This is a genomic window from Caulobacter sp. GW821-FHT09B08 (assembly GCF_059418225.1).
Genome location: NZ_JBWKPL010000003.1, coordinates 160459 through 213688 on the forward strand (window position 1 = coordinate 160459; position 53230 = coordinate 213688).

The following is a 53230-nucleotide window of genomic DNA, read 5'->3' on the forward strand; positions in this document are numbered from 1 at the left end:
TCGAGGCGGTGCAAGCGGGCGTCTCCGGTGGCGATGGGGGTCAGGCGCTCAGGCGCGAAGCATCGGCGACGGGGGCCGGAGCGCCGAGCGGGCGCAGACGGTGTCCGCGCGCCAGCAGGGCCTCGGCGACCAGGGTCACGGCGCGCTCGACGATAGGGTTGGGCGGGCCGCCGGTCAGCAGGTGGAAATGACCGGCGAAACCCGCCCCGTCGCCGCCTTGAGCGGCGGCGAACAGCCCCAGCATCGTCGCCTCGTCCCGCGCCACGCTCAGCCCCCCGGGCGGCGCCAGGACGATCGCGCGACACCCCTTCATGGCCCACTGCTGGACGAACACGCGCATGGCCGCGAAGGCCTCGCCCGCGCGCTCGCCGCATCCGTGGTCGAACTCGCGCCGGACGATCAGGCAGTCGCGCCCGCGGGCGAAGCTGCGGAACGCCCAGACGATCAGGTGCTCGCCATAGAGCAGGTCGCCAAGGTCGATGGGTTGGGATGGATCGGGCCGCACGCCGCAAGTCTCCCGGACAAGACAGGGGGCCGATCCTGCTTGCCCAGTGTGACCTCGGTGAGCGGCCCGATACAGTTCTTGCGAACAGATCGCAACTAAGGCCGACTCCAGTTGCGAGTCAATCGCAAATTCTATCCAATGGTCGCCCACAGGATTTTGGCGGCCTCGGCGAACGCCTTGGCGGCCGCGCTGTCGGGCGCACGCAGCACCACCGGGGTCCCGCCGTCGCCCGCCTCGCGCACGGCGATCTCGATGGGCACCTGGGCCAGCACCGGCACGCCCAGGGCTTGGGCCTCGGCCACGCCGCCGCCGGCGCCGAAGATCGGGATCGGGGCGCCGGTCGAGGGATCGGCGAAGAAGGCCATGTTCTCGATCAGGCCCAGGATCGGCGTGGCGGTCTTGCCGAACATGGCCGCGGCGCGACGGGCGTCGATCAGGGCGATCTCCTGCGGGGTGCTGACCAGCACCACCCCGTCGATGCGCAGCTTCTGGACCAGGGTCAGCTGGATGTCGCCGGTGCCGGGCGGCAGGTCGACCACCATCACGTCCAGCGGCGCGTCCTGCGTGGCCCAGCGCACGTCGTGGATCATCTGGCGCACCGCCGACGAGGCCATCGGGCCACGCCAGATCATCGCCCGGCCCTCGTCGACCAGGAAGCCCATCGACATCAGGCGGACGCCGTGCGCCTCCAGCGGAACCAGCTTGCCGTCCTCGTAGACCGGCTCGCCGTCGACGCCCATCATCCGGGGCGCGGAGGGACCGTAGACATCGGCGTCCAGCAGGCCCACGCGCAGCCCCTGGGCGGCCAGGGCGCAGGCCAGGTTCGTGGCGACGGTGGACTTGCCCACCCCGCCCTTGCCCGAGGCCACGGCGACCACGTGCATCACATGGGCCGGCTTCTCGGCCTGGGGCGGCGGGACCAACTTGGCCTGGCCGTCCTCGGAAACCTTGGCGCCCTTGCGCACCCGGGTCGCGCCTTCGGCGGCCTGGGCGGTCAGGACGACCTGGGCGACCTCGATCCCCGGCAGACCGGCCAGCGCCTTCTCGGCGGCTTCGCGCACCGGGGCGTAGGTCGCCGCGTCGGTGGCCGGGACCTCCAGCATGAAGCCCGCGCGCCCGGCGCGGACCACCAGGCCCTGCACCAGGCCGGCCGCGACCAGGCCCTCGCCGGTGATCGGATCGATCACCCGGTCCAGCGCCGCGCGCGCGTCGTCCAGGGTGGCGGGGAAAGCTGCGGTCACGGGTTTGTCTTGCCTTGTTCTGCGGGGGCTCTCATATCCGCGTGCGGGGGTCGTTTTACAACCCCGCCCATTCTGTGACGGGAAGACCAAGCCGCCCATGCCCTGGAACGACAACGCCGGCCCCGGCCCCTGGGGATCCCCGCCGCCCAACGACGGCAAGAAGGACGGAGACCGGCCCAGGGGCGAAGACCCGCGTCCCGGCCCGCCGAAAGGTCCCGGCGCCCCGCCGCCGCCCGTCGACCTGAACGCCCTGGTCGATCGCGTGACCGAGCGCCTGCGCCAGGCCTTCAACGGCCCGGGCCGCCCGCGCGCCATCGCCGTCACCGGCGCGGTCCTGGTCGGGCTGTGGGCCCTGTCGGGCTGCTACGTGGTCCAGCCCAAGGACCAGGCGGTGGTCACCACCTTCGGCGCCTACAGCCGCACGGCCGGCCCCGGCTTGCGCTACCACCTGCCCTACCCCATCGAGCGCGCCGAGATGGTGCCGTTCACCTCGACCCAGTCGATGGACATCGGCGGCAGCGCCGCCCAGCCGGTGGCCGACGAACGCCTGATGCTGACCGGCGACGAGAACATCGTCGACCTTTCCTTCACCGTGCAGTGGCGGGTGTCGGACGCGGCCAAGTACACCTTTAACGTCTACGAGCCCGACTCGGTGATCAAGGACGTTGCCGAGAGCGCCATGCGCGAGGTGGTGGGAAAGACCGCCCTGACCCCGATCCTGACCAACGGACGCGGCCAGGTGCAGGCCCAGACGCGCGCCCTGATGCAGCAGATCCTCGACCGCTACGACATCGGCGTGTCGGTCCAGAGCGTCAACATCCAGACCGCCACCACGCCCGGCCCGGTGCTGGAAGCCTATCGCGACGTGCAGCGCGCCGCCCAGAACGCCCAGTCCGCGGCCAACAACGCCCGTGGCGAGGCGGCCCAGATCACCCAGGCGGCCCTCGGCTATCGCGAACAGGTGGTCCGCGAGGCCGCCGGCGACGCCGCGCGCTTCAACCAGGTCTACGAGCAGTACAAGCTGGCCCCCGCCGTCACCCGCGAGCGCCTCTATATCGAGACCATGCAGCGGGTGCTGGAGCGCTCGAACAAGGTGATCGTCGACAGCAAGGGCGCCAACGCCCCGATCATCCTGCCCTCCGAAACCTTCCGGCCGAAGACCCCGGCCGCCAGCGCCACCGTCGTCGAAGGAGCCGCCCGATGAGCACCCTCAGCGGAAAAGCCATCGCCGCCGGCGTCGCGGCCGTCAGCCTGCTGATCCTGGCCAACGTCACCCTGTTCAAGATCGACCAGCGCCAGCAGGCCCTGGTCGTGCGCTTCGGCGATCCGGTACGCACGGTGCTGACGCCCGGCCTGCACTTCAAGAGCCCGTTCGAGACGGTGCTGCGGTTCGACAAGCGCAACATCGAGCTGAACGCCAACGAGGAAGAGGTCACCGCTGCCGACCAGGAGCGCCTGGTGGTCGACGCCTTCGTCCGCTACCGCATCACCGATCCGCGCCAGTTCTACCGCACCCTGGGCACCGAGGGCGTCGCCAAGCAGCGCCTGGAGACTATCGTCAACGCCGCCCTGCGCGAGGAGATCGGCCGCTCCAACTCCGAGGACGTGATCGCCGGCAAGCGGGCCCAGGTGATGGCCGCCATCCGCGCCAAGGTCGCGGGCCAGGTGGCCGCCTCGGACCTGGGCGTCCAGATCATCGACGTGCGGATCAAGCGCGCCGACCTGCCCCCGGCCAACGCCCAGGCGGTGTTCGAGCGCATGCAGACCGCCCGCAAGCAGGAAGCCGCCCAACTGCGGGCCATGGGCGAGCAGAAGCGCCGCGAGATCGTCGCCACCGCCTACGAGGAGGCCGAGAAGATCCGAGGCGACGCCGACGCCCAGCGCGCCCAGCTGTTCGCCCAGAGCTTCGGCCGCGATCCTGCCTTCGCCGCCTTCTATCGCTCGATGGCCGCCTACGAGGCCGCCCTGGGCAAGGGCGACACCACCCTGGTGCTCTCGCCCGACAGCGCCTTCTTCAAGTATTTCGAGAAAGGCCCGGCGGGGTAGGAACCTATCCTTCTCCCCTTGCGGGAGAAGGTGTCGGCGCAGCCGACGGATGAGGGGTCGAAAGACAGAACCGCCGCGACTAGCCGAAAGGCCGGTCGCGGCGGTTTTCGTTTGAAAGACCCCTCATCCGACCTCCTTCGGAGGCCACCTTCTCCCGCAAGGGGAGAAGGAAAAGCGCTTACTTCCGCTCCACCGCTTGCCTGCTCATCGGAGCCAGCTTGGCCAGCAGCTTGTTCTGGGCGGCGAAGGGCACGCCTTCCTTGTTCATCGCCCATTGCAGGTTCTCGACCAGGGCGTTGAAGTCCTTGTAGGTGATGCCCTGGTCCTTGTGGGCGGCGGTCATGTCCTTGCCGGTGTAGTCGCAGCCGCCCTCGGAAGCCGGCCCGGCCAGGATGTAGCAGAACTGCTCGGTCAGGGTTCGCTTCAGCCGCACGGTGTCGGCCGTGGCGAAGATGTCCTTGATGCGCGGGTCGGCGATGTTGCGGTCCACCAGGTCGCCGGCGATCCGGGCCAGGCCATCCTTGCCGTGGAAGGCCGCCAGGACGCGCTGGTCCTTCAGGGGCGCGGCGTCGGCGTTGTCGTTGGACTGAACGTAGGGATCGACCGGCTTCTCGCCGGGCGGGACGGTCTGGGCTGCGACCGCGCCCGCGAAGGTCAGAGAGAGGGCCGTGGCGGCCAGGACGAGGCGCATGGTCGTGATCCTCTAGAAGCCGGCCTGCAGCGAGACGTAGAGGCCCCGCTGGTTCTTGAAGGTGGCGATGTCGCCCAGGTCCGCATAGGCCGCCGTCACCGACAGCGTCTTATTGAACGCATAGGCCACGAAGACGTCGGCCCAGTCGTTCTCCTTGGCGAAGCCGAGGTTGTCGGGCTTGGAGCGGTATTCGGCGCCGACCAGCAGGCGCTTGGACAGCAGATAGCCGGCCGAGCCTTCGAACTGCGCGCCGTAGCCGTCCTTGGCCCCGCCGAAGCCCAAGAGGCCCGTCTGGTTGGCCTTGGTCAGGCGCACCGTGCCGTTCAGCACCAGGCTCTTGTCCAGCAGCAACTTCGTGGCGGCGGCGTAGTAGTCGACGCCGGTGTCGTCCTGGGCGCCGACGGCGCGGACGATGGCCGGCTGGTTGTTCTGCTTGAACTGGGCGCCGACGGCGACTTGCGGCAGCCAGGTGTCCTGGTCATAGACCGCGTCGCCCAGGACGCGGACCTTCACGCCAACAATGTCCTGCTTGAACGTGAAACCCCGCCCCAGGCCCAGCTTGGCGCCCGTCGCGCCGGTGTCGAATTCCTGGCGGGCCAACGACAGCTCCAGCCGGTCGAACAGGCCCATCGTCACGCCGGCCGAGCGCAGCTCGTAATCTGGGACGTTCACATAGGTGGCGTGGACGCTGCCACCGATCCCGCGCGTGGTCTCGTTGCCGCCGATCAGGGCCCAAGTCGACAGACCGCCGCCGGCCCCGCCTTCCAGCGCGCTGACGCCGCCGGTCAGCAGCAGCTTGCCGCCCGGCTCGATCTCGCCGGCGCTCGCCGCGCCGCACAGGCCAAGCGTCACCATAAAGGCGGCCAATCCCAGAAGTCTCGATCGCATGACGTCCCCAAGCGCTTTCGCGCGGGACCATGCCGAGAAAGACTTTAACGAACCTTCAGCATGTCAAAATGTCGCAGTTCTCTTCGACGGCCGCCGATCTTCGCGCATTAACTGGGATTTCATCGCGACAAGGCTAAAGCAGAGCCATGAAGATCGCATCAATACTCTTCAGGGTTGCGCTGACGGCCGCAGCGGCGATCGCTGTGTCGGCCCAGGCCGCCGATCTCACCGTCTCGGTGCGCGGCGCCGACGGCAAGCCCGTGCCGGACGCCGTGGTCACCGTCTATCCGAACGGCCAGCCCACCAAGGGCCCGATCAAGTTCGACTGGCCCTACCGCGTGGCCCAGCAGAACATCCAGTTCACGCCGTTCGTATTGATCGTGCCGGCGGGGGCCGAAGTGTCGTTCCCCAACCTCGATAAGGTGCGCCACCACGTCTATTCGTTCTCGGCCGGCAACAAGTTCGAGCTGAAGCTGTACGGCCACGAGGAGAACCGCGTGGTGAAGCTGCCCGCGGTCGGCGTGGCCGCGATCGGCTGCAACATCCACGACCAGATGGTCGGCTTCATCAAGGTGGTCGACACCGCCTACGCCGCCAAGAGCGACGCCAACGGAAACGCGGTGATCCGGGGCCTGCCCGATGGCCCCGTGGTCGCCAAGGTCTGGCATCCCTATCTGCGCGCGCCCAAGAACGAGAAGACCCTGACCACCACCGCCGTGCACGGCGCGGCGCGCGAGACCGCGACGGTCGAACTGCGCGCCGGCGGGCGCTGACCCCGATGTTCAACCGCCTCCAGACCAAGCTGACCGTCCTCTATGCGGGACTGTTCGCCCTGGCGCTCAGCCTGGTGGCGGTGACCGTCTATCTGACCATCGCCAACAACGCCCAGCAGCAGGTCCGCAAGGAACTGGCGGCGACCGGCACGGTGTTCGACAGCGTCTGGGCCCTGCGCACCCAGCGACTGCGCGACGGGGCCGACCTCCTCTCGCGCGACTTCGGCTTCCGCGCCGCCGTGGCCACCCATGACGCGCCCACCGTGCAGTCGGCGGTGACCAACCTGCGCCAGCGCATGGGCCTGGACCTGGCTTTCCTGGTCGGGGTCGACGGCGACGTGGTCGGGGTCGACCCGTCCAAGGTCGACATCGAGAAGCTGTGGAGCGCCCTGGACGCCGAGGACGGCGCCCAGGGCGTGTTCATCGTCGACGGCCAGCCGTACCAGCTGATCTCGGCGCCGGTGATGTCGCCCACCCTGACCGGCTGGATCGTGTTCGGCGCGCGGCTGGACGACCACGAGATGACCGCCCTGGAGAAGCTGGCGGCCATCCGTCTGGAGGCCCAGGTGTTCGACCGTCGCGGCGAGACCTGGGTGACCACCGACAAGACCGCCGACACCAAGGCCCTGGGAGCCTTCGTCGCCCAGGCCATGGGCCAAAAGATCACCGCCCCCGGGCGCCTGCGCACCGCCCACGGCGACAACCTGGTGCTGGTCAGGCCGCTGAAGGCGCTGGACGGCCAGACCCCCGCCGCTCTGGTGCTGCGCTATCCCATGGCCCTGGCCATGGCGCCCTATCAGCCCTTGATGGCCGCGGTGATCATCGCCGGCCTGATCGGCGCGGCCCTGGTCGCCGCCGCCAGCTGGGCCCTGTCGCGCGACATCGCCAAGCCGATCATCGCCCTGGACGAGGCCGCCCGCCGGCTGCAGCGCGGCGAGGCCGCCCACGTGGACGTGCGCTCCAGCGACGAGATCGGCCGCCTGTCCGACAGCTTCAACCTGATGGCCGCCGAGATCCGCGAGCGCGAGCACCGGATCACCGAACTGGCCCTGCACGACGCCGAGACAGGCCTGCCCAACCGCCTGGCCGCCGAGCGCGAGATCGAAGCCCGCATGGCCCGCCTCCAGCCCGGCCAGCAGGTGGTGGTCGGCGCCCTGGGCCTGGACCGCTTCGCCTTCCTGCGCGGCGCGATCGGCTACGCCCTGTTCACCCAGCTGGTCACCGAGATCGGCATGCGGGTCCGCGCCATCGATCCCGGCGTGACGGTCGCCCGCCTGACGACCTCGACCCTCTGCGTGATCTCCAACATGACCGACCTGGAGACCGCCGTTCCCCGGGTCGAGACCCTGGCGCCGATGCTGGAGGCCCCCGTCCGGCTGGACGGCGAACTGGTGGACGTCCACCTGACCCACGGCGTGGCCGGGGCGGACGCCGGGATCAGCGCCTTCCGCCTGGTCGAGCACGCCATGATCGCCCTCGATCAGGCCCGCGCGTCCGGCCGCAAGGTAGCCCCCTTCGACGCCGAGGCCTATGGCGACCCGGCCGGCAATCTCTCGCTGATGAGCGAGATGCTGGAGGGCGTGGCCAGCGGCGCGCTGTTCCTGCACCACCAGCCCAAGCTGGACCTGCGCGAAGGCCGGGTGACCGGCGTCGAGGCTCTGGTGCGCTGGAACCACCCGACACGCGGCCTGCTGCGCCCCGACCTTTTCGTGGGCATGGCCGAGGAGACCGGCCACATCCGCGCCCTGACCGACTGCGTGCTGGACATGGCCATCGCCGACCAGAAGACCCTGCGCCAGGCCGGCCACGACCTGACCATGTCGATCAACATCTCCGGCCGCCTGATCGACGATCCCGAGTTCGCCGACCGCGCCATCGAGAAAGTGACCGCCGCCGGGGCGCGCTTCTGCTTCGAGATCACCGAGACCGCCGTGATCGGCAATCCGGACGTCGCCCTGGGCGTGCTGGAGAAGCTGAGCGCCGCCGGCATCGCCGTTTCCATCGACGACTACGGCTCGGGCCTGTCGTCCCTGGCCTATCTGAAGCAGATCAGCGCCGACGAGCTGAAGATCGACAAGGCCTTCGTTCTGTCGCTGGAGAGCGACGCCAAGGACGCCCTGCTGGTGAAGTCGACCATCGACCTGGCCCACAGCCTGGGCCTGAAGGTCGTCGCCGAGGGCGTGGAGAGCCGCGAGGCCCTGGCTATGCTCCAGATGATGGGCTGCGACCTGGCCCAGGGCTTCCACATCGCCAGGCCCATGCCGCTGGCGGCGTTGGAAGGCTTTTTGGCGACGCCGGCCGAGGGCCGCAAGACCGCCTAGGCCGCCGCCTTCAGCAGGTCCATCACCACGTGCAGGCTGTCGGCCACGTGGACGCACTTGTCGTGCATCTCCTCGTTGGGATCGAGGATGTCGGGCACCATGATCGTCATCATCCCGGCCGCGTGGGCCGCGCGGACGCCGGGGTGGGAGTCCTCCAGCGCCAGGCACAGGGTCGGATGGACGTTCAGCCGGCGGGCGGCCTCCAGATAGGGATCCGGATGCGGCTTGTGGCGCACGACGTCGGCGTTGGCGACCACCGCGTGGAAGCGTTTGACCAGGTCGAAGCGGCCCAGATAGCGCTCCACGGCCTCGCGGCTGTTGGAGGTGGCGATGGCGCGCGGCACGCCCAGGGCGTCCAGATAGTCGAGGATCTCCATAACGCCCGTCTTCAGCCGCACCTCGGCCTCGAGGATCAGCTCCACGTCAGTCCAGGTGCGCTTGAAATAGGCCTCGACCGGGAAGTCGTCGCCATACAGGCCGCGCAGCATCCCCGCGCACTCGGGATTGGTCTTGCCCACCATCGACTGGTAGATCGCGGGCGTGAAGTCGATGCCGAAGGCCTGGCCGGCCTCGGCCATCGCCGCCTGGTAGACGGTCTCGGTGTCCAGCAACAGGCCGTCCATGTCGAACACCACGGCCTGGACGCCGCGCGGGAAGCTCACGAGACGAACTCCGCGCTCTTGTAGCCCTGGAAGTAGAGCAAGGCGGTAAGGTCGGCGTGATCGACCTTGGCGTGGGCCTGGGCCGCCACGATCGGCTTGGCGCGGTAGGCCACGCCCAGGCCGGCGACCTCGATCATCGCGAGGTCATTGGCGCCGTCGCCCACGGCCAGGGCGTCGGCCGGGGTCAGGCCCAGGGCCGAGGTCTCTTCCCGCAGAGCGGCCAGCTTGGCCTCCTTGCCCAGGATCGGATCGCCCACCTGGCCGGTCAGCTTGCCGTCGGCCTCGATCAGGGTGTTGGCGCGGTTCAGGTGGAAGCCGGCCGCCTCGGCGACCCGCGAGGTGAAGAAGGTGAAGCCGCCCGAGACCAGGGCGCAGCGGGCGCCATGCTCGGCCATGGTCCGCACCAGGGTGCGCGCGCCGGGGTTCAGCTTCACGCGGTCGTCGTAGCAGGCCTGCAGAGCGTTCACCGACAGGCCTGTCAGCATGCCCACGCGTTCGCGCAGGGCGCCTTCGAAGGCCAGCTCGCCGCGCATGGCGCGTTCGGTGATTTCCGAGACCTTGTCCTTGACCCCGGCGAAGTCTGCCAGTTCGTCCAGGCACTCCACGTTGATGATCGTGGAGTCCATGTCGGCGATCAGCAGGCGCTTCCTGCGGTTCTCGACCGGCTGGACGGCGAAGTCGACCGGCCGCTCGCCCACCGCCACCTTGACCGCCTGGTGGCTCTCGACTGGAGGACCATCGACGAACAGATCCAGAGCCCCCTCGCCCAGCACGGTTTCGGAGGAGACCTCCAGCGTGGCGCGCACGGCGGCGGCCGCCTCCGCCAGGGCGGCAGGGTCGGGCGAGACGAGGGTGATCGCGAGCATGACGCGGCGGCTATTGGAGGAAGCTCTCCACGTCAACCTCGAAGCTGTGCTCTTGGCCTATTCGGTCATCAGCGACAGGCAGTCGGTGAAGACCGCCATGCCGCGTTCCTGGGCGGCCTCGTCGCCCTTTTTGGTCGACGGCGTGTTGGCCACCAGGGTGGAGAGGCCGGCGACGCCGCGCCGGTATACGTCGGCGGGCTTCTCGCCCCGGGCCATGGCCTGGGTCAGGGTCTCGTTGACGATCGCCTCGCCGGTGACGCCCAGCATCTTCAGCATCGGGGAGATGGCCTTCCCGCTGCCGTCGCCGTCGTCGAACTTGCCCATCACGCCCGGATTGGCGCGCACGATCTCGTCGAGGCCGACGAACACCACCGCGCAGCCGAACTTCTGGTCGGCCTTGACCGCCGCCGTGATCGGCGCGGGCGGGGGCGGCTTGACCGGGGCCGGCGTCGTGGTGGCCACGGCGGCGGCGAAGATCACGTGAAGCATGATATGGCATCCCCGGTAAGGCAGACACGCCGTCCGCGAGGCCAGGGGCTCGAGTCAGGATTGTCCGGAAACAGCATCGTTCTTATCGGAGGGCCGACGGCCAGCGGCAAGTCGGCTTTCGCCCTGGACCTGGCGCGCGAGACCGGCGGCGAGATCGTCAACGCCGACTCCATGCAGATCTATGCGGGCCTTCGCGTGCTGACCGCCGGTCCCTCGCCCGAGGAACTGGCCGCCGCGCCCCACCACCTGTTCGGCGTGGTCGACGCGGCCGAGGGCTGGTCGGTGGGCAAATGGCTGAACGCCGCCGTCACGGTGCTGGACGACATCGCCGCCCGGGGCCGGACGGCCGTGGTGGTGGGCGGCACCGGCCTCTATTTCCGCGCCCTGACCCACGGCCTCGCCGACGTGCCGCCGGTGCCCGAGACCCAGCGCGAGATCTCCAGCCTGCTCTACGCCGCGCGGGGTGAGCCGGAGTTCCGCGATATCCTGGCAGAGTTGGACCCCGAAGCCGAGAAGCGCATCGAGATCGGCGACCGCCAGCGCCTGGTCCGCGCCCACGCCGTGGCCGTGGCCACCGGCAAGTCGCTGACCGCCTGGCAGACCGACACCAAGCCGGCCCTGGCCAAGGGCAGCTGGCGCGGCGTGATCCTGGACCCGCCGCGCGCCGAACTCTACGACCGCTGCGACGCGCGTCTGGGCCAGATGGTCGAGCACGGCGCCCTGGACGAGGTGCGGGCGATGGAGGCCCGAGGACTGGACCCGTCCCTCCCCGCCCTCAAGGCCGTCGGCTACCGCGAACTGGCCGCCCACCTGCGCGGCGAGACCTCGCTGGACGAGGCCCTGGACGCCGCGCGCCAGGAGACTCGACGTTACGCCAAGCGGCAGATGACCTGGTTCCGCAACCAGACGCCGGATTGGGAAAGGACCACCGCATGACCGAAACCGCCCGCCTCGCCGCCGCCATCGGCGTTCGCCTGATCGAGCGGGGCGAGACCGTCGCCGTCGCAGAATCCTCGGCCGGCGGCCTGATCTCGGCGGCCCTGCTGAGCGTGCCAGGCGCCTCGAAGTTCTATGTCGGCGGCTCTGTCGTCTACACCGCCCGGGCTCGCCTGACCCTGATGGACATCCCGCAGAAAGCCATGGACGGGCTGCGCTCGGCCAGCGAGCCCTACGCCGCCCTGCTGGCCCGGGTGGTCGGCAAGAACCTCAAGGCCACCTGGGGTCTTTCGGAAACCGGCGCGGCCGGTCCGGACGGCAACCGCTACGGCGACGCGGCCGGCCACACCTGCGTGGCGGTCGCCGGACCGCTGGAGTTGACCCGCACCCTGGAGACCGGCCACGGCGATCGCGCGGCCAATATGGAAACCTTCCGGGACGCGGCCCTGCAGTTGTTGCTGGACGCCCTCTCCGCCGCCTAGACCGTGCCGAACAGGGCGTAGGCGAACTCGTCCATCGCCTTCTGGGTGATGCTGGTGTTGTCGAGCAGCACCACGGTGGTCTGGTCGTCGAAACGGTGGCCCAGCACCGAGCGATAGCCGGCCGCCCGGCCGGTCTCCCAGGCGAGGACGCGCGGCATGCCGTCAGCGAACAGGGTCTTCACCCGTCCGCCCAGGGCATAGTCCTGGTCGGGCCAGCCGACGGTCAGCAGTTCCTTCTTCCGAGCCGGCGTCAGGACCCCCCCGTCGAAGATCGCGTGGGCCGCCTTCAGGAGGTCGCCCGCCGTGCTGGCGTAGCCGCCGCTGGCCGCGAAGAACGCGAAGCGCTCGTTGGGCTGGCGCACCAGCGGCTCTAGCGTGCGGTACGAGATCGCGACGTCCGCCGGATCGACGGGCGTGGTGCGGCTCAGGCCCAGCGGCCCGGTGACCAGTTCGACCATGGCCTCCGCATAGGCCTTGCCGGTGACGGCCTCGATGATCGCGGTGATGATCACCCAGTTGGTCAGGGCGTAGTCGAACTTGGTCCCCGGCTCGAAGGCCAGGTCGCCCGAGCACCACAGCTTCACCGCCTCCGCGGTCGTGAAGCGCTTCTTGAACAGATCCGGATCGGGGTTGGCCTTGGTCCAGGTCGAAAAGCCGTTGGGCACGCCGCTGGTGTTGGTCATCAGGTGGCGCAGCGTGACCTTGCCGCCGGTGTCGGCGCGATAGTCGGGCAGCCAGCGGACGATCGGCGCGTCCAGGTCCAGCTTGCCCGCCTCGGCCAGGCGCAGCAGGGCGGTCGAGGTCAACCACTTGGAGATCGAGGCGATCAGATAGGGCGTGTCCAGCGTCGCCGGCCGGCGGGCCTCGATATCGGCGAACCCGACGGTCCGGGAATAGATCGGCTTGCCCGCCTTGCCGACCAGCACCACGCCCTGGAACGGCTGGAGCTTCAGGAAATCATCGACGACCCGATCGGCCGCCGCGCCCGACGCGACCTCGGCCCGCGCCTTTTGAGCCAATCCGAACGCGACCGCGCCGGCTAGAAATTCTCGCCGTCCGAACACTGCAGCGCTCCTCGATTGCGGATGCGCGACCGTGAGGGGGAAAACCTGCTCCCGTCGAGTGAAACTCCGGTAAGGTCGCGCCGCCGCCAAAGGCAGAACCTTGCGTCAATCAGCGCCTTGACGCCCCTCGATGAGCATGGCATTCCCCGATCATCCATTTGGAGCAACACTCGTGCGCGACACCATGATCGTACTTATGGAGCGGCCGTTCACGGCGTGACCTCGAAGTCACGCTGATAGATCGGTCGCGCGCACAAAAGGTCCTTCGGGGCCTTTTTTCTTTTCCGCCCTACGCCAAACCAAGCTTACCCAAACCCGGATCAGTCCCATGACCGCCCATCAGACCATCGAGAGCCAAGCTCCCGCCGACACCGCGAACCGCGCCATGACCGGCGCCGAGATCGTGGTTCGCGGCCTCGTGGACCAGGGCGTCGAGGTGCTGTTCGGCTATCCGGGCGGCGCGGTCCTGCCGATCTACGACGCGCTGTTCCACGAACCGCGCCTGCAGCACATCCTGGTCCGCCACGAGCAGGGCGCGACCCACGCCGCCGAGGGCTATGCCCGGTCGTCGGGCAAGCCGGGCGTCGTCCTGGTCACCTCGGGCCCGGGCGCGACCAACGCCATCACCGGCATCATGGACGCCCTGATGGACTCGATCCCGATGGTCGTCATCACCGGCCAGGTCCCCACCCACCTGATCGGCACCGACGCCTTCCAGGAAGCCGACACCGTCGGCATGACCCGCTCGTGCACCAAGCACAACTACCTGGTCAAAGACGTCCGCGACCTGCCGCAGATCATCCACGAGGCCTTCAAGATCGCCACCACCGGCCGTCCCGGCCCGGTGCTGATCGACATCCCCAAGGACGTCCAGTTCGCCAAGGGCGAATATTACGGCCCGGCCGAGGTCGCCTCGACCCACGCCTACAATCCCAAGACCAAGGGCGACCAGAACCGCATCGCCGAGGCGGCCCGGATGATCGCGGGCGCCCGCCGGCCGATCTTCTACACCGGCGGCGGGGTCATCAACGCCGGCCCGCGCGCCAGCGAGGCCTTGCGCGAGTTCGCGGCCCTGACTGGCGCGCCCGTCACCTCGACCCTGATGGGCCTGGGCGCCTTCCCGGCGGCCGATCCGTCGTGGCTGGGCATGCTGGGCATGCACGGCACCTTCGAGGCCAACAACGCCATGCACGACTGCGACGTGATGGTCTGCATCGGCGCGCGCTTCGACGACCGGGTCACCGGGCGCCTCGACGCCTTCTCGCCGGACTCCAAGAAGATCCACATCGACATCGACGCCTCGTCGATCAACAAGAACGTCCGCGTCGACCTGCCCATCGTCGGCGACGCCGGCAGCGTGCTGGACGACCTGATCGCCGCCTGGAAGGCCGGCGGCCACCAGCCCAACAAGGCCGCCCTGACCGATTGGTGGGCCCAGATCGACCAGTGGCGCGCCCGCCGCTGCCTGGCCTATCGCGGCTCCGACACGGTCATCAAGCCGCAGTACGCCATCGAGCGCCTGTACGAGCTGAGCAAGGGCCGCGACACCTACATCACCACCGAAGTCGGCCAGCACCAGATGTGGGCCGCGCAGTTCTTCCGCTTCGAGGAGCCCAACCGCTGGATGACCTCCGGCGGCCTGGGCACCATGGGCTACGGCCTGCCCGCCGCCCTGGGCGTGCAACTGGCCCATCCGGGCGCCCTGGTCGTCGACATCGCCGGCGAGGCCTCGATCCAGATGTGCATCCAGGAACTGTCGACGGCGATCCAGTTCGACCTGCCAGTCAAGATTTTCATCCTGAACAACGAATGGATGGGCATGGTCCGCCAGTGGCAGCAACTGCTGCACGGCGAGCGCTACAGCCACTCCTATTCCGACAGCCTGCCCGACTTCGTGAAGCTGGCCGAGGCCTATGGCGCGGTCGGCATCCGCTGCTCGGACCCGGCCGAGCTGGACGGGAAGATCCTGGAGATGATCAACAGCGACAAGGTCGTGGTCTTCGACTGCCGCGTCGAGAAGCACGAGAACTGCCTGCCGATGATCCCCTCGGGCAAGGCCCACAACGAGATGATCATGGGCGACGTCGAGGACATCGGAAACGTCATCGGCGAGGCGGGCGGCGGGCTGGTGTAAAAGGCCGGTTTCTTCGCTTTACGTCGGCGACTTCCCATTCAATCTTGCCGCAACGCGAGAACAAGATGGGAACATATCCGATGCAGGCGCGCTTGACGAGAAAGCATTGTACGCACAAAATTGTACGTACAAATGTCGTTTGAATGGGATATCGAGAAGGCGAAACTCAACCTCGCCAAGCACGGTGTCTCTTTCGAGTTCGCGACACGGGTATGGCATGATCCCCACTACGCGCTCTTTCTGGACCGCGTGGTAGACGGTGAGCAGCGGTGGCATGCCGTGGGCCTCGTCGATGGAACCATGATCGTGCTTGTAGTGCACACCTATCCCGCTGGAGACGATGAGGACCATGTCAGAATCATCAGCGCCCGAAAGGCGACGCCTTCAGAAACACGCCGGTATGGGCGGTAAGCCCTTCAGCCCCGAGGAGCTGGAACAGTTGGCTCGCCTGAGGGCCATGCGCGACGAGGATATCGACCTCAGCGACATTCCAGAGATCACCGATGAGCAATGGGCGACAGCCGTCCGCCCAGGCTTGAGCCGCCCCATCAAGATGCCCGTCACCATTCGGCTCGACGCCGACATCGTAGGCTGGTTCAAGGAACACGCGGGCGGCAAGCCCTATCAGACCGAGATCAACCGCGTGCTTCGCCAGCATGTGGCCAAAGCAGAAAAGAAGCGCGCCTGATGACCACCAACGTCCAACCCGCCCCCGCCTCGGCCTACGACATGGCTCCGAACGAGCAGGTCGAGCAGACCGCAACCTTCGCCCTGCTGGTCGACAACGAGCCGGGCGTGCTGCACCGCGTGGTGGGGCTGTTCGCCGCCCGCGGCTACAACATCGAGAGCCTCACGGTCGCCGAGACCGACCACAAGGCCCACACCAGCCGCATCACCGTGGTGACGCGCGGCACGCGCCAGGTCTTGGACCAGATCGAGGCCCAGCTGAACAAGGTGGTCAATGTCCGCCGCGTGCACGACGTGACCCGCGACCCCAACGGCGTCGAGCGCGAGCTGGCCCTGGTCAAGGTGCGCGGCTCGGGCGTCGACCGCGTCGAGGCCCTGCGCATCGCCGAGATCTTCCGCGCCAAGCCTGTGGACACCACGCTCGAGAGCTTCGTGTTCGAGATCTCGGGCGCGCCGTCCAAGATCGACAAGTTCCTGGACCTGATGCGGCCGCTGGGCCTGGTGGAACTGTCGCGCACCGGCGTGCTTTCCATCGAGCGGGGCGTCGAAGGAATGTAGCCATGCCGGGCGCGAGCCTCATCGCCGGTCTTGTCGCGGGGATCGCCCTCGCCGGCCAGCAGCCCGCGCCCCCAGTCGCTGTAACGCCCGCGCCGGATCCCGCAGCCTGGTGGACCCCGGCGATCCCCAAGCCGCCGCCCGAGCAGGACCCGTTTCAGGGTCGGCGCCTGCGCAAGGGCGAGCAACTGGTCCCGATCGACAACGGCGTCGATCCCCTGCTCTACCGCCTGTGGGGTCTGCAGCCCCTGCAGAGCCAATTGATCAAGCCCGGCGAGCTGGTGCTGGAGGCCTGGGCCCGGCCGGCCACCGGCGTGCGCCAGGCCGTGGTCCGGGTGACGGTGCGCCGCGACGGCCGCGCCTTCGTCCAGGCTCGCGCGGGCCTCGGCTGCTGCACGCCCGAGATCGGCCGCCGGGTCGATATCGACGCCGAGCTTGCCCCTGAGCAGATCGCGCCGCTCAAGGCCTTGGTCGGAAATCCGCTGTGGGGCCAGCCCCGCGCGGTGACCATCGACTACGGCGGCGGAGCGGTCGAGCCCGTGTGCCTGGACGGCGTCTCCTGGGACGTAACCCTGCTGATCCCCGGCCAGGCCCGGCACCTGCGGCGAGCCTGCGACGACGCCGAGGTGGGCTCCATCGCCCCGGCCCTGGCCTCGGCCCTGTCGGCGGCCACGGGCCGCGACGCCCGCTTCGACGCCATGTTCGCCCACGGTGGCGACTTCTCGCGCCAGCAGCGGGCGTACGAGGCGCTGATCGCCTCGGGCGGCCGGCTCAAGCCCGCCGCCAACAGCCGCCCCCAGCCGGCGGCCGCGCCGATCTCGCCGGACGACGACGCGCCGGAGCCCGCTCCAACCTCGCCGCAATAGGTTTGGGAGAGGCCTTTCAAGGGCACGCCCTGAAATTGCAATTTCTGGATAACGCCGTTATCAACCTTGGCCATAAAACCTCGGGAGGAATCGCCATGGCCAAGACCGTCGCCCTGAAAACCCTGCTGGCCGCCGCCGGCCTCGCCGCCGCGCTCGGCGCCTCGCCCGCCTTGGCCCAGGCCGTGCCGAACACCCCTCAGATCAAGTTCGACCCGATCGGCGACCATCCGGCACCCCCTGCGGGCCTGAACGCCTCGTGCACCAAGGCGCCCGACGGCGGCTACCAGGCCAGCAAGACCTGCCCGGTCATCTATTACGGGACCACCAAGACCTGGATCTACAGCTACAACGACAACCGCGTCTCGTTCGCCCTGGTCACCTACGGCGCCGACGGCTCGGTCCTGCGCAACGTCGAATATCCCGGCGGCCGGTATGTCTTCGACGCCTTGAGCGACGACCAGGGCCAGAAGATCACCATCATCGGCCAGGCCCAGGCCTCGGTCGTGGTCAACTGGTCGGACCTGCCGCACTAGCACCGACCGGCGCGCTTCATCCCACCTTCAACGCGTTGAAGCGGTAGAGCAGCGCGCCCAACACCGCCCCGATCGCCGGGGCCACGAAGAACAGCCACAACTGCGCCAAGGCCTGGCCGCCCACCAGGACGGCCGGGCCGAAGCTGCGCGCGGGATTCACGGAGACCCCGGTCACCTGGATGCCGACGATGTGGATCACGGCCAGGCAGATGCCGATGCCCAGCCCCGCGAAGCCGGGCGCGGCGTCGGCGCCCGTCGCGCCCAGGATCACGATCACAAACAGGGCGGTCATCACCACCTCGAAGGCAAAGGCCGCCTCCAGGCCGTAGCCGCCGCCATAGCCCGGCCCCCAGCCGTTCTGGCCCAGGCCGTGGGCGGTGGAGCCCGCGATCAGCAGCAACACCCCGGCGCCCGTCGTCGCTCCGACGAACTGGGCCACCCAGTACAGCGCCATATCCTTGGCGCTCATCCGCCCGGCCACGAAGACCGCCAGGCTGACGGCCGGATTGACGTGGCAGCCGGAGATCGGCCCGATCCCATAGGCCATGGCCACGATCGCGAAGCCGAAGGCCAGGGCTATGCCTAGCTGCCCCACGTGGTCCCCGCCCAGCACCGCCGCGCCGCAGCCGAACAGCACCAGGGCGAACGTGCCGATGAACTCGGCCACCAGTTTCGACATTTGAACGCCTCCCTCTATCGGGCCGCCTCTTCTCGAAGACGGGCCGGGGAACTTGGCGCTCTTTGCTTGGGCCGGGGAATAGGGCGAAACCGCCAGGCGCGGCGAGGCGTCGCCCTAGACGCGTTCAGGTGTCCAGCAACAGGTCCGGGCGTGATCGCAGGCGGGCGGCGTCGCGCAGGGGCGGCGCGCCGAACATCCGGGCGTATTCGCGGCTGAACTGCGAGGCGCTGTCATAGCCCACCGCGTGACCGGCCGAACCCGCGTCCAGGCGCTGGGCCAGGATCAGCTTGCGCGCCTCCTGCAGGCGGATCTGCTTCTGGTACTGCAGGGGACTGAGGGCGGTGACCGCCTTGAAGTGGCGATGAAGGGCCGAAGGGCTCATCCGCGCCTCGGAGGCCAGCTCCTCGATGCTGAACGGCTGGTCGAAGTGGCGCTGGATCCAGCCGATGGCCCGCTTGACCTGGCGCATGCGGCCGTCGGCCCGGGCGATCTGGGCCAGGCGCGGCCCCTGGTCGCCCAGCAGCATGCGGTAGAGGATCTCGCGCTCGATCAGCGGCGCCAGGACGGCGGCTTCACGCGGATCGTCGATCAGGCGGACCATCCGCACCACCGCGTCCAGTAGCGGCGCATTGACCTGGCAGACCGCCATGGCTGCGACCAGGGGGCCGGCGTCCTGCGCCAGGGCCGGCTCGCCGCCCAGCTGCAGCAGCAGGTCGCCGATCACCGCCGGGTCCAGGGTCATCTTGAAGCACAGGTAGGGCTGCTCGGGCGAGGCGTCGACCACCTGGCCGATCACCGGCAGGTCGACCGAGGCCACCAGGTAGTTCATGGCGTCGTAGACCAGCACCGCGCCGCCGCTCATCACCTGCTTGCGCCCTCGGGCCACCACGCAGACCGCCGCGCCGAACACGCCATGGCTGGGCTCGGTGGGATGGCTGATCCGCAGGATGGAAGCCTTGTCGCCGATCTCTCGCGCGCCGTCCTCGGGCACGTATCGTTCAATCAGCGCGGCGAGTTCGCCTTGCTCGATCATCGACATTTCCTTTTGTTGAAGGCCGTTTCCCTACGCCCGCCGAGCGGCGGCGTCACGCCTTGCAAAGGTGATGTGCAGGATCGTGCAATCAAGGGAGAGCATCGGTCTATCGAGAACGGCGGTTCATGGGTCATGGTGTGGATGTCCCGCCTCGCCGCCATAGCCGCCCTCTTCCCGAACCGATCCGGTCCGGGAACCGGACGTCACGACGGCCATCCGCCCCCGAGGATATCATGACACGCTACCTCCCCCGCCGGCCCCAGGCCGCGCCCAAAACCGCGCCTGCATGGTTCGTGGCCGCGCTGCTGGCCGCCGCCGCCCTCCTCACCGCCGTCACGCCCGTGTTCGGGTCCGCCTCGGGAGCCTTCCATTGATCGGCCGCCGCGTTTCCGGCGTCTGGGCCAGCGCCAACGGGACGGTGAGCCTGGAGCTGCTGCCCGACGGACGCTTCGAGGAGCACCACGAGGGCGAGCTGGTTTTCGAGGGCCATTACGAGCTGGTCGGCGACGACCTGCGCCTGTTCGAGGACGGCGGCGGGCAGCTTTCGGGCCGGCTGACCGAAGGCCGTCTCAGCCTGACCCCGCCGCCCCGCGCCGAGGGGCGTCGACGTCCGTACGCAAGACGCTCTTCCCTCGAAGACCCCCACCCCCTATATTGAGTCCGTCCGGGTTCGCCCGGACTATGGGGATAAACGCGCACGTAATAAGCGGACTGGACCCGGGTGCGATTCCCGGCGGCTCCACCAAAACCTCCCGAGTTATCACGGGAATGCATGGGGCCGATCAGCATCGACAGACGTGTAAAGGTGTATGCTTTCTCTCGGCGTGGCTCACCGTTCCGGGCCGCTAAACTAAATGCGAACGATAACTTCGCTGAAGAGTTCGCCATCGCCGCGTAATGCGGTGCGGGTGAATTCGCCTCTTAAGTCCTAGGGGTTCAGATCCTTAGGCGGGGCCCGGAGGGAGCCTGCCAACAGAATCCCTCCACTTCTCCCGATATCGCCGACGCGCTTTCCTCCTCACCCGCAAAGCGGGGGAGGTGGCGCGATGCGGATACGCATCGTGACGGAGGGGGCGTCCAGCCGCCGCACAACGCCCCCTCCGTCTCGCCGCTGCGCGCCGAGCCACCTCCCCCGTTTCACGGGTGAGGAAGAAAATTGACGCCCGCGCCACCTTCTCGTGGCCACCGCGACACGCTACTCTCCGTGTTCCGTTCCAGTTCCCGCTTTCGATGGACCGCATGGCCCAGACCAATCCGCCTGAAGATCTGATGCAGTATGAGGCCATGGCCCAGGACGCCCTGCGTGGCGTCGTGAAGGCCGCGCTGAAGAAGGCCGCCGCGCCCGGCGGCCTGCCCGAACCGCACCACCTCTACATCACCTTCAAGACCCAGGCGGCCGGCGTGTCGGGTCCTCAGGACTTGCTGAGCAAGTATCCCGACGAGATGACCATCATCCTCCAGCACCAGTATTGGGACCTGGCGCCGGGCGAGACCTTCTTCTCGGTGACCCTGAAGTTCGGCGGCCAGCCCAAGCGGCTGTCGGTCCCCTATGCGGCGGTCACCCGGTTCTACGACCCGTCGGTGCAGTTCGCCCTGCAGTTCGAAGCCCCGGAGATCGTTCCGCAGGAGCCCGAGCCCGAGCCGGAACCCGAGGTCGCCCCGGTCGCCGAGGGCGGCGAGGAAGCGCCGAAGATCATCTCGCTCGACCAGTTCCGCAAGAAATAGCCGCGTGAGCGACATCGCCTCGGACAAGCCCGAAACGCTGACCGACGAGGCGATCCTCGCGCGCTTCCACGCGGCCAGGAACCCGCCGGGCAGCTCGCGCACCCTCGGCTTCCACATGCTGTCGGTGAACCAGGCCGAGCGCCGGGTCGAGATCGCCTTCGCCCCCACGCTGGAGGCCACCGGCAATCCGATGGGCCAGGTCCAGGGCGGCTATGTCTGCGCCATGCTGGACGAGTGCATGTCGGTGGCGGGCCTGGTCACCTCGGGCATGACCTGCGTGGTGCCCACCCTGGAGATGAAGACCAGCTTCCTGCGTCCCGCCATGCCCGGCCCGCTGAAGGGCGTGGGCTGGGTGGTGCGCTGGGGCAAGACGGTCTGCTTCCTGGAGGGCGAGCTCTACGACCCCGAGGGACGGCTGCTGGCCAAGGCCAGCGCCACGGCGATCCCCACCCCGTTCGTGAAGTTCAAGAAGTAGGGCGGCATGCGGCGGTTCGCGGGCCTGATCCTGGGTTTGCTTCTGCCGTTTCTCGCCGTTCCGGCCTGCGCCCAGGCCCCCGCCGCCAAAAACCCCTTCAAGGGCTGGGCCAGCGTCGTGGTGGCCGGCGACTGGCACGCCCATTCGGGCGGCCCCACCGAGGCCTTCGACAACGCCCGCCGCGACGTAGCCGCGAGCCTGGTCGGCCTGGGCTTCTCGCCGACGGCCATCCGGCAGTATTCGGTGCGGCCGGCGCGCTACCCCGCCGTTCGTCCGGAAAAGACCGAGATGGACGCCATCCATACGGGCCTGCGCGACCTGGCGGCCGCCAACCCCGCCGGCTGCCTGTTCTACATCACCAGCCACGGTGCGCCCGAGGGCGTGATCCTGGACGAGGACATCCTGCCGCCGCCTCTGATGGCGGCAGTGATCGACGACGCCTGTCCCGGCCGTCCTTCGATCGTGGTGATCTCGGCCTGCTTCTCGGGCGTCTTCGTCCAGCCGCTGCAGCGCAACGACCGGATGATCCTGACCGCGGCGCGATCGGATCGCACCTCGTTCGGCTGCGGCGAGGACGACAAGTATCCCTATTTCGACGACTGCTTCCTGTTGTCGGCCAAGACCGCGCCCGACTTCGCGGCGCTGGGCCGGGCGGTGCAGGCGTGCGTGGCCCGCAGGGAGCGCGAGACCGGGGCGACGCCGGCTTCGGAGCCCCAGCTGTGGATCGGCCCGGGCCTGCGCCCCCTGCTGCCGCTCTACGCCTTCGTTCGCCCGCCGGTGAAGGCTACTCCGCCCCGTCGCTGAACGATCGGGCGTCCACCGGAAAGACGGTCCGGAGCGGTCGCGGGGCCTTTGATCCGAGGGCGGGGCGCCCTAGAAGTCAGCACATCGTTTTTCCATAACCGCCGAGGTCTTGTTCGTGACGCTGCGTCTTTCGTTCAGGGCCGTCCTTTCGGCGGCGATCATCGGTTGCGGCCTGTTCGGCGCGACGATGGCCGAGACCCAGGACGCCGCGTCCGCCCCGCCGCCGGCCACGACTCCGGCCGCCGCCCTTCCCGACGCGCCGATCCCCTACGCCGCCACGCGCCGGCGCATCCCACGGCCGCGTCCCGCGCCCGCCGCGCCGCCCCAGACGCCCCCGGCCGAGGCCGTCGCCGGAGCGCCCGCTCCCGCCGCCCCGGCCGCCGCACCGGTCCTCGCCCCGACCGCGCCCCTGCCCGTCGCCGAGCTGGAGGCCTATGTCGACGGCGTCGTCCGTGACCGGATGGTTCGCGACCACATCGCCGGGGTCACCGTCTCGGTCGTCCAGAACGGCCAGGTGGTGCTCAAGAAGGGCTATGGCGTGGCCAGCCTGAAGGACGGCCGGCGCGTCGATCCCGACACGACCCTGTTCCGCGTCGGCTCGATCTCCAAGACCTTCACCTGGATCGCCCTGATGAACGAGGTCGACGCCGGGCGCATGCGTCTGGACACGCCGATCAACATCTACCTGCCCGAGAAGCTGCAGCTGAAGGACCAGGGCAAGAAGACCCAGGTGCAGCTGCGCGACCTGATGACCCACACCGCCGGGTTCGAGGACCGGGCGCTGGGCCAGCTGTTCGAGCGCGACGTGCGCCGCGAGCGGCCGCTGGAGCTGTATCTGCGCCAGGAGCGCCCCAACCGCGTGCGCGAGCCCGGCCTGCTGCCGGCCTATTCCAACTATGGCGCGGGCCTGGCCGGCGCCGCCCTGGCCAACGTCACCGGCCAGCCGTTCGAGAAGGAGGTCACCGACCAGGTGATCTTCCCCGCCGGCCTGACCCACACCACCTTCCGCGAGGCCCGCGAGTGGCGCGACGGCCTGCCCGCCCCGATGGCCCCGGCCCTGGCCGCCGGCCTGTCGGACGGCTTCCGCTGGACCCCGCTGGGCTTCCAGACCGAAGATCCGGAGTTCATTGGCCACATCGCCCCCGCCGGCTCGGCCTCCAGCACCGCCGGGGACATGGCCCGCTACATGACCCTGCTGTTGAACGGCGGGACCATCGACGGCAAGACCGTGTTCTCGGCCCGCGCGGCCAACCTCTTCCGCACGCCGATGTACCGCCCCGCCGAGGGCGCGCCGGGCTCGAACGCCGGCTTCATGGACATGGCCCTGCCCGGCGGCCATCGCGGCTTCGGCCACGGCGGCGCGACCCTATGGTTCCACTCCAACATGACCCTGGTGCCGGACCTGGGCCTGGGCGTGTTCGTGTCGACCAACACCGACACCGGCGCCGACCTGGCCGCCACCCTGCCGGCCACGATCCTCGAGCGCTTCTACGTCCGCCCGCCGGAAGTCCCCGCCCCCAGCCGGATCACCCACGACCAGGCCCGGGCCTACGAAGGCCAGTTCCTGACCACCCGCCGCGCCTATGGCGGTCTGGAAGGCTTCATCGACCGGCTGATCGGCGAGGCCAAGGTGCGCGCCGCCCCCGACGGTCGCCTGACCCTCACCCTGGACGGCCGCTCCAGCCTGTGGACCGCCACCGACCAGCCCGACACCTTCGCGCCGGTCAGCGGCCCGGGCCTGCTGGTCTTCGAACGCGAGGACGGCAAGGTCGTGCGCTTCTTCTCGCCCATCGGCGTCGCCGCCTACGAGCGCATCGGCTTCCCGCACCAGCCGGGTCTGTTGAAGACCTTCGCCGCCCTGGCCGCCCTGGCCGCCATCGCCACCCTGATCGGCGTGGCCACCCGCGACCGCCGCGAGTCGCGCCAGACCCCCACCCAGGCCCGCGCCAGCCTGCTGCAGACCATCCAGGCCCTGCTGTGGCTGGTGGCCCTGATCGGGGTCGGCGTCTTCGCCAGCGGCGCCGGCGACGTGGCCGCGGTCGTCTACGGCTGGCCCAGCGGCTGGCTGCTGACCGCCTCGGCCTGCGCCTTCGTCTCCACCCTGCTGACCCTGGCCACCCTGGCCATGCTGCCGGTGGTGTGGCGCGGCGGGCGGCGGGTCGACAGCTGGACCTCGCTGCGCAAGCTGGCCTTCACCTGCACCACCCTGATCTTCCTGAGCTTCGCTCTGATCCTGGCGGCCTGGGGCTTCCTGGAATTCTGGAACGCCTAGAGCCACGGCTGGGGACAGGCGCATGCGCCTGTCCCCGACCCGCGCACCGGCACATCCCCTGCATTCATCACCCAGAGAGACGCCCTGGGGGAGCCGATCGTGTCAAAACTGGACGCCGCCATTTTCGCCGCCGCCGGCCTGCTGGCCTGGCTGGCCGCCACCCTGTTCTATGCGGCCTATGGCGGCGGCCTGCTGGAAAAGGCCTTCTGGTTCTATGCGGTCAACGCCTTCGCGGCGGCGGCGGCCACGACCTTCGTCTTCGTGCTGGCGTCGCGTTTCCGGCGCATCCCGCGCGGCCGGCGGCTTTATCCCGCCATCGCCTTCGGCGTGCCGATCCTGGCGGGCGCCGACCTGGTGCTGGCCCATTTCGAGAAGCTGATCTCCGACGATCCGGTCAGCATCGGCCGCTACGGCGCCTTCGTGCTGGTGGCCCTGCTGTCGATCGGCGCGTCAGTCTTCGAGCGTGCTCCGCAGAAAGCGCGACTCTAGCTTCCGCACCACGATGACGATCCGCTCGCGCTCGGCCGGCCGGCGCTCGACCAGCAGCCGGGCCACCTGGGCGTCGTCGTGGAAGGCGTAGCCCTTGATGGCGTCCAGCAGGGCTTTCGCCAGGTTATCCAGGTCCATCCACGGCGGTTCGCCGACGAACTCCATGCCGATCTCGACCGAGAACTCGCCCCAGGCCGGGCGCGAACCGCGCCAGGACTTGCGGAAGAACTCGTAGATCAGCGGCTTGTAGTACTTGGCCTGGGTGGTCAGGCCGTCGACCACCAGGGTCAGTTCGCCGCCGTCCTCGCGGGCCCGGACCTTGCCGTGATGCGTCCAGCCGTCATCCATTACGAGATCGGCTCGACCTTCACGGCCGTGCCGTAGGCCAGCACCTCGGTAATGCCTTCCATGATCTCGTTGGCGTCGTAGCGCATGGCGATGACGGCGTTGGCGCCCATCTCGCCGGCGTGGGCCACCAGCAGCTCGTAGGCCTCCTTGCGGGCGGCCTCGGCCAGGTCGACATAGATCGACAGCTTGCCGCCGAAGATCGACTGGATCGAACCGCCGATATTGCCGATCACGCTGCGCGAGCGGACGGTGACGCCGCGCACCAGCCCCAGATGGGCGACGATGCGATAGCCGGGCAGATCGTTGGTCGTGGCGACGAGCATGGGTGTCTCCTTGTCTTGGGTCGGTATAGCCAACGGCGCCCCGCCGCGTCCCTCACAAACCCACCATCGCCGCCAGCTTCAGCACCGTGTTCCAGTTGCGGCTGGTGTTGCTGGGCAACCGCTTGGTCTTCTTCCAGTCGCGATCGAGCATCGAGTGTCCGACATCCTCGGGATAGTCGACATAGAGTTCGCGGCCACGCGCCTGGAAGGTCTCGGGTCCGGTGATCGCCGCCCGCAGCGTCGCCTCGTCGCCGTCCGGCAGCGGGGCCTTCATGAAGTGGACGAGCAGGTGATTGGGGTGGGCCTTGGCCTGATCCGGATACGGATTGCCGTCAATAATCGCCTTCAGCTCGGCCGGGGTCCGAACGAAGAACTCGGTGCGCAAACCCATGCGCTTTTCCAGCCCGTCCTCCAGGCGCTTTTCGATGTCGGCGTCAGAACCGCCCTTCCCCCACAGCACCAGGTTGCCGCTGGCCAGCAGGGTCTTGGCCTCGTCGAAACCCAGTTCCTCGGCCAGGCCCAGCAGGTCGTCCTTCAGCACCTTTCGGCCGCCGACATTGACGCCGCGCAGCAGGGCGATGTGAGGGCTCATGGCGGAACTCCGTTCTTCGAACGTTCCCGTCGTAGCGTCGCCGGTGCGGCTTCGCAAGCACCGAGCGTTGCCCTCCGCCCGCCTTGGGTCTAGACCGCGCTCGACCGTTTTTCCGGAGACCCGCCGCATGACCGCCACGCGCAACGAGACCGACACCTTCGGCCCGATCGCCGTCGAGAACGACAAGTACTGGGGCGCTCAAGCCCAGCGCTCGCTCGGCAACTTCAAGATCGGCTGGGAGAAGCAGCCGCTTCCCGTCGTCCGCGCCCTGGGCATCGTCAAGCGCGCCGCCGCCGAGGCCAACCTGGCCCTTGGCAAGCTGGATCCGAAGATCGCCGAAACCATCGTCGCCGCGGCCAACGAGGTGATCGAAGGCAAGCTGAACGAACACTTCCCGCTGGTGGTCTGGCAGACCGGCTCCGGCACCCAGTCGAACATGAACGCCAACGAGGTGATCTCGAACCGCGCCATCGAGATGCTGGGCGGCGAGATGGGCAGCAAGAAGCCCGTCCACCCCAACGACCACGTCAATATGAGCCAGTCGTCGAACGACACCTATCCGACGGCGATGCACGTGGCCTGCGCCGAGCAGATCGTCCATGACCTGCTGCCGGCCCTGAAGCACCTGCACACGGCCCTCAAGGCCAAGTCCGACGCCTGGGCCAAGATCATCAAGATCGGCCGCACCCATACGCAAGACGCCACCCCGCTGACGCTGGGCCAGGAGTTCGGCGGCTACGCCCAGCAGGTCGAGAACGGCATCGCCCGGATCGAGAGCACCCTGCCGGCCCTGATGCAGCTGGCCCAGGGCGGCACCGCCGTCGGCACCGGCCTGAACGCCCCCATCGGCTTCGCCGAGAAGGTGGCCGAGCAGATCGCCGGCATCACCGGCCTGCCCTTCACCACCGCCCCGAACAAGTTCGAGGCCCTGGCCGCCCACGACGCCATGGTCTTCAGCCACGGCGCGATCAACACCGTGGCCGCCAGCCTGTTCAAGATCGCCAACGACATCCGCTTCCTGGGCTCGGGCCCGCGCGCGGGCCTCGGCGAGCTCTCCCTGCCGGAGAACGAGCCCGGCTCGTCGATCATGCCGGGCAAGGTCAACCCGACCCAGTGCGAAGCCCTCACCCAGGTCTGCGTGCAGGTGTTCGGCAATCACGCCGCCGTCACCTTCGCCGGCAGCCAGGGCCACTTCGAGCTGAACGTCTTCAACCCGGTGATGGCCTACAACTTCCTGCAGTCGGTGCGCCTGGTGTCGGACGCCGCCATCAGCTTCACCGACAACTGCGTCGTCGGCATCGAGCCGCGCGTCGACAACATCCAGAAGGGCGTCGAGAACAGCCTGATGCTGGTCACGGCCCTGAACGGCAAGCTGGGCTACGACGCCTGCGCCAAGATCGCCAAGACCGCGCACAAGAACGGCACCACCCTGCGCGAGGAAGCCGTCGGCGGCGGCTACCTGACCAACGAAGAGTTCGACCAGTACGTCCGCCCCGAGAACATGATCTCGCCGGGCTGATTTCGTTGATCCAGCTGATCCGGATCATCCACGAACTTCCGGAAGGCTTCGACGCTCTCCTCGCCGACGCGGCGAGCGAGGGCGTCGGCCACATGGCGCTGCTGGCTCAGGGGTGGGCCAGCGGCGACCAGCGCTTCGACCGCGATGGCGAAACCCTACTGGGCGCGCTGCTCGCGGGAGAACCGGCGGGGATCGGCGGCCTGTCGGTCGAGACCGCCGCCACCGAACCCGCCCGCCGCGTGCGCCGCTTCTACGTTCGCCCCGCCTTCCGCCGGCAAGGCGTGGCCCGCACCCTGGCCTCGGCCCTGGTGCAGGAAGCCCTCGACCAGGTCGACCTCCTGACCTGCAACGCCACCGCCTCCCCCGCCGCCGCGCCCTTCTGGGAAGCCCAGGGCTTTTCGCCGGACGCGTCAGGACCTTGGACGCACGTGCTGCGGCGGAGTCTCCGATGAGCGCACCTCTCGATTTCGCGCGGGATGGCGCAGCCCATTTCGCCAACGTCCTATCGGCGGGCGAGCTCTCGATGCTCCAAGACCTTGCCGATCAGGCCGTGGGCGCACGTCCCGGAGCCCGTCTGCGCGGCGCCGAGGTGCTCGATCCCATCCTGGCGACCACGGGGTCCGTCGGTGCCCTGGCCGCCCGCCTGACCTCGCCCGCCGCTCGCCCTGTCCGGGCCGTGATGTTCGACAAGACGCCGGACTCCAACTGGGCCGTCGCCTGGCACCAGGACCGTGTACTGCCCGTGGCCGAGCGGATCGAGGTCGACGGCTTCGGCCCTTGGTCCACCAAGGATGGCCAGTTGCACGTGGCCCCGCCGTTCGCGATCCTGGCCCGCATGGTCACCCTGCGCGTCCATCTCGACCCCGTGGACGCCGCCAACGCTCCGTTGCGCGCGGCGCTGGGCTCGCACCGCCTGGGCCGCGTGGCGGCCAGCGACGTGGCCGCCCGCGCCGCCGAGCATCCGGTGATCGATTGCCTGGCGAAGGCCGGCGACGTCTGGGCCTACGCCACTCCGATCCTGCATGCCTCCGACCGCGCCGAACCGCCGCGCCGACGGCGGGTGCTGCAAGTCGATTACGCCGATTTCGACCTGCCCGGCGGCCTCTCCTGGGCGGGCGTGACCACGAGATGACCGCCCTCGACCGCCCGTATTGGATCGAGGCGCTGTTCGAGCGGCGCGAGGGGTGGGACCCCGGCGCCTATCCCTTCAACCTGCCCGTGGTGCGCAATCTCGACCGCCTGGCCTTCCATCCGCGCGTGACCTTCCTGGTCGGCGAGAACGGCTCGGGCAAGTCGACCCTGATCGAAGCCCTGGCCGTGGCCTGGGGCTTCAACGCCGAGGGCGGCTCGACGGGCGTGAACTTCACCACCCGCTCCTCCCACTCGCCGCTGTCCCAGCACATCCGCCGGGTCCGAAGCCATCTGCGGCCCATCGACGGCTACTTCCTGCGGGCCGAGAGCTTCTTCAACGTCGCCAGCTATATCGAGGAAGTCGGCGTCTCCGGCTATGGCGACGTCCCTCTCCACGAACAATCCCACGGCGAGGCCTTCTTCGCCCTGTTCGACAACCGCTTCCGGGGCGACGGGCTGTACATCCTCGACGAGCCCGAAGCGGCCTTGTCACCGCAGCGCCAGCTGTCGTTCCTGGCGCGGCTGCACGAGCTGGTCCTGGCCCGCTCGCAGTTCATCATCGCCACCCACTCGCCGATCCTGCTGGGCTATCCCGACGCCTGGATCTACCAGGCTTCCGAACGCGGCCTGGAGCGTGTGGAGTACGAAGACACCGAGCACTTCCAGGTGACCCGCAACTTCCTCAACCGCCGCCAGACCTTCCTGGACGTGCTGCTGTCGGACGACGAGGAGCCATGATAGCCTTCGCCCCATGGGCAAGGTCGAACTCGACATCGGCATAGACTCGGAGCTGCTGGCTCAGGCCAAGCGGCTGGGGATTTCCGTCGCCGGCATGAGCGAGACCCAACTGCGGCTGCACCTCCAGAAGGTCGATCCCGCCGGCGCCGAGGAACGCGCCCGGCGATGGGCCGAGGAGAACGCCGAGGCGCTGAAGGCACTCCATAAGTTCGTCGAAGAGCACGGCGCATTTGGAGATGATCTGCGCACGTGGTGATCCGTCAGTACGACGTATTCGACAACCCGAGCGCGCCGACGCGCGCAACAATCCCTTATGTCGTCGTCCTGCAATCCCACTTGTTCGAGGCTCTGCCGACGCTGGTCATCGCGCCTCTGATGCGTCTCGATCAATCCGTACAAGGCGGCAAAATCTTGGTCGAAGTGAGTTTCGCCGACGAAAACCTAGTCGTGAACACGGCGTTCCTGGCCAATGTCGAACGTTCACGACTAGGTCGCTCTCGCGGCTCTCTCTTGACCTACGAAGACGACATCCGTCGCGCCGTCGATCGGCTGTTCACCGGCTTCTGAGGCTTAGCGCTTCTCCACCACGGTCTTGCCGATGGGCGCCAGGGCCACCAGGGCCAGCTGCAGGTCCTTGATGGCGAAGGGGATGCCGATGATCGTCACGGCCTCGGCGGCGGCGGCAATCAGGTGCGACAGGGCGATGTACCAGCCGCCCAGCAGGAACCAGATCACGTTCAGCACGCAGCCCAGCGGACCGGTGCCCAGGTCTTCCTGGCCGGTCAGGGCGTCGCGGGACACGATCTCCTTGCCGAACGGCCAGAAGGCGAAGCCGGCGATCCGCCAGGCCGCGCCCGCATAGGGCAGGCCCACGATGGTGATGGCCAGCAGCGCGCCGCCCAGCAGCCACAGGCAGCCGGAGATGAAACCTCCGAAGATGAACCACAGGATGTTGAGCAGCAGGCGGATCATGACGCGTCTCCGGCGAGGCAGGCCCTAGGCGTGCGACGAATCGCGGCCGATGTCGAGCTTCGCCGTTTTCATGCCTGCGGACGTGACCTTGCCACAAGCTATCGCTATGTGACGGACGAGAAACGAAAGCGCCGCGCGCGATTCCACGCGCCGTCACGAGGATCCCATGGGCCTGTTCCGCAAGAAGAAGCACCAAGCCATCTCGCTGCCGGTCGGCGTCGCCCCCGTTCCCGCCTCGGTGAAGTTCCGCGGCTGCACCTACCGCATGCCCGACCACTGGGTGATCACCAAGCAGCTGCTGGACGGCAAGGACTACGAGCCCTGGGTGCTGGACTACTTCCTGCAGACCCTGAAACCCGGCATGACCGTGCTGGACGTCGGCGCCAGCTGGGGCGCCTTCGCCCTGCCCGCCGCCAAGAAGATCGGCCCCACCGGCCAGGTGATCGCCATCGAGATGAGCCCCGGCAACGGCCGGGTGATCCTGGAGAGCGCCAAGGCCAACGCCGTCGACAACATCCGCCTGATCCTGGTGGGCGTGTCCGACAAGCTGGAGACGGCCGTCATGCGTCGCCAGACCATGCACAACAACCACCAGCTTGAGCCTGCGGGCCAGGCCGCCCCGGACGACCTCTCCGACTACGACTTCGCGCCGGTCGTCCCGATCGACCTGCTACGCGGGGAACTAGGCAAAGTCGACGTGATGAAGATCGACATCGAGGGCATGGAATATCGCGCCTTCATGGGCGCCAAGGCCTTCATGGCCGAGCAGAAGCCGATCACCTTCCTGGAATATTCGCCGCGCTTCCAGGCCGAGACCTCGCGCGCCGAGGGCTCGGCCCTGCTGAGCTTCTTCCTCGACATGGGCTACGGCGTCGAGATCCTGCATCGCAAGAAGAAGCGCGAAACCGTCAAGGGCGACACGCCCGCCGAGGTGATCGCCAAGATCGACGCGGCCTGGACGCACCATGTGGAGGTCGACCGCGGCACCCACCTGGACCTGTGCCTGAAGGCGAAGGGCTAAGCCGCTACCTGATCAACTGCCAGCGCTTGGCCCAGCGGCCCTTGCCGAAGCGCGAGAGGATCAGCAGGTAGAGGCCTGCATAGATCACAGTGCCGACGCCGACGATGGCCATCGCCCACGGTCCTGGCGTGTGCCAGGGCGGCGGCAGCAGCCAGTTGTGCGGCGGGGCGGTGATCTCCAGCCACAGCCCGCCCACCCAGGCCAGCGAGAACAGCAGCACGGCCGGATAGCGCAGGATCGGGCTCTTCTGGACCAGCAGCAGGAACTGGACGAAACCCACGGCCAGGGCAGCCAGGATCCCCACGGCCGTGCCCAGCCAGACATTGTGCGCCAGGGCGCCGGTGCGCGTGCCGGCCAGCACTGCGGCCCACAACGGCGCCCACAGCACCGGACCGAAGGCCAGCAGCAGGATGCCGAAGCCGATCACCACGCCCAGGCCGCCGCCGATGACCTTGCCGGCCACCTCCCCCGCTTCCTGCGCGGCGCCATGGCCGTGCGGGTCGCCGCTGGGATTCTGGGGCGTGGTCTCCAGTATGGTCTCCAGGCGCGGCAGCGGGCCGTCCTGCGCCAGCGGAAGCATGTTCGTCTGGGACACGCTTCGCTTCGACATCGTCAGGCTCTCCGGCTGACCGCGAAGTCGGCCAGGCTCTCCAGGCTGGAGCGCCAGTCGCCCGCCGGGAAGCCCGCCAGGGCCGCCTTGGCCTTGTCGGCATATTCGGCGGCGAGGTCCAGCGTGGCCTCCAGGGCGCCGGTGCCGACGATCAGCTCGCGGGCGCGGCGGAAGTCCGCCTCGGTCTGCTCGCGACGGCCGATGGCGCGTTCCCAGAACTCGGCCTCGCGCGGACCCGACCGGGCGATGGCCAGCAGTAGCGGCAGGGTGGCCTTGCCTTCGCGGAAGTCGTCGCCGGCGTTCTTGCCCAGGGCCTCGGTGGCGCCGCCGTAGTCCAAGGCGTCGTCGGCCAGCTGGAAGGCGATACCCAGGTTCATGCCGTAGGCGCGCAGGGCGTCGGATTTCTCGGCCGACACGCCCGCCGACACGCCGCCGGCTTCCGAAGCCGCGGCGAACAGCTCCGCGGTCTTGGCGCCGATGATCTCGAGATACAGCGCCTGCGAAAGGTTCAGGTCGTGGCTGCGGGTCAGCTGCAGCACCTCGCCCTCGGCGATGACGCGGCTGGCCTTGGCCAGGATCTCCAGCGCCTTCATCGAGTTGGTCTCGACCATCAGCTCGAAGGCGCGGGCGAACAGGAAGTCGCCGACCAGAACGCTTTGCGCCGCGCCCCAGATCAGGTGGGCGGCCACCTTGCCCCGGCGCAGCTGGCTGCCGTCGACCACGTCGTCGTGCAGCAGGGTGGCGGTGTGGATGAACTCGACGGCGGCGGCCAACTTCAGGCAGCTGTCGTTGTCCGACCCAGCCAGGCGCGCGGCGGCCACGGTCAGCAGCGGGCGCAGGCGCTTGCCGCCCGCGGCGATCAGGTGCTCGGCCAGGGCCGGGATGACCGGGACCTCGCTCTGCATGCGCGCGGTGATCAGGGCGTCGACCCCGGCCATGTCGCCGGCGGCCAGCCGCACGAGACGATCCACCGATCCCGGTTCGCGGGCGAGGGTCGCTGCAGCTGCGTCCAAAACCATACTCCCTGACTGACACCCACCGGCGGTCGGCGTGCGCCTCGCGTCTCGTGGGCTTGATCAGCCGTTGCGAGCGACAATGGTGGCGGGATAGGTCAGGGTCAAGGCGAGCACAAGGCTTGAAACGTTGCCGGACGACATACCGCCCCTCGAGGTCAGCGAAGACACCGTCCTGAACGGCCGTGTACGGCTGCGCCAGCCCGTGTCCGGATACCGGGCCGGCATGGACGCGGCCCTGCTGGCGGCGGCGTGCGACGCGGACCCCGGCGAGCGGGTGATCGAGGCCGGATGCGGGGTGGGCGGCGCCCTGCTGGCGGCGGCGAGTCGGCGTCCCGGCGTCCGATTCGTCGGCCTGGAGCGCGATCCGGCCACCGCCGGCCTCGCGCGCGAGAACGTCGCGCTCAACGATCTGAGGGATCGGGTCGAGATCCTGGCCGGCGACGTCGAGCGCGGCTTTCGGGCGCTGGACCTGCCGGTGTTCGACGCGGTGATCAGCAATCCGCCGTTCTTCGACGACCCCGGCGCCCTGCGCGCGCCGGCGCCGGAGAAGTCCGGGGCCTGGATGGCCGACGGCGGGCTGGCGGCCTGGACGAGCTTCTGCCTGAAGGCGGTGCGCGAGGGCGGGACCATCACCCTGATCCACCGCGCCGACCGCCTGGCCGACATCCTGGCCCTGCTGGCGCCCAAGGCCGGCTCGTTCAAGGTGCGGCCGGTCTCGCCCTTCGCCGACGCGCCGGCCAAGCGGGTGATCGTACGAGCGGTGAAGACCGGCAAGGCGCCGCTGGTGCTGCTGCCGCCGCTGGTGCTGCACGGGCGCGAGACGTCGGGGCACTCCCCCCAAGCCGAGGCGATCCTGCGGGGCGACGCCGCGCTCGGCTGGTGAAAATCATATAAAGATATCTTTATATCCCTCTTGACGACCGATCGGAACGGGCGCTTCCTAGACTGGTCGTGGTCTGCGGGCGTTCGCGCGTCCGGAGCTAAGAGGGAAGCCGGTGAGGGCCTGAAAACCCGAATCCGGTGCTGCCCCCGCAACTGTGAGCGGCGAGCCGCTGTCCGTTACGTGTCACTGACGCGCCGAGCTGGATCGGTGGCGTGTCGGGAAGGCCAGGACAGGGGCGCTGACCCGTGAGCCAGGAGACCTGCCTCGACAGATAACGTCCTCCGGCGGGGTGCCCGGTCTGGTCGCTAGCAAGGCGCGACCGGACCCGCACGTCCGTGCGCGATCCCCTGCCCGCGCCCCGGCCAGCCTCCGCCACATCACCGGCAGAGGCTTTTTGAAATGACCGTCACCGTCGCCACCCTGGGCTTTCCCCGCATCGGCCCTCGCCGCGAGCTGAAGCTCGCGCTGGAGGATCACTGGGCCGGCAAGTCCGACGCCGCCACCTTGCTGGCCACGGCCGCCGAGCTGCGCGCCAAGGCCTGGAGCCGCCAGAAGGCCCTGGGCGTGGACCACGTGCCCAGCAACGACTTCTCGCTGTACGACCACGTGCTGGACACCAGCGTCATGGTCGGCGCCATCCCGGCCGCCTATGGCGAGGCCGGCGGCGCGGTCGACACCGCCAGCTATTTCGCCATGGCGCGCGGAACCCAGGGCCAGGCCGAGGTCTGCGAGCATGGCCACCACCACGCCCAGGGCGCCGGCCTGCCGGCCATGGAGATGACCAAGTGGTTCGACACCAACTACCACTATCTGACGCCCGAGGTGTCGCGCGGCCAGGTTTTCGCCCTGTCGTCGACCAAGCCGATCGACGAGGTCCTGGAGGCCAAGGCCCTGGGCGTGCGCACCCGGCCGGTGCTGCTGGGCCCGGTCACCTTCCTGAAGCTGGCCAAGACGCATGACGCCGGCTTCTCGCCCCTGTCGCTGCTGTCGGCGCTGATCCCGATCTATGTCGAGGTGCTGCAGCGGCTGACCGCCGCCGGGGCCGACTGGGTGCAGATCGACGAGCCGTGCCTGGCCCTGGACCTGACCGACTTCGAGCGCGGCGAGCTGCGCCGGGCCTACGGCCTGCTGACCCACGCCACGCCGGGCCTGCGCATCCTGCTGACCAGCTATTTCGGGGCCTATGGCGACAACCTGTCGACCGCCGCCAACCTGCCGGTCGACGGCCTGCACGTCGACCTGGCCCGCGCGCCGGAACAGCTGGACGCGGTGCTGTCGTCGGCCCGTGAGGGACTGGTGCTGTCGCTGGGCGTGGTGGACGGCCGCAACGTCTGGCGCGCCGACCTGGAGGCCATCCTCGACCGCCTGGACCCCATCGTCTCGCGGCGCGGCGGCGACCGGATCATCCTGGCGCCGTCGTGCTCGCTGCTGCACGCGCCGATCGATCTGGAGCTGGAGACGGCCCTGGATCCGGAAGTGCGCCAGTGGCTGGCCTTCGCGGTCCAGAAGATCGAGGAGCTGACGGTGCTGGCCAAGGCCCTGAACGAGGGCCGTGCCGCCGTGCGCCCGGCCCTGGAGGCCGCCTCCAGGGCCGCCGCCGCCCGCCGCGCCTCGCCCCGCATCCACGACCCGGCCGTCCAGGCCCGTCTGGCGGCCGTGACCCCGGACGACGCCCGCCGCGACGCCCCGTTCGCCACGCGCATCGCCTTGCAGCGGGCCCGCCTGAACCTGCCGCCCCTGCCGACCACCACCATCGGCTCGTTCCCCCAGACCGGCGCCGTGCGCAAGGCCCGCGCCGCCCACGCCAAGGGCGCCCTGGCCGACGCCGACTACCAGCTGTTCCTGCGCGAGGAGACCGCCGCGGCCGTGGCCTGGCAGGAGGAGATCGACATCGACGTGCTGGTGCACGGCGAGTTCGAGCGCAACGACATGGTGCAGTATTTCGGCGAGCGCCTGTCGGGCTTCGTGTTCACCAAGCACGCCTGGGTGCAGTCGTACGGCTCGCGCTGCGTGCGGCCGCCGATCATCTTCGGCGACGTCTCGCGGCCCGAACCGATGACCGTGGACTGGTGGCGCTACGCCCAGTCGCTGACCGACCGGCCGATGAAGGGCATGCTGACCGGCCCGGTCACCATCCTGCAATGGTCGTTCGTCCGCGACGACATCCCGCGCGGCCAGACCTGCCGCCAGATCGCCCTGGCCGTCCGCGACGAGGTGCTGGACCTGGAGGCGGCCGGCGCCAAGGTGATCCAGATCGACGAGGCGGCCCTACGCGAGGGCCTGCCCCTGCGCCGCGCCGACCGCCAGGCCTATCTGGACTGGGCGGTCGAGGCCTTCCGCCTGACGGCCTCGGGCGTCCGCGACGACACCCAGATCCACACCCACATGTGCTATTCGGAGTTCAACGACATCATCGCCGCCATCGGGGCGATGGACGCCGACGTCATCTCCATCGAGACCGCCCGCTCGAAGATGGAGCTGCTGGACGCCTTCGAGGCCTATGCCTATCCGGCCGAGATCGGACCCGGGGTCTACGACATCCACGCGCCCCGAGTGCCCGGCCAGGACGAGATGGTCGCCCTGCTGGCCAGGGCCGGCGCGCGGCTGTCGCCCGGCCAGCTATGGGTCAATCCCGACTGTGGCCTGAAGACCCGCAAGTGGGACGAGGTGCGTCCGGCCCTGGTCAACATGGTGGCGGCGGCGAAGGCCGCGCGGGCGCTGTTGGCGGTTGGGTAGCCAGCCCCTCCCCTTCAACCGTCATTCCGGGCCTTGTGCCCGGAACCCCTCTGTCCGCTGCAAGTGCGGGAGGGGCGGTTCGCCAGCGAACCGCTTGCTCTTCAGGTGCGGGTTGAACCAGGGGTCCCGGGCACAAGGCCCGGGATGACGGCTGCTAGGGAGTAGCGAGCTGGAAGCCCCCTACTCCGCGTACAGCGCCAGGGCCTCCAGACACATCTCCAGCCCCGTCAGGTCGTGCAGCGGATCGTCGGTGATGATCACGAACAGACGACGCGCCTCGGCCCACAGCATCACCGTCTCGGGCAGGCCGAAGTCCTCGACCACACAGCCGTCGCCGTCGCGCCAGACGCCGTGCTCGTCGCGCTGGGCGCCGACATGGGCCTCGACGCGGTCGACATATTCGGCCTGGCTGACGTCGGAGATGTTCAGATAGGCCACCACCGGCCTCCCCAGCCCCGCCAGCACCCCAGCCTCGAAGGCGGCGGCGGCGGCGCAGGATGCGCCCCGGAACGGCGTCAGGTTGATCACCCCGGCGTCGGACTGGCGCAGTTTCGCCATGCGCTCGGCGTAAAGTTCCCGGGCCTGGATCTCGACATTGTCGGTCTCGGCCTCGACGATCACCGGCGCGGTGACGCCGACGAAGCTGTTGTCGGCGCACAGGGCGCGCTGGCGAGCCGCTTGCGTCTGGGCGTCGGGCAGCCAAGGTTCGGGGCCGGCCAGCCATATGGAACGTACGGGTCTCATGAGGCCTTAGAGCTTGCGGAAAGAGGACGCTGTCAACCGCTTTGAAGACCTTGATCGACCGCCGCGCCCTAATCGCCGCCGCCGGCCTGGCCACGCTGGGCCTGACCCCGCATCGCGTGTTCGCCGCCCCCAGCGCGCCCTGGCTGGCCTATGACCGCCGCTTGCGAACCCAACTGGCCCAGAGCGACGGCGACTTCGATCCCGAGTTCGAGGACGCCCTGCACGACCTGGGCGACATCTTCCGGCGCGTGAAGGGCCTGCGCGAGCTGGCGCCCGATCCCGGCCTGACCCTGGCCGCCCGCGCCCACGCCGCCGACATCGCCCGCACCGCCGTCTTCGACCACATGACCCGCGAGGGCTTCGGCCCCGCCGCCCGGGTGGGCCTGCTGGCCCGCGACCTGGTCGGCGCCCCGGCCGAGAACATCGCCGAGCGGCTGAACGGCGACGGCGAAGTCCGCCCGGACCAGATCATGGGCCAATGGAAGAACAGCCCCGGCCACCGCGCCAACCTGCTGGCGCCCACCTTCACCCACGTGGGCTACGGCGCCCTGCGCCGGGGCCGCGAGGTGATCGCCGTGGGCGCCTATGCCGAGGTCTCGGCCCGCTTGCCCGCCCCCGCCCCGCTGCGCGTCGCCTCGGTGGGCGCCATCAGCGTCTCGCTGTCGCGCGCCAGCCCCCGCATCGACCAGTTCTCGGTGTCCGAACCCGGCGCCGAAGCCCTGGTCGAGACCTATGTCGAAGACCCCCGCGCCCAGACCCTGCCGCCCGGCGCCTGGCAACTGCGCCCCCACCTGTCGACCGGCGCGCGGAAGTACCTGGTGGCCTGGGGGCCGGTGTTCGTGCTGGGGTAGACGCTGTCAGGCGACCTGCGCCTGCCGCCGCATCCGCGCCTTGATCGCCCTGATGGCGGCGGTCTTCGCCCCCCGCCAAGACGGCGACAGGTCAGGCGTGGCGCGGACCTGGTCCAGCGAATGGTCGTCTCCAAAATATCGCAGCGCGCAAAGAACAGTGCCCGTCTCGGCATCGCTACGCGACAACGGCAGCAATCGATCAAGAAAGGCACGAGCGCGCTGCTGCGCTTCCGGGGCGACGCCGTTGCCCTTCATGCCAATAAGATTGATCGACGCGGCAACCTGAAAGGCCCCGTCGAGGTCATCCACAGCATCCAGTGAAAGGCCGGACGCCGACACCAGAACGACCTCGAAGGCCTGCTCTCCGCCAAGCTCTTCGAGCAGCCCCAGCACGAACCGCCGCCATTCGGGGGTGACGACCATTGTCGCCAAGGCGCTGTATCCACCTCGGCAATAGTGGACGACGACCTCGCTCCAGGTCCTCAACGGCACGAGCGGAAAACACGGAGCCCTTTGCCAATCATACTCCGCAGCCAGGGCTTCGAGCGTCTCGGCAAGTTCGAGCGACGGCTCGCGGCCGGCAGCCAGAATGTGCTCGACTTCAAGCGTACCGCGGGCCTCGCGTCGCCGGAGCGCCTCTGGGCTTGGTGGTTTCAAGTCATGGGTCCCCAGTTGCGAGGTCTTCCGCAAACTAGCGCTTGGCTCTTCCTCGCCAAACGAAAAACGGCGGGCCCTTTCGAGCCCGCCGTTCGTCGTTCCGGCGATGAAGCCGCGACCTTAGTTCTTGGTCACGTCCACCAGCTTGTTCTTGGCGATCCAGGGCATCATGCCGCGCAGGCGGGCGCCGACTTCCTCGATCTGGTGCTCGCCCGAACGACGGCGGGTGGCCTTGAACGAGGGCTGACCCACGGCGTTCTCGAGCATGAAGTCGCGGACGAACTTGCCCGACTGGATGTCTTCCAGCACGCGCTTCATCTCGGCCTTGGTCTCGGCGGTGACGATGCGCGGACCGGTGACGTATTCGCCGTACTCGGCCGTGTTGCTGATCGAGTAGTTCATGTTGGCGATGCCGCCTTCATAGATCAGGTCGACGATCAGCTTCAGCTCGTGCAGGCACTCGAAATAGGCCATTTCCGGCGCGTAGCCGGCTTCCACCAGCACTTCGAAGCCGGCGCGGATCAGCTCGACCGTGCCGCCGCACAGGACGGCCTGCTCGCCGAACAGGTCGGTTTCGCATTCCTCGCGGAAGTTGGTCTCGATGATGCCCGAGCGGCCGCCGCCGATGGCGCTGGCGTAGGCCAGGCCGAGGTCGAGCGCGTTGCCGGTGGCGTTGTGGTGCACCGCGATCAGGCAGGGCACGCCGCCGCCCTTCTGGTACTCGCCACGCACGGTGTGGCCGGGGCCCTTGGGGGCGACCATCAGGACGTCGATGGTGTCCTTGGGCTCGATCAGGCCGAAGTGGACGTTCAGGCCGTGGGCGAACAGCAGGGCCGCGCCGTCGCGGATGTTGGGCGCGATGTCGTTCTTGTAGATCGCGGCCTGATGCTCGTCGGGCGCCAGGATCATGATCAGGTCGGCCCAAGCGGCGGCTTCGGCCACGGTCATGACCTTCAGGCCTTCGCCTTCGGCCTTCTTGGCGGTGGCCGAACCGGCGCGCAGGGCGACGGCGACGTTCGAAGCGCCGGAGTCCCGAAGGTTGAGAGCGTGCGCGTGACCTTGCGAACCATAGCCTACGATCGCGATCTTCTTGTCCAAGATACGAGCGAGGTCGGCGTCGCGATCATAATAGACGCGCATGTTTTTTCTCCAAGGACTGGTCAATATGGCCGCCCCGCGCAACGGCGAAGCGACAAAGGCCGGGCGTTTGAGCGTTTTTTTGCCGTTTCGTCAAGGCGAAGCCGGCAGAACATCGTGACGCGAAAGCCTCTGCGGCGACGTTTTAGACTCTGGGGCGTTCCACCGCCATGCCCAGCCCCCAAGAAGCGTCGCAAGACGCCCCGATCGTTTCGCCCCAACCCGCCGAGGAACGCGCCCTGAGGGTGCTGGTGATCGCCGGCTCGCAGCGCCGCCACAACAGCTGTCCGGGCCTGGATTCGAAGGCCCGCGCCCTGATGCTGCGCATGGCCGCCGCCCTGCCCGCCGCCTGGCAGGTCGACACCGAGGACCTGGGCAACCAGCACGGCAAGCCCAAGATCCAGGCCTGCAACGCCTGCGTCTCCTCGTCGATGGCGCTGTGCGTCTATCCCTGCAACTGCTACGGCCCGCGCAGCACCACCCAGCCCGACCTGATGTGGGACCTGGACCTCTACGGCCGCCTGGCCCGCGCCGACGCCTGGGCGTTCATCGGCCCGACCAACTGGTATGGGCCGACCACCAATTTCAAGCTGATGTTCGACCGCCTGGTCTGCGCGGCCGGCGGCAATCCGCGCCCGGACCTGATCGATAAGAAGGACACCCTGAAGGCCCAGGCCCTGGAGCGCTCGCCGCAATGGCGGCGGCTGACCCACAACCATCTGGAGGGCCGCACGGCGGGGTTCTTCACCTATTGTGACGGCGGAGGTGTCGAGATCGGCGAGGACGGCCGGCCCTGGCTGGTGAAGGAGAAGGCCTGGTTCGATCCGAAGAAGGAACCCTATGCCGACGAGCGCCTGGCCTACCAGGGGCTGGTCTGGCAGTGCCGCTATAGCGGGATCGAGGTCCCGGACGACCTGTGGAAGGTCGGGACCTTCGGCGAGGGCAAGCCCTATGCCGACGACCAGACCGACGACATGATGACCGAAAAGGCGGGGATGGCCGCGTTCGACGCCTGGGTGAAGGGCTTCGTCGCCCATGTCGGCCCCAAGGGCGTCGTCGCCGTCAAGGACGACGAGCGGGCGGCCAAGTCGACGACGAACGTCTGAGATGCGATCGGGGACACGCGCATGCGCGTGTCCCCATCCGTGTCACCTGTTACCAGAACAGGTCGTAATAGACGCTCAGCACCTGGCCCGACCAGATGTCGACCAGGACGGCGTCGTCGCCGACCCGCACCCACTCGCAGCCGACCGGCGGATACGGCAGGCCGTACATGCCCGCGTTCAGATAGTAGGACGAGCCGTACCAGCCGCCCGGCAGATAGTCGCCGAACGACCACTGATAGGAATACCAGCCGCGCGGATAGCGGTAGGCCGCCGCCCGGTAACGCTGCGGCGCGTGATAGGCCGGGCGATAGCGGTTCTGGTCGTAGCGCGGACGGTCGCGGTCGCGATCGCGCCACTGGGCGTTGTTGCCGGGACGGCCCTGACCGGGACGGTCCCAGCCGCCTTGGTTCGGACGACCTTGGCCCGGACGATCCCAACCGCCCTGGTTCGGCCGGCCTTGGCCGGGACGGTCCCAACCGCCTTGGTCGGGGCGACCCTGGCCGGGGCGATCCCAGCCGCCCTGGTTCGGACGGCCTTGATCCGGACGCCCGCCTTGGCCGGGACGACCCGGGTTCTGGTCGGGACGACCCTGACCTTGATCCGGACGGCCCTGACCTTGGCCTTGACCAGGACCTTGACCCTGGCCTTGGCCGGGGCCGCGACCGCCGCCCTGGTTCTGGCCGCCGCGATCCCAGCCGCCGCCGTCGCCGCGACCGCCGCCGCCACGGCCCGGCTGCGGGCTGGGCGCCTGAGGCGGTTGCGCGGGCGGCTGGGCCTGGGGAGGCTGCTGCTGGGGCTGGCCACCCCAACCGCCGCCATTGCCGCGACCGCCACGATCACCACGGTCGCCGCCGCCACCACCGCCGGAGGGCTGTTGCTGCGAAGGCTGACGCCAACCGCCGCCGCCGCCGTCCTGGCGCGGCCCGCGATCGCCGCCGCCCTGCTGGCCCTGCCGGTCCCTTTGGCCGACCACGGCGCCGGCCGCGCCGGCCTGGGCCGCGGCCCCGCCCAGCAGTGACAGCACCAGCGCGGTCGTTATCAGACGTTTCATGTCCAAGTGCTCCAGGGGGCCTTGTGCTGGCCCCATCGCTCATCCCTTGTATGCAATGTCGTCCTTGCTCCATGAACCGCGTTTGAACGACTCTGCCCGTTCGAGAGTCAGGAAGGGGTTTTGTCATGACCGCCCATCCCCAGGACGTGATCACCTTCTGGGCCGCCGCCGGACCGGCCAAGTGGTTCGCCAAGTCCGAGGCCTTCGATTCCGCCATCCGGCTGAAGTTCGAGCCCGTCCACCTGGCCGCCGCGCGCGGCAAGTACGACGCGTGGGCCGAGCAGGCTGAAGGCGCCCTGGCCCTGCTGATCCTGCTGGACCAGTTTCCCCGCAACCTCTACCGCGACAGCGGCCACGCCTTCGCCACCGACGGCAAGGCCCGCGCCATCGCCGCCGCCGCCATCGCCGCCGGCCACGACAAGGCCGTCGCGTCCGAACTGCGGCCATTCTTCTACCTGCCCTACGAGCATTCCGAACTGCTGGCCGACCAGGAACGGAGCCTGGCCCTGTTCGAAGGCCTGCTGAAGGACACCGGCGACGCCGACAGCCTGAAATGGGCGATCGCCCATCGCGACATCATCGCGCGCTTCGGCCGCTTCCCCCATCGCAACGCCGCCCTGGGCCGGACCACGACGGCGGCCGAACAGGCCTTCCTCGACGAGGGCGGTTTCGCTGGTTAGGGCGGGACAAGCGGCGGGGGCCTGTGGATGGTCCGATCCGCCGCACTACCCATCGGCCCGATTCGCGCCCAAAGTCGGCCCATGAACGCCGTCACGCCCATCCACGCCGAACAGGCCGCCGCCGACCATCCCGAGCGGCAGTACCTGAACCTGCTGGCCGACATCCTGGAGAACGGCGCCCAGCGCGGCGACCGCACGGGCACCGGCACGCTGGGCGTATTCGGCCGCCAGATCCGCTTCGACCTCTCCAAGGGCTTCCCGGTGCTGACCACCAAGAAGCTGCACCTGAAGTCGATCATCGTCGAACTGCTGTGGTTCCTGAAGGGCGACACCAACATCGCCTATCTCAAGGACAACGGCGTGCGCATCTGGGACGAGTGGGCCGACGAGAACGGCGACCTCGGACCCGTCTACGGCAAGCAGTGGCGCTCGTGGGCCACGCCCGACGGGCGGTCCATCGACCAGATCGCCAACCTCGTCGAGGGCCTGAAGACCAATCCCAACGGCCGCCGCCACATCGTCAGCGCCTGGAACCCGGCTGACGTCGAGGACATGGCCCTGCCGCCCTGCCACTGCCTGTTCCAGTTCTTCGTGGCCGACGGCAAGCTCTCCTGCCAGCTCTACCAGCGCAGCGCCGACGTCTTCCTGGGCGTGCCGTTCAACATCGCCTCCTACGCCCTGCTGACCCTGATGGTCGCCCAGGTCGTCGGGCTGGAGCCGGGCGAGTTCGTCCACACCTTCGGCGACGCGCACCTGTACCTCAACCACCTGGACCAGGCCCGCGAGCAGTTGCAGCGCGAACCCAAGCCGTTCCCGACGATGAAGATCGCCCCCAAGCGCGACCTCTTCGCCTTCGAGTACGAGGACTTCCAGCTGGAAGGCTACGAAGCCCACCCGCACATCAAGGCCGCGGTCGCGGTTTGACCTGGGCCACCGACCGGCTCGACCAGATCAAGGGCGGCGATACGCCCCTGCCGCCTGTCGTGCAGACCCTGAAGCTGGGCGGCCTGAACGACTGGGGCGAAGGCTGGGTCCGCAAGACCTGGACGCCGGCGCCCGAACTGCTCAACAGCGACGGCTCGCTGTTCGGCGGCTACATCGCCGCCCTGGCCGACCAGATCCTGGCCCTCGCCGCCATGACCGTCGCGCCGGGCGATGCGATGTTCCGCACCAGCAACCTGAAGATCGACTTCATCCGGGTGGGCAAGGCCGAGGTTCTGAGCCTGGAGGGCCGCGTGGTCGCCGCGACCAAGGGCATGATTCATGTCGAGGCCGATTTCCGCCGCCCCGACGGCGAACTGATCGCCCGCGCCTCGGCGCAACAGGTGGTGGTTCCGTTCGGCGGCTGACGACCTGAACGGTCGGGCGTCCGACACGGCGGGTGGTCCATCCTCGCGACGCACGCTAAACAGGACCCATGTCCGTGATCCTCACCGTCGGCCCCGTGGCCCGCTCGCTCAACGGCGTCATCGGCCGCGACAACGACCTGCCTTGGCGACTGAAGTCCGACCTGCAGATCTTCAAGGCCGCCACCCTGGGCAAGCCGGTGATCATGGGCCGCAAGACCTGGGACAGCCTGCCCCGCAAGCCCCTGCCCGGCCGGATGAACATCGTGCTGTCGCGCGACGGCACGTTCGAGCCGCCCCAGGCCGTGGTCTGCGAGAGCTTCCTGGAGGCCGTGCAGATGGCCAAGGAACAGGCGGCCGAGGACGGCGTCGACGAGGTCTGCGTGATCGGCGGCCACGCCCTGTTCGAGATGGCCCTGCCCAAGGCCAAGCGCCTGTATCTCACCGAGGTCCAGGCCGAGGTGGACGGCGACATCACCTTCCCCGCCTTCGACGAGAGCGCCTGGACCGAGGTGCGACGCGAAGAACACCCCGCCGGCCCCGACGACGACCACGCCTTCGTCTTCCGCGTGCTGGAGCGGGCGCGATGAGCTGGCTGGCGGCCCTGGCCGGCGTCCTGACGCTGTCGGCGGGCTTCGGCCAGAGCGACAGCCTGGCCCGCGCCGCCGCCACCGACGTGGTGGTGTTCGACGTCCTGAAGGTGCGCCCACTCGACAGCGGCGAGGTGGCCAGTTGCCGGGTGTTCGGCCGGGCGATCCGGGCCGAGCGCGGCGCCCGCTTCAAGCCCCGCCAGTCGGTGCGCCTGACCGTGCCCTGCGCCCTGCAGGGCTCGGGCGCCTCGGACGCCACGCCCAAGTGGCTGGATCGCGAGGCCCTGGTCCGCTCGGCCCACGGCCGCGCCTTCCTGGCCAGCGACGGCGCGCTGATCGCCTACGAGCTTTATGATCTGAACTGAAGCCGGGGACATGCGCATGCGCGTGTCCCCAATTCCAGGCTCGGCGCTTCCTGTTGGGGACACGCACAAGTGCATGTCCCCGATCACGGCTTGCCGCCCCCTTCAAACGACCGTTTACTCCCTCCACGCGCCCGTCAGAGGCGCCATCCAGGGAGAGACGCATGCAGCTGGAACTCGTCGCCGAGGGCCTGCAATTCCCCGAGGGCCCCATCGCCATGGCCGACGGCTCGGTGATCCTCACCGAGATCCAGGGCCAGGTCCTGACCCGCATCCATCCCGACGGCCGCAAGGAGACGGTGGCCCAGGTTCCCGGCGGTCCCAACGGCGCGGCCATCGGGCCGGACGGGGCGATCTATGTCACCAACAACGGCGGCAGCTTCCAGTTCATCGAGGCCAATGGGCTGAACATCCCCGGCCCCACCCCGCCCAGCCACACGGGCGGCTCGATCCAGCGGGTCGACATCGCAACCGGCCAGGTGACCACCCTCTACACCGAATGCGACGGCAAGCCCCTGGTCGGCCCCAACGACCTGGTGTTCGACAGGCAGGGCGGCTTCTGGTTCACCGATCACGGCTGCTCCACGCCCGAGGGGCGCAAGTACGGGGCGCTGTACTACGCCCTGCCCGACGGCTCGAAGATCACGCGCTGGCGCGACCACTTCGTCTCGCCCAACGGCGTGGGCCTCTCGCCCGACGAGAAGACGGTCTACATGGCCGACACCATGCTGGGGCGGCTGTGGTCGTTCGACGTGGCCTCGCCCGGCGCCCTGGCCGATCCCGCGCCGCTCCAGCCGGGGAACGTGGTCTGCAACCTGCCGAGCTACCAGCTGCTTGACAGCCTGGCGGTCGAGGCCGACGGCAAGGTGTGCGTGGCCACCATCATCAACGGCGGGATCACCGCCTTTTCGCCGGACGGTTCGACCGAGCACTATCCCGCGCCCGACGCGATCGTGACCAACATCTGCTTCGGCGGCGCCGACATGCGGGATGCGTGGATCACGGCGTCGGGGACGGGGAAGCTCTACAAGGCGCGGTGGCCGAGGACGGGGTTGAAGCTGAATTTCAATGCGTAGAACCCCTCTCCCCTTGCGGGAGAGGGTGGCCTCCAAAGGAGGTCGGGTGAGGGGTCGCGCGAACGAAAACCGCCGCGACCGGCCTTTCGGCTGATCGCGGCGGCGCTGTCTTTCAACCCCTCATCCGTCGGCTACGCCGACACCTTCTCCCGCAAGGGGAGAAGGATCAGGACGAGGCCTAGTACAGAACCCCCAGCGCCTCGCGCTCGAAGTTCTTCAACTCGTCGGTGCGGCCGTCGCGGATCTTCACCACCCACTCCGGGTCCTGCAGCAGGGCGCGGCCCACGCCGACCAGGTCGAACTCGCCGCGGTCCAGGCGCTCCAGCAGGCCGTCGATCGAGGCCGGCTGGCTGCCTTCGCCGCCGAAGGCCGCGATGAACTCGCCCGACAGGCCCACCGAGCCGACGGTGATGGTCGGGGCGCCGGTCAGCTTCTTGGCCCAGCCGGCGAAGTTCAGGTCGCTGCCCTCGAACTCCGGCTCCCAGAAGCGGCGTTGCGAGCAGTGGAAGATGTCGGCGCCGGCGTCGGCCAGGGGCTGGAGCCAGGCTTCCAGCAGTTGCGGGGTCTCGGCGTTCTTGACCGCGTAGTCCTGCTGCTTCCACTGCGACAGGCGGATGATCACCGGATAGTCAGGGCCCACGGCCGCGCGGACAGCCTTCAGGATCTCGGCGGCGAACTTGCTGCGCTCGGCGATGGTGGGGCCGCCGAACAGGTCGTCGCGGACATTGGTGCCGTTCCAGAAGAACTGGTCGATCAGGTAGCCGTGGGCCCCGTGCAGCTCGATGGCGTCGAAGCCCAGGCGCTTGGCGTCGGCGGCGGCCGTGGCGAAGGCGGCGATGGTGTCGGCCACGTCCGCGTCGGTCATCGGCTCGGTGAACTGGGCGCCGCCGGCCTTGGAGAGGCCCGAGGGGCTGTCGACCTTGCCCAGTTGCGCCGTCCCCTTGGCCGAGCCCACGTGCCACAGCTGCGGGGCGATCAGGCCGCCGGCCGCGTGGACCTCGTCGACCACCTTCTTCCAGGCCGCCAATTCCTTGTCGCCATGGAAGCGCGGCACGTTGGCGTCGTTCAGCGAGGCCGGCCGGGCCACGCCCGTGCCCTCGGTGACGATCAGCCCGACCTGCCCCTCGGCGCGGCGGCGGTAATAGGCGGCCACGTCGTCGGTGGCCACGCCGCCGGGCGAGAACGACCGGGTCATCGGGGCCATCACCACCCGGTTGGGCAGTTTCAGCGACTTGAATTCGAACGGCTTGAACAGGGCGTCGAGGGCCATGAGGCGGCTCCGGAGAAGGCTGGGTAAGCGCTGGTTATAGAGGTGGGTTGCGTTTGAGGACGATGCAGAAAAACTGCGTCCTATTCCACCCCGTCCAGATATTCGATCTCAGGACGCCCGGCCATGAACGGCCCCATCGCCGCGCCGCCGGCCTTGAAATAGTCGGTCCCACCGTGATGCTTGAGGGCCTCTTCGGAGGCGTAGAGCTCCAGCACCTTGTAGACGCCAGGCTCGGTCCGGCTCTTGGTCAGCTGGTAGACCAGGCAGCCCGGCTCGTTGGCCTTCACCTTGTTCTGCAGGTCCAGGAACACCGTCTCGAAGTCCGCCGTCTTGTCTGGCTGAACCTTCAGCACCGCCACCACGCCGATCATGTCGTCCTCCCGAGGCTCAAAGCCAAACACTTGTTTGAAGCAGTGTCGGGGAAGCCGGCGCGGAGGGCAAGAGGTCTCGACGCGAGACCTGGGATGGAAAGCAAGATCGGCGGGAAGCGCCCTAGCGGCGCTCGTTCCAGCCGTAGGCCACCCACGAGTGGCCGCCCATGTGACGGGCTTCGATCAGGCCAGGGTCGCCGCTGGCGGCGGCGGCGGACTGGTGACGGCCACGGAAGGCGAAGGCGGCCAGGCCCAGCAGGGCCGTGGCCATGAAGCCGATCACCACCAGGGTGGCGGCGAACACCACCGCGATCACGGCGGCGACGGCGACGGCGACCGAGGTCGCCACGGCGCCGGCGAGCGCGGCGAGGCTGCGCCAGGCGATACCGGTAGCCTTGGGTGCGTCCATCGTCTTCCTCGCAGGCATGCCCAGCCCTTGGTCTTAAGGTGGGGCGCCAGTTCTGAACGTCAACTGAACACCCGCTTGAAGGTTCCGTAAAATGAATTCGGCGCTAGCGGGCGTCGATTCCCGCCAGTTCGCGACGTTCGCGCATCACCGTCGAGAAGGCGGCGTTGATCGCGGCCGACTTGGCCTCGGCCACCTCGATGAACTCCAGCGGCAGGCCGCGCGCCCGCGCCCGGTCGGGGTGAGCCTCCGACATGGCCGCGCGCCAGGCCGAATGCACCACCGCGTCGTCGGCGTCGGCCGGCACGTCCAGGATGCGATAGGGATCATCCGGACCCGTCCCGACATGGGTGGCGGTCAGGCGGCGGAACGACAGCGGCGACATGCCGAACAGGTCCGCGACCCGCTCCAGATAGGCCAGCTCGTCCTGGGTGACCGCGCCGTCGGCCTTGGCGATGTGGAACAGCCCGTCCAGCACGTCCTCGAGAATCTGCGGGCAGGTGCGATAGCGCTTGGCCAGCCGCTTGGCGTAGCTCTCGAAGCCGTGCGTGGTCTGGCGCGCCAGATCGTACAGGCGGTGGATGTTGTTTTCCGACTCCGGGTCGGGATGGAAGACTTCGGCGAAGGCGGCGTATTCGTCGCCGTCGGCCGAGCCGTCGGCCTTGGCCAGCTTGGCGCCCAGCGCCGTGACGGCCGTCGAGAACGCCGGGTCCTGGCCGGGCAGCCCGGGGGGACACTCCTGGCATTCCGCCAGGTCCAGCCGCCGCGCGGCCAGGGTTGCGATATTGCGCCAGAAGGTCATGTCGGCGACGAAAGTCCAGAAGCGTGGCGGAGTGATGACGACCTGAGATACGTCGCCCGCCCCCCAACGGATCACGCTCCCGTTTTGCCTTCTAGCACAAAAACGTCGCAGCCCCACCCGGGGCCTGCTGCGCCGCACATTGAAAGTTCGTAACCCTGGGCGAACACGTTACGGCCAAGGCCCCGCGATCCGCCGCGCCGCGAAAAATTCCATCCGCGAGGGAGCGTTTCGTCCGGTTGCGTCGTTATGGTCACGCTTGGCGGCCGAACGGGTTGAAACCCGAGCGGCGCCATGCTCCGGTCTCAATGGGGCCGGAAATGCTCTATTCCACGCGCACGACTCTCTGGATCGACGCCCTTTCAAGAGGACTTCCGCCCGCATGGCGACTGCTTTTCTTCTCGGCCTGGCCCTGATGGCCCAGGACGCTCCGGTTTCCACGGCGCCGATCGCTTCCGCTCCTCCGCCCCGCACCCAGCCCGCCGCCACGGCCCCCACCGACGACTACGGCTATGTCGGCTGGTGCTACGGCGCGCTGGGCGGCTATGTGGAGCTCTATGACCGGGTGATGCCCGAGGTCACCCGCATCGAGAAGACCTTCCCCGGCCCTGACGGCTTCGCCGCGGCCATGAAGGAATATCCGGCCATGCGCACCCAGGCCCAGAGCGACCTCAAGGTCTATCGCGCGGCCATCGTCGCGGCCGAGAAGGCCAGCCCGCGCCCGATCTCGGAATACGGCGCGGCGGCGATCAAGAAGGGCCGTTCGGTCTGGGGCGGCGCCGAGCAGGTCGACAAGGCGCGCCTGGCCCAGGTGTGGATGAGCTGGAGCCCACCCGGCGACTGCGAGAGCCGCGCCAAGGCCCTGGAGAAGCGCTCCAACCTGCTGGGCCAGGCCCTGAACTACAACGTCAAGAAGGACGAGGCGCCCGCCGAAGCCGCGCCGCCCACGCCGTCGGAAGAAGCGGCCGCCGCCGAAGTGAACGCCGCCGTCGCCGAGGCGGCCGCGCCGCCGCCGGTCGCCGAGCCCGAAGCGGCCAAGCCCAAGCCCGTCGCCGCAAAGCCCGCCGCCAAGCCGGCGGCGGCCAAGCCGGTGGCCAAGAAGCCGGCCGCGCCGGCGCCGACCACGGCCCCTGCTCCGGCCCCTGCTCCGGCCAAGCCTCTCCCGACGATGGACAGCTACGTCGCCGGCGCGCCGATCATCGAGCCCAAGCCCGAGCCCGCCGCCGCGCCGTCCAAGAAGGCCGAATTCGTGGTCGATCCCAACAACCCCCAGCCCTGCGCCGGCAGCCTCACGCCCGCCAAGCGCAACGGCAAGAGCGTGCTGGTCTGCAAGCCGGACTGACGGTTCAGCTCGGCAGCAGCCCGCTCTCGGCCACGCCCTTGAACCAGGTGTAGGACTTTTTCGGCGTGCGCACCCCGGTGGCCCGGTCCAGCGAGACCAGGCCGAACTTGGAGGTGTAGCCCAGGTCCCACTCCCAGTTGTCGACCAGGGTCCAGGTGAAGTAACCGCCGATCCTGGACCCGGCCTCCATGGCGCTCTTCACCGCCTCCAGGTGGCGGCGCAGGTACTGGCTGCGGAAGCCGTCGTCGATCACGCCCGGGCCGTTGCCGAACGGGTCGGAGCAGCCGTTCTCGGTGATCAGCACGGGCGGATTGCCGTAGTCGCGGCGCACCGTGGCCAGCACCTCGGCCAGGCCCAGGGGATCGATCTGGCGGCCAAAGGCGTCCAGCTCCGCGCCCTTGGGCGGCGCGCCGGGAGCGATGTGGCTGGCGTTGGCCAGGTCCAGGCTGACATAGGCCGGGGCGTAGTAGTTGACGCCCAGGAAGTCGATCGGCTGGCGGATGGTCTTCAGGTCGCCTTCGCGCAGATGGCCCTTCAGGAACTCGCCCATCAGCACCGGATAGCTGCCCTTCAGCAGGGGATCCAGCCACGCGCGGTTCCACAGGGCGTCCAGCCCGTCGGCCGCCGGCCGGTTCCAGAAGGCCAGGGGCCCGCCCACCTGCCGGCAGGGCTGCAGCGCCAGGGTCGTGCCGATCTTCAAGTCGCCGCGCGCCGCGCGCAGGGCCTGGATCGCCAGGCCCTGACCCAGGTTCATGTGGTGGGTGGTCGGCCCCAGCAGGGCCAGATCCTTCAGCCCCGGCGCGTGCTCGCCCAGCACATGGCCGAACACCGTATGCACGGCCGGCTCGTTCAGGGTGATGATGTGCTTGAGCCGGTCGCCCAGCCGCTCGATCACGGCGGCGGCGTAGTCGGCGAAGCTCTGGGCCGTGGAGCGGGCGCTCCAGCCGCCCTTGTCCTGCAGGGCCTGGGGCAGGTCCCAGTGGAACAGGGTGGCGTAGGGCGTGATCCCCTTGGCCAGGCACGCGTCGACCAGACGCTCGTAGTGGTCCAGGCCCGCAGGATTGACCGTGCCCTCCCCGGTCGGCAGCACCCGCGACCACGAGATCGAGAAGCGGAAGGCCTTCAGCCCGGCCCCGGCGATCAGGTCGACGTCCTCCGCATAGCGGCGGTAGCTGTCGGTGGCCACGTCGGCGGTCGAGCCGTCCTTGATCCGGCCCGGCTGCTTCTCGAAGGTGTCCCAGATGCTGGGCCCGCGCCCGTCGGCCTCGGGCGAGCCCTCGGTCTGGAAGGCGGCCGTGGCCACGCCCCAGACGAAGTCTTTCGGAAACTGCCGCGACTTGACGGTCGCCTCGGTCGGTCCGGCGCGGTCGCAACCGCTCAAGCCCAGTCCGGCCGCCCCTCCGGCCGCGAGCGCGCCCAGCGCCCGCCGGCTGATGCCCCTGTCGCCCACCTTCACCCCCGTGTGGCCGAAGGTCGACCGCCTCCGTGCGCCTTAAAGGATGAGGGCAAATCGATAGTTTTGACTAGGGGTGTTCAGGCGCTCCGCTTGGCCGCCACATAGCGGTCGATCACGCCCTCCAGCTCGGTCAGGGGCACGTTGCCGCCCATCACCACGGCGTCGTCGAAGGTGCGCAGGTCGAAGCGGGCGCCGAGCGCGGCCTGGGCCTTGCCGCGCAGGCGGACGATCTCGCTGTGTCCCACCTTGTAGCCGCAGGCCTGGCCCGGCCAGGCGCAGTAGCGGTCGACCTCGCCCTGCACTTCTTCGCGGGTCGAGCCGTTGGTGGTCACGAACCATTCGATGGCCTGGTCCCGGGTCCAGCGCTTGGCGTGGATGCCGGTGTCGACCACCAGGCGGCAGGCGCGGAAGGCGATCGATTGCAGATAGCCCAGCTGGCCCAGCGGATCGCCGTCATAGGCGCCCAGTTCGTCGCCCAACTGCTCGGCATACAGCGCCCAGCCTTCCGAATAGGCGTTGAAAGCCAGCAGCGAGCGCACCAGCGGCAGCTTGTAGGTGTACTCGCCCTGCCAGATGTGGCCGGGAATGCCCTCGTGATAGGTCAGGGTCGGCAGGCCGAAGCGCGGCCACATGCCCGTGTCGCGCAGGTTGATGTAGTAGTTGCCGGGCACGGTCCCATCGATCGAACCCGCCGCCGCGTAGCCGCCCGGCATGCCGTCCTGGACCTCCACCGGCACGCGCTTGATCAGCAGGTTGCCGGGCACCATCGTGGCGAAGGCGCGCGGCAGGCGCGTGCGCATGTCGGCCACCCGCTCGTTCAGATAGGCCAGCAGCTGGGCCCGGCCCGCGTCGGTGTCGGGGAACAGGTTCTTGGGGTCCTC

General features: G+C 69.0%; 65 protein-coding genes, 1 other RNA gene and 1 riboswitch (2 of these 67 running past the window's edge). Of the genes, 39 read left to right on the plus strand and 27 right to left on the minus strand.

The genetic code is table 11. From position 1 onward, the window contains the following. The 3 genes from AC07OA_RS11425 to AC07OA_RS11435 all read right to left on the minus strand — a co-directional run. Nucleotides 1-14, minus strand: partial view of a Fur family transcriptional regulator gene (locus tag AC07OA_RS11425; RefSeq protein WP_494663925.1) — the beginning only. Its footprint begins 391 nt before the window's first position; only the first 14 of its 405 coding nucleotides appear in the window; the start codon lies at nt 12-14; the stop codon falls past the left edge of the window. Nucleotides 15-40: 26 nt separating this feature from the next. Then, nucleotides 41-505 (minus strand): hypothetical protein, encoded by a 465-nt coding sequence (locus AC07OA_RS11430; RefSeq protein WP_494663926.1) that lies wholly within the window; start codon nt 503-505, stop codon nt 41-43. A 131-nt stretch (nt 506-636) separates the two neighbouring features. Continuing rightward, entirely contained in the window at nt 637-1746 is a 1110-nt protein-coding gene (locus tag AC07OA_RS11435) for an Mrp/NBP35 family ATP-binding protein (RefSeq protein WP_494663927.1), read from the minus strand. Between the two features lie 97 nt (nt 1747-1843). On the opposite strand from AC07OA_RS11435, the gene hflK reads away from it, so the two are divergent. Further along, the gene (gene hflK, locus AC07OA_RS11440; protein WP_494663928.1) at nt 1844-2950 is read left to right on the plus strand and encodes an FtsH protease activity modulator HflK; all 1107 of its coding nucleotides are present in this window, start codon (nt 1844-1846) and stop codon (nt 2948-2950) included. After that, entirely contained in the window at nt 2947-3792 is an 846-nt protein-coding gene (gene hflC, locus AC07OA_RS11445) for a protease modulator HflC (RefSeq protein WP_494663929.1), read from the plus strand. The genes hflK and hflC overlap by 4 nt, the downstream gene beginning before the upstream one ends. Nucleotides 3793-3970: 178 nt before the next feature. Here hflC and AC07OA_RS11450 read toward each other — a convergent pair whose 3' ends face one another. Further along, on the minus strand, nt 3971-4483 hold the full coding sequence (locus AC07OA_RS11450) for a group I truncated hemoglobin (protein ID WP_494663930.1): 513 nt from the start codon (nt 4481-4483) through the stop codon (nt 3971-3973). A 12-nt stretch (nt 4484-4495) separates the two neighbouring features. Then, entirely contained in the window at nt 4496-5338 is an 843-nt protein-coding gene (locus AC07OA_RS11455; protein WP_494663931.1) for a DUF3034 family protein, read from the minus strand. A gap of 179 nt (nt 5339-5517) precedes the next feature. On the opposite strand from AC07OA_RS11455, the gene AC07OA_RS11460 reads away from it, so the two are divergent. Both AC07OA_RS11460 and AC07OA_RS11465 read left to right on the plus strand, forming a co-directional pair. Beyond that, nucleotides 5518-6144, plus strand: coding sequence for a cupredoxin domain-containing protein (locus tag AC07OA_RS11460; RefSeq protein WP_494663932.1), 627 nt, complete (start codon nt 5518-5520; stop codon nt 6142-6144). A gap of 5 nt (nt 6145-6149) precedes the next feature. Continuing rightward, a complete protein-coding gene (locus tag AC07OA_RS11465) occupies nt 6150-8465 on the plus strand; it encodes a putative bifunctional diguanylate cyclase/phosphodiesterase (RefSeq protein ID WP_494663933.1) in 2316 nt (771 codons plus the stop codon). Here AC07OA_RS11465 and AC07OA_RS11470 read toward each other — a convergent pair. The 3 genes from AC07OA_RS11470 to AC07OA_RS11480 are packed head-to-tail and all read right to left on the minus strand — an operon-like array spanning nt 8462 to nt 10482. Beyond that, a complete protein-coding gene (locus tag AC07OA_RS11470; RefSeq protein WP_494663934.1) occupies nt 8462-9127 on the minus strand; it encodes an HAD family hydrolase in 666 nt (221 codons plus the stop codon). The two genes, AC07OA_RS11465 and AC07OA_RS11470, sit on opposite strands and share 4 nt — an antisense overlap. After that, a complete protein-coding gene (gene serB / locus AC07OA_RS11475) occupies nt 9124-9993 on the minus strand; it encodes a phosphoserine phosphatase SerB (protein WP_494663935.1) in 870 nt (289 codons plus the stop codon). Before serB ends, AC07OA_RS11470 begins: the two co-directional genes overlap by 4 nt. A 57-nt stretch (nt 9994-10050) precedes the next feature. Then, a complete protein-coding gene (locus tag AC07OA_RS11480; protein WP_494663936.1) occupies nt 10051-10482 on the minus strand; it encodes a hypothetical protein in 432 nt (143 codons plus the stop codon). Nucleotides 10483-10542: 60 nt separating this feature from the next. On the opposite strand from AC07OA_RS11480, the gene miaA reads away from it, so the two are divergent. Further along, entirely contained in the window at nt 10543-11418 is an 876-nt protein-coding gene (gene miaA / locus AC07OA_RS11485) for a tRNA (adenosine(37)-N6)-dimethylallyltransferase MiaA (protein ID WP_494663937.1), read from the plus strand. Beyond that, on the plus strand, nt 11415-11900 hold the full coding sequence (locus AC07OA_RS11490; protein ID WP_494663938.1) for a CinA family protein: 486 nt from the start codon (nt 11415-11417) through the stop codon (nt 11898-11900). Before miaA ends, AC07OA_RS11490 begins: the two co-directional genes overlap by 4 nt. On the opposite strand, the gene AC07OA_RS11495 is transcribed toward AC07OA_RS11490, so the two are convergent. Next, on the minus strand, nt 11897-12964 hold the full coding sequence (locus tag AC07OA_RS11495) for a serine hydrolase domain-containing protein (protein WP_494663939.1): 1068 nt from the start codon (nt 12962-12964) through the stop codon (nt 11897-11899). The genes AC07OA_RS11490 and AC07OA_RS11495 overlap by 4 nt on opposite strands. A gap of 172 nt (nt 12965-13136) precedes the next feature. Here AC07OA_RS11495 and AC07OA_RS11500 point away from each other — a divergent pair, with 172 nt between their 5' ends. From AC07OA_RS11500 to AC07OA_RS11530, 7 genes are all read left to right on the plus strand, one after another. Next, nucleotides 13137-13184, plus strand: coding sequence for a hypothetical protein (locus AC07OA_RS11500; protein WP_494664304.1), 48 nt, complete (start codon nt 13137-13139; stop codon nt 13182-13184). 108 nt (nt 13185-13292) lie between these two features. Next, a complete protein-coding gene (locus tag AC07OA_RS11505; protein ID WP_494663940.1) occupies nt 13293-15098 on the plus strand; it encodes an acetolactate synthase 3 large subunit in 1806 nt (601 codons plus the stop codon). Nucleotides 15099-15230: 132 nt separating this feature from the next. Then, entirely contained in the window at nt 15231-15509 is a 279-nt protein-coding gene (locus AC07OA_RS11510; RefSeq protein WP_494663941.1) for a BrnT family toxin, read from the plus strand. After that, nucleotides 15499-15786: a BrnA antitoxin family protein gene (locus AC07OA_RS11515; RefSeq protein WP_494663942.1), complete on the plus strand. Its 288-nt coding sequence runs from the start codon at nt 15499-15501 to the stop codon at nt 15784-15786. The genes AC07OA_RS11510 and AC07OA_RS11515 overlap by 11 nt, the downstream gene beginning before the upstream one ends. After that, on the plus strand, nt 15786-16343 hold the full coding sequence (ilvN, locus tag AC07OA_RS11520; protein WP_494663943.1) for an acetolactate synthase small subunit: 558 nt from the start codon (nt 15786-15788) through the stop codon (nt 16341-16343). The genes AC07OA_RS11515 and ilvN overlap by 1 nt, the downstream gene beginning before the upstream one ends. Nucleotides 16344-16345: 2 nt before the next feature. Further along, complete coding sequence (locus AC07OA_RS11525) at nt 16346-17206, plus strand: hypothetical protein (RefSeq protein WP_494663944.1); 861 nt, start codon at nt 16346-16348, stop codon at nt 17204-17206. 95 nt (nt 17207-17301) lie between these two features. Beyond that, nucleotides 17302-17739: a hypothetical protein gene (locus AC07OA_RS11530; RefSeq protein WP_494663945.1), complete on the plus strand. Its 438-nt coding sequence runs from the start codon at nt 17302-17304 to the stop codon at nt 17737-17739. 16 nt (nt 17740-17755) lie between these two features. On the opposite strand, the gene AC07OA_RS11535 is transcribed toward AC07OA_RS11530, so the two are convergent. Both AC07OA_RS11535 and AC07OA_RS11540 read right to left on the minus strand, forming a co-directional pair. Next, complete coding sequence (locus tag AC07OA_RS11535; protein WP_494663946.1) at nt 17756-18418, minus strand: aquaporin; 663 nt, start codon at nt 18416-18418, stop codon at nt 17756-17758. A gap of 124 nt (nt 18419-18542) precedes the next feature. Beyond that, nucleotides 18543-19451 (minus strand): AraC family transcriptional regulator, encoded by a 909-nt coding sequence (locus AC07OA_RS11540; RefSeq protein WP_494663947.1) that lies wholly within the window; start codon nt 19449-19451, stop codon nt 18543-18545. Nucleotides 19452-19684: 233 nt separating this feature from the next. Here AC07OA_RS11540 and AC07OA_RS11545 point away from each other — a divergent pair, with 233 nt between their 5' ends. The 8 genes from AC07OA_RS11545 to AC07OA_RS11580 all read left to right on the plus strand — a co-directional run bounded on the left by AC07OA_RS11545 (nt 19685) and on the right by AC07OA_RS11580 (nt 25216). Continuing rightward, nucleotides 19685-19825, plus strand: a complete 141-nt coding sequence (locus AC07OA_RS11545; RefSeq protein ID WP_494663948.1) for a hypothetical protein — start codon at nt 19685-19687, stop codon at nt 19823-19825. Continuing rightward, entirely contained in the window at nt 19822-20109 is a 288-nt protein-coding gene (locus AC07OA_RS11550) for an Atu4866 domain-containing protein (protein WP_494663949.1), read from the plus strand. Before AC07OA_RS11545 ends, AC07OA_RS11550 begins: the two co-directional genes overlap by 4 nt. Beyond that, nucleotides 20075-20439, plus strand: a transfer-messenger RNA (tmRNA) gene (gene ssrA / locus AC07OA_RS11555). The genes AC07OA_RS11550 and ssrA overlap by 35 nt, the downstream gene beginning before the upstream one ends. Before the next feature lie 251 nt (nt 20440-20690). Beyond that, entirely contained in the window at nt 20691-21176 is a 486-nt protein-coding gene (locus AC07OA_RS11560; protein ID WP_494663950.1) for an SspB family protein, read from the plus strand. A 4-nt stretch (nt 21177-21180) separates the two neighbouring features. Then, a complete protein-coding gene (locus tag AC07OA_RS11565) occupies nt 21181-21651 on the plus strand; it encodes a PaaI family thioesterase (RefSeq protein WP_494663951.1) in 471 nt (156 codons plus the stop codon). A gap of 6 nt (nt 21652-21657) precedes the next feature. Then, nucleotides 21658-22455, plus strand: a complete 798-nt coding sequence (locus AC07OA_RS11570; RefSeq protein WP_494663952.1) for a C13 family peptidase — start codon at nt 21658-21660, stop codon at nt 22453-22455. Between the two features lie 115 nt (nt 22456-22570). After that, nucleotides 22571-24727 (plus strand): serine hydrolase domain-containing protein, encoded by a 2157-nt coding sequence (locus AC07OA_RS11575; protein WP_494663953.1) that lies wholly within the window; start codon nt 22571-22573, stop codon nt 24725-24727. A 99-nt stretch (nt 24728-24826) separates the two neighbouring features. Beyond that, the gene (locus AC07OA_RS11580) at nt 24827-25216 is read left to right on the plus strand and encodes a hypothetical protein (RefSeq protein ID WP_494663954.1); all 390 of its coding nucleotides are present in this window, start codon (nt 24827-24829) and stop codon (nt 25214-25216) included. On the opposite strand, the gene AC07OA_RS11585 is transcribed toward AC07OA_RS11580, so the two are convergent. Genes AC07OA_RS11585 through AC07OA_RS11595 form a run of 3 tightly spaced genes read right to left on the minus strand, consistent with a single transcriptional unit; the run spans nt 25178 to nt 26479 of the window. After that, the gene (locus tag AC07OA_RS11585) at nt 25178-25564 is read right to left on the minus strand and encodes a RusA family crossover junction endodeoxyribonuclease (protein WP_494663955.1); all 387 of its coding nucleotides are present in this window, start codon (nt 25562-25564) and stop codon (nt 25178-25180) included. The two genes, AC07OA_RS11580 and AC07OA_RS11585, sit on opposite strands and share 39 nt — an antisense overlap. Then, complete coding sequence (locus AC07OA_RS11590) at nt 25564-25887, minus strand: YbjQ family protein (protein WP_494663956.1); 324 nt, start codon at nt 25885-25887, stop codon at nt 25564-25566. The genes AC07OA_RS11585 and AC07OA_RS11590 overlap by 1 nt, the downstream gene beginning before the upstream one ends. Before the next feature lie 52 nt (nt 25888-25939). Next, nucleotides 25940-26479 (minus strand): DUF1697 domain-containing protein, encoded by a 540-nt coding sequence (locus AC07OA_RS11595; RefSeq protein ID WP_494663957.1) that lies wholly within the window; start codon nt 26477-26479, stop codon nt 25940-25942. 127 nt (nt 26480-26606) lie between these two features. On the opposite strand from AC07OA_RS11595, the gene fumC reads away from it, so the two are divergent. The 6 genes from fumC to AC07OA_RS11625 are packed head-to-tail and all read left to right on the plus strand — an operon-like array spanning nt 26607 to nt 30434. Then, nucleotides 26607-27998 carry a class II fumarate hydratase gene (gene fumC / locus AC07OA_RS11600; protein ID WP_494663958.1) on the plus strand — a complete coding sequence of 464 codons (1392 nt, stop codon included), beginning with the start codon at nt 26607-26609 and terminating at the stop codon, nt 27996-27998. 5 nt (nt 27999-28003) lie between these two features. Beyond that, on the plus strand, nt 28004-28450 hold the full coding sequence (locus AC07OA_RS11605) for a GNAT family N-acetyltransferase (protein WP_494663959.1): 447 nt from the start codon (nt 28004-28006) through the stop codon (nt 28448-28450). Then, nucleotides 28447-29130, plus strand: a complete 684-nt coding sequence (locus AC07OA_RS11610; protein WP_494663960.1) for a phytanoyl-CoA dioxygenase family protein — start codon at nt 28447-28449, stop codon at nt 29128-29130. Before AC07OA_RS11605 ends, AC07OA_RS11610 begins: the two co-directional genes overlap by 4 nt. Beyond that, the gene (locus AC07OA_RS11615; protein ID WP_494663961.1) at nt 29127-29867 is read left to right on the plus strand and encodes an AAA family ATPase; all 741 of its coding nucleotides are present in this window, start codon (nt 29127-29129) and stop codon (nt 29865-29867) included. Before AC07OA_RS11610 ends, AC07OA_RS11615 begins: the two co-directional genes overlap by 4 nt. 13 nt (nt 29868-29880) lie before the next feature. After that, the gene (locus AC07OA_RS11620; protein ID WP_494663962.1) at nt 29881-30123 is read left to right on the plus strand and encodes a type II toxin-antitoxin system CcdA family antitoxin; all 243 of its coding nucleotides are present in this window, start codon (nt 29881-29883) and stop codon (nt 30121-30123) included. Beyond that, nucleotides 30117-30434, plus strand: coding sequence for a CcdB family protein (locus AC07OA_RS11625; protein WP_494663963.1), 318 nt, complete (start codon nt 30117-30119; stop codon nt 30432-30434). The genes AC07OA_RS11620 and AC07OA_RS11625 overlap by 7 nt, the downstream gene beginning before the upstream one ends. Before the next feature lie 3 nt (nt 30435-30437). Here the strand turns inward: AC07OA_RS11625 and AC07OA_RS11630 are convergent, their stop codons facing one another. After that, on the minus strand, nt 30438-30839 hold the full coding sequence (locus tag AC07OA_RS11630; RefSeq protein WP_494663964.1) for a YccF domain-containing protein: 402 nt from the start codon (nt 30837-30839) through the stop codon (nt 30438-30440). 166 nt (nt 30840-31005) lie between these two features. On the opposite strand from AC07OA_RS11630, the gene AC07OA_RS11635 reads away from it, so the two are divergent. Beyond that, a complete protein-coding gene (locus tag AC07OA_RS11635; RefSeq protein ID WP_494663965.1) occupies nt 31006-31860 on the plus strand; it encodes an FkbM family methyltransferase in 855 nt (284 codons plus the stop codon). Between the two features lie 4 nt (nt 31861-31864). On the opposite strand, the gene AC07OA_RS11640 is transcribed toward AC07OA_RS11635, so the two are convergent. Together AC07OA_RS11640 and AC07OA_RS11645 are read right to left on the minus strand one after the other, a co-directional pair. Next, nucleotides 31865-32455, minus strand: a complete 591-nt coding sequence (locus AC07OA_RS11640; RefSeq protein ID WP_494663966.1) for a hypothetical protein — start codon at nt 32453-32455, stop codon at nt 31865-31867. A 17-nt stretch (nt 32456-32472) separates the two neighbouring features. Then, nucleotides 32473-33483, minus strand: coding sequence for a polyprenyl synthetase family protein (locus tag AC07OA_RS11645; RefSeq protein ID WP_494663967.1), 1011 nt, complete (start codon nt 33481-33483; stop codon nt 32473-32475). A gap of 226 nt (nt 33484-33709) precedes the next feature. On the opposite strand from AC07OA_RS11645, the gene AC07OA_RS11650 reads away from it, so the two are divergent. Both AC07OA_RS11650 and metE read left to right on the plus strand, forming a co-directional pair. After that, nucleotides 33710-34369: a tRNA1(Val) (adenine(37)-N6)-methyltransferase gene (locus AC07OA_RS11650; protein ID WP_494664305.1), complete on the plus strand. Its 660-nt coding sequence runs from the start codon at nt 33710-33712 to the stop codon at nt 34367-34369. Nucleotides 34370-34421: 52 nt separating this feature from the next. Then, a riboswitch (cobalamin riboswitch) is annotated at nt 34422-34650 on the plus strand. 118 nt (nt 34651-34768) lie between these two features. Continuing rightward, nucleotides 34769-37105, plus strand: a complete 2337-nt coding sequence (metE, locus tag AC07OA_RS11655; protein ID WP_494663968.1) for a 5-methyltetrahydropteroyltriglutamate--homocysteine S-methyltransferase — start codon at nt 34769-34771, stop codon at nt 37103-37105. A 180-nt stretch (nt 37106-37285) separates the two neighbouring features. On the opposite strand, the gene AC07OA_RS11660 is transcribed toward metE, so the two are convergent. Continuing rightward, nucleotides 37286-37849 carry a nucleoside 2-deoxyribosyltransferase gene (locus AC07OA_RS11660; protein WP_494663969.1) on the minus strand — a complete coding sequence of 188 codons (564 nt, stop codon included), beginning with the start codon at nt 37847-37849 and terminating at the stop codon, nt 37286-37288. A gap of 41 nt (nt 37850-37890) precedes the next feature. Here AC07OA_RS11660 and AC07OA_RS11665 point away from each other — a divergent pair, with 41 nt between their 5' ends. Then, nucleotides 37891-38700 (plus strand): CAP domain-containing protein, encoded by an 810-nt coding sequence (locus AC07OA_RS11665; RefSeq protein WP_494663970.1) that lies wholly within the window; start codon nt 37891-37893, stop codon nt 38698-38700. A 6-nt stretch (nt 38701-38706) separates the two neighbouring features. Here AC07OA_RS11665 and AC07OA_RS11670 read toward each other — a convergent pair whose 3' ends face one another. Next, nucleotides 38707-39357, minus strand: a complete 651-nt coding sequence (locus AC07OA_RS11670; RefSeq protein WP_494663971.1) for a hypothetical protein — start codon at nt 39355-39357, stop codon at nt 38707-38709. Nucleotides 39358-39477: 120 nt separating this feature from the next. After that, a complete protein-coding gene (gene ilvC / locus AC07OA_RS11675) occupies nt 39478-40497 on the minus strand; it encodes a ketol-acid reductoisomerase (RefSeq protein WP_492912811.1) in 1020 nt (339 codons plus the stop codon). Between the two features lie 167 nt (nt 40498-40664). On the opposite strand from ilvC, the gene AC07OA_RS11680 reads away from it, so the two are divergent. Beyond that, nucleotides 40665-41600 carry an NAD(P)H-dependent oxidoreductase gene (locus AC07OA_RS11680; protein ID WP_494663972.1) on the plus strand — a complete coding sequence of 312 codons (936 nt, stop codon included), beginning with the start codon at nt 40665-40667 and terminating at the stop codon, nt 41598-41600. Nucleotides 41601-41649: 49 nt separating this feature from the next. Here the strand turns inward: AC07OA_RS11680 and AC07OA_RS11685 are convergent, their stop codons facing one another. Then, nucleotides 41650-42651 (minus strand): RcnB family protein, encoded by a 1002-nt coding sequence (locus AC07OA_RS11685; RefSeq protein WP_494663973.1) that lies wholly within the window; start codon nt 42649-42651, stop codon nt 41650-41652. Between the two features lie 125 nt (nt 42652-42776). Here AC07OA_RS11685 and AC07OA_RS11690 point away from each other — a divergent pair, with 125 nt between their 5' ends. The 6 genes from AC07OA_RS11690 to AC07OA_RS11715 all read left to right on the plus strand — a co-directional run bounded on the left by AC07OA_RS11690 (nt 42777) and on the right by AC07OA_RS11715 (nt 46705). Then, nucleotides 42777-43331, plus strand: coding sequence for a DUF924 family protein (locus AC07OA_RS11690; RefSeq protein ID WP_494663974.1), 555 nt, complete (start codon nt 42777-42779; stop codon nt 43329-43331). Nucleotides 43332-43412: 81 nt separating this feature from the next. Then, the gene (locus AC07OA_RS11695; RefSeq protein ID WP_494663975.1) at nt 43413-44255 is read left to right on the plus strand and encodes a thymidylate synthase; all 843 of its coding nucleotides are present in this window, start codon (nt 43413-43415) and stop codon (nt 44253-44255) included. Further along, nucleotides 44252-44680 carry a PaaI family thioesterase gene (locus AC07OA_RS11700; protein WP_494663976.1) on the plus strand — a complete coding sequence of 143 codons (429 nt, stop codon included), beginning with the start codon at nt 44252-44254 and terminating at the stop codon, nt 44678-44680. Before AC07OA_RS11695 ends, AC07OA_RS11700 begins: the two co-directional genes overlap by 4 nt. A gap of 68 nt (nt 44681-44748) precedes the next feature. Beyond that, nucleotides 44749-45267, plus strand: coding sequence for a dihydrofolate reductase (locus AC07OA_RS11705; protein ID WP_494663977.1), 519 nt, complete (start codon nt 44749-44751; stop codon nt 45265-45267). Beyond that, complete coding sequence (locus tag AC07OA_RS11710) at nt 45264-45632, plus strand: hypothetical protein (RefSeq protein ID WP_494663978.1); 369 nt, start codon at nt 45264-45266, stop codon at nt 45630-45632. The genes AC07OA_RS11705 and AC07OA_RS11710 overlap by 4 nt, the downstream gene beginning before the upstream one ends. A gap of 161 nt (nt 45633-45793) precedes the next feature. Further along, nucleotides 45794-46705 (plus strand): SMP-30/gluconolactonase/LRE family protein, encoded by a 912-nt coding sequence (locus tag AC07OA_RS11715; RefSeq protein WP_494663979.1) that lies wholly within the window; start codon nt 45794-45796, stop codon nt 46703-46705. A 178-nt stretch (nt 46706-46883) separates the two neighbouring features. Here the strand turns inward: AC07OA_RS11715 and AC07OA_RS11720 are convergent, their stop codons facing one another. The 4 genes from AC07OA_RS11720 to AC07OA_RS11735 all read right to left on the minus strand — a co-directional run bounded on the left by AC07OA_RS11720 (nt 46884) and on the right by AC07OA_RS11735 (nt 49554). After that, a complete protein-coding gene (locus tag AC07OA_RS11720) occupies nt 46884-47975 on the minus strand; it encodes an NADH:flavin oxidoreductase (RefSeq protein WP_494663980.1) in 1092 nt (363 codons plus the stop codon). Between the two features lie 80 nt (nt 47976-48055). Then, the gene (locus AC07OA_RS11725; RefSeq protein WP_494663981.1) at nt 48056-48346 is read right to left on the minus strand and encodes a putative quinol monooxygenase; all 291 of its coding nucleotides are present in this window, start codon (nt 48344-48346) and stop codon (nt 48056-48058) included. 121 nt (nt 48347-48467) lie between these two features. Then, nucleotides 48468-48755: a hypothetical protein gene (locus AC07OA_RS11730; RefSeq protein ID WP_494663982.1), complete on the minus strand. Its 288-nt coding sequence runs from the start codon at nt 48753-48755 to the stop codon at nt 48468-48470. 103 nt (nt 48756-48858) lie between these two features. Beyond that, complete coding sequence (locus tag AC07OA_RS11735) at nt 48859-49554, minus strand: TerB family tellurite resistance protein (protein ID WP_494663983.1); 696 nt, start codon at nt 49552-49554, stop codon at nt 48859-48861. Nucleotides 49555-49933: 379 nt separating this feature from the next. On the opposite strand from AC07OA_RS11735, the gene AC07OA_RS11740 reads away from it, so the two are divergent. Further along, nucleotides 49934-50893, plus strand: a complete 960-nt coding sequence (locus AC07OA_RS11740; protein ID WP_494663984.1) for a hypothetical protein — start codon at nt 49934-49936, stop codon at nt 50891-50893. Between the two features lie 4 nt (nt 50894-50897). Here AC07OA_RS11740 and AC07OA_RS11745 read toward each other — a convergent pair whose 3' ends face one another. Continuing rightward, entirely contained in the window at nt 50898-52343 is a 1446-nt protein-coding gene (locus AC07OA_RS11745) for a GH1 family beta-glucosidase (RefSeq protein ID WP_494663985.1), read from the minus strand. Nucleotides 52344-52426: 83 nt separating this feature from the next. Beyond that, nucleotides 52427-53230, minus strand: partial view of a DUF885 domain-containing protein gene (locus AC07OA_RS11750; protein WP_494663986.1) — the final stretch only. Its footprint extends 1023 nt past the window's final position; only the last 804 of its 1827 coding nucleotides appear in the window; its start codon lies beyond the right edge, outside the window; it ends in the stop codon at nt 52427-52429.

Coding starts and splice junctions, on each gene's coding strand:
- hflK (WP_494663928.1), top strand. CDS start 1,844: ATGCCCTGGAACGACAACGCCGGCCCCGGCCCCTGGGGATCCCCGCCG.
- hflC (WP_494663929.1), top strand. CDS start 2,947: ATGAGCACCCTCAGCGGAAAAGCCATCGCCGCCGGCGTCGCGGCCGTC.
- AC07OA_RS11450 (WP_494663930.1), bottom strand. CDS start 4,483: ATGCGCCTCGTCCTGGCCGCCACGGCCCTCTCTCTGACCTTCGCGGGC.
- AC07OA_RS11455 (WP_494663931.1), bottom strand. CDS start 5,338: ATGGTGACGCTTGGCCTGTGCGGCGCGGCGAGCGCCGGCGAGATCGAG.
- AC07OA_RS11460 (WP_494663932.1), top strand. CDS start 5,518: ATGAAGATCGCATCAATACTCTTCAGGGTTGCGCTGACGGCCGCAGCG.
- AC07OA_RS11465 (WP_494663933.1), top strand. CDS start 6,150: ATGTTCAACCGCCTCCAGACCAAGCTGACCGTCCTCTATGCGGGACTG.
- serB (WP_494663935.1), bottom strand. CDS start 9,993: ATGCTCGCGATCACCCTCGTCTCGCCCGACCCTGCCGCCCTGGCGGAG.
- AC07OA_RS11480 (WP_494663936.1), bottom strand. CDS start 10,482: ATGCTTCACGTGATCTTCGCCGCCGCCGTGGCCACCACGACGCCGGCC.
- AC07OA_RS11490 (WP_494663938.1), top strand. CDS start 11,415: ATGACCGAAACCGCCCGCCTCGCCGCCGCCATCGGCGTTCGCCTGATC.
- AC07OA_RS11505 (WP_494663940.1), top strand. CDS start 13,293: ATGACCGCCCATCAGACCATCGAGAGCCAAGCTCCCGCCGACACCGCG.
- AC07OA_RS11510 (WP_494663941.1), top strand. CDS start 15,231: ATGTCGTTTGAATGGGATATCGAGAAGGCGAAACTCAACCTCGCCAAG.
- AC07OA_RS11515 (WP_494663942.1), top strand. CDS start 15,499: ATGGGCGGTAAGCCCTTCAGCCCCGAGGAGCTGGAACAGTTGGCTCGC.
- ilvN (WP_494663943.1), top strand. CDS start 15,786: ATGACCACCAACGTCCAACCCGCCCCCGCCTCGGCCTACGACATGGCT.
- AC07OA_RS11525 (WP_494663944.1), top strand. CDS start 16,346: ATGCCGGGCGCGAGCCTCATCGCCGGTCTTGTCGCGGGGATCGCCCTC.
- AC07OA_RS11530 (WP_494663945.1), top strand. CDS start 17,302: ATGGCCAAGACCGTCGCCCTGAAAACCCTGCTGGCCGCCGCCGGCCTC.
- AC07OA_RS11535 (WP_494663946.1), bottom strand. CDS start 18,418: ATGTCGAAACTGGTGGCCGAGTTCATCGGCACGTTCGCCCTGGTGCTG.
- AC07OA_RS11540 (WP_494663947.1), bottom strand. CDS start 19,451: ATGATCGAGCAAGGCGAACTCGCCGCGCTGATTGAACGATACGTGCCC.
- AC07OA_RS11545 (WP_494663948.1), top strand. CDS start 19,685: ATGACACGCTACCTCCCCCGCCGGCCCCAGGCCGCGCCCAAAACCGCG.
- AC07OA_RS11560 (WP_494663950.1), top strand. CDS start 20,691: ATGGCCCAGACCAATCCGCCTGAAGATCTGATGCAGTATGAGGCCATG.
- AC07OA_RS11570 (WP_494663952.1), top strand. CDS start 21,658: ATGCGGCGGTTCGCGGGCCTGATCCTGGGTTTGCTTCTGCCGTTTCTC.
- AC07OA_RS11585 (WP_494663955.1), bottom strand. CDS start 25,564: ATGGATGACGGCTGGACGCATCACGGCAAGGTCCGGGCCCGCGAGGAC.
- AC07OA_RS11590 (WP_494663956.1), bottom strand. CDS start 25,887: ATGCTCGTCGCCACGACCAACGATCTGCCCGGCTATCGCATCGTCGCC.
- AC07OA_RS11595 (WP_494663957.1), bottom strand. CDS start 26,479: ATGAGCCCTCACATCGCCCTGCTGCGCGGCGTCAATGTCGGCGGCCGA.
- fumC (WP_494663958.1), top strand. CDS start 26,607: ATGACCGCCACGCGCAACGAGACCGACACCTTCGGCCCGATCGCCGTC.
- AC07OA_RS11610 (WP_494663960.1), top strand. CDS start 28,447: ATGAGCGCACCTCTCGATTTCGCGCGGGATGGCGCAGCCCATTTCGCC.
- AC07OA_RS11615 (WP_494663961.1), top strand. CDS start 29,127: ATGACCGCCCTCGACCGCCCGTATTGGATCGAGGCGCTGTTCGAGCGG.
- AC07OA_RS11620 (WP_494663962.1), top strand. CDS start 29,881: ATGGGCAAGGTCGAACTCGACATCGGCATAGACTCGGAGCTGCTGGCT.
- AC07OA_RS11630 (WP_494663964.1), bottom strand. CDS start 30,839: ATGATCCGCCTGCTGCTCAACATCCTGTGGTTCATCTTCGGAGGTTTC.
- AC07OA_RS11635 (WP_494663965.1), top strand. CDS start 31,006: ATGGGCCTGTTCCGCAAGAAGAAGCACCAAGCCATCTCGCTGCCGGTC.
- AC07OA_RS11650 (WP_494664305.1), top strand. CDS start 33,710: ATGGACGCGGCCCTGCTGGCGGCGGCGTGCGACGCGGACCCCGGCGAG.
- metE (WP_494663968.1), top strand. CDS start 34,769: ATGACCGTCACCGTCGCCACCCTGGGCTTTCCCCGCATCGGCCCTCGC.
- AC07OA_RS11660 (WP_494663969.1), bottom strand. CDS start 37,849: ATGAGACCCGTACGTTCCATATGGCTGGCCGGCCCCGAACCTTGGCTG.
- ilvC (WP_492912811.1), bottom strand. CDS start 40,497: ATGCGCGTCTATTATGATCGCGACGCCGACCTCGCTCGTATCTTGGAC.
- AC07OA_RS11680 (WP_494663972.1), top strand. CDS start 40,665: ATGCCCAGCCCCCAAGAAGCGTCGCAAGACGCCCCGATCGTTTCGCCC.
- AC07OA_RS11685 (WP_494663973.1), bottom strand. CDS start 42,651: ATGAAACGTCTGATAACGACCGCGCTGGTGCTGTCACTGCTGGGCGGG.
- AC07OA_RS11690 (WP_494663974.1), top strand. CDS start 42,777: ATGACCGCCCATCCCCAGGACGTGATCACCTTCTGGGCCGCCGCCGGA.
- AC07OA_RS11695 (WP_494663975.1), top strand. CDS start 43,413: ATGAACGCCGTCACGCCCATCCACGCCGAACAGGCCGCCGCCGACCAT.
- AC07OA_RS11705 (WP_494663977.1), top strand. CDS start 44,749: ATGTCCGTGATCCTCACCGTCGGCCCCGTGGCCCGCTCGCTCAACGGC.
- AC07OA_RS11710 (WP_494663978.1), top strand. CDS start 45,264: ATGAGCTGGCTGGCGGCCCTGGCCGGCGTCCTGACGCTGTCGGCGGGC.
- AC07OA_RS11715 (WP_494663979.1), top strand. CDS start 45,794: ATGCAGCTGGAACTCGTCGCCGAGGGCCTGCAATTCCCCGAGGGCCCC.
- AC07OA_RS11720 (WP_494663980.1), bottom strand. CDS start 47,975: ATGGCCCTCGACGCCCTGTTCAAGCCGTTCGAATTCAAGTCGCTGAAA.
- AC07OA_RS11725 (WP_494663981.1), bottom strand. CDS start 48,346: ATGATCGGCGTGGTGGCGGTGCTGAAGGTTCAGCCAGACAAGACGGCG.
- AC07OA_RS11730 (WP_494663982.1), bottom strand. CDS start 48,755: ATGGACGCACCCAAGGCTACCGGTATCGCCTGGCGCAGCCTCGCCGCG.
- AC07OA_RS11735 (WP_494663983.1), bottom strand. CDS start 49,554: ATGACCTTCTGGCGCAATATCGCAACCCTGGCCGCGCGGCGGCTGGAC.
- AC07OA_RS11740 (WP_494663984.1), top strand. CDS start 49,934: ATGGCGACTGCTTTTCTTCTCGGCCTGGCCCTGATGGCCCAGGACGCT.